Source organism: Verrucomicrobiota bacterium, assembly GCA_016200005.1.
Classification (GTDB): domain Bacteria; phylum Verrucomicrobiota; class Verrucomicrobiia; order Limisphaerales; family PALSA-1396; genus PALSA-1396.
Genome location: JACQFP010000048.1, coordinates 1 through 57,671, shown reverse-complemented (window position 1 = coordinate 57,671; position 57,671 = coordinate 1). Strand labels below are relative to the sequence as shown.

Genomic DNA, 57,671 nt, shown 5'->3' with positions numbered 1-57,671 from the left:
GGCAAACTATCTGCGCATCCGCTCGACGGCTGCAGGCACCGATCCGGCCGGCATGCTGGTCGAATCCGCCGAGGTCCGCATCCGGCAAAAATGAACACGTCACCCTGAAAATATTCCTAATCAACAATCTGGAATGCCTTAGTATGCGAAACTCTTTCTCGCGGCTCACGCTGCTCGCCATTCTGTTTTGTTCAAGTATTACGAAGCCGCTGCTCGCGCGAAGCGAACCTGTCAAACCCGCTCAACCTTGGGCAGGCGCCGCCTTGACGGACTGGAGCAATTCGACCAATGCGATCGTGATTACTGATCTGTCCCGATGCCAGCCCCGTTCAGCATTGTCCAATATGGTTCTCAAGCGGAAACGCTGGAAGCTCATCCCGTATCGGATGCTAAATGGTTATGAAGGCAAGATGGTCTGGGCGCCGCCGGAGGCCGATGCGCCCGAACTTTCAATAGCGCCGGAGTTGGAAGGTTGGTACGCCATCTTTGTGGGTCTTTTCAGCGCGCCGGAACTCCCCACTACCGCTTGGCTTCGGCTCGACACCGACCCACCTTCGATTCCACGCTTCAACAGTCTCGGCGATTATTATGGGAATTCGGAGGAAGTATTCTTCCGCGCCGTCCGCTTGCGCAAGGAAAGCAGGTTGCTGTTCCGTCCGCAAACTACGGGTGTGGTTGCGGCGTGTGGCATCACCCATGTGAAATTGATTCCGTTGACGGAGGAGGAAGTCCGTAGAATCGAAACCGAGAAGGGTAGCAGTACCAATCGAGTGCTCACCGCCACAAGCGACGGTTTCAGCGACATGTTTTATCGAAGCCAGCGAACCGCCTCTGCGCTCTTGTCGCAAGTGGAAATATTCCGGGACACCGACTTTGGAACACTCATCTTGCAGTCTCCTGGCGCGGACAAGGTCAACTACCCGACCAAAGTTGGTTTCCTGAAGGGATGGCAGTCAGAAATGTTTCCGCGTGTCGGGGACCGCCATTTTGTAGAAGCTACACGTGCGCTGGCGAAACAAAAGATCATCCCCGTCAAAGCGTTGATCGAGCGCGCCCACCAGCTCGGCATGCAGGTTCACGTGGGTATCCGGCCGGCGGGCTGGAGTTTTTTTGAGCCGTACTCCGACTACTGGGAATCACCATTTTACCAAAATAATCCGCAGTGGAGATGTGAGGACCGCGACGGCACGCCCGTGACGAGGATGAGTTGGGCCGTGCCGGAAGTCCGCGCCCACCTGATCGCCCTGTTGCAGGAACAGGTTCAGTTTGGCGCCGACGGTGCCAACCTTGTCTTCACTCGTGGCTACCCTTTGGTTCTTTACGAACCGCCTGCCCGACAGCTTTTCCAGGACCAACACGGCATTGACCCGCGACAAATTCCCGAATCGGATCCACTGATCGGCTCCTTTCGTTCGGATGTGGTCACGAAATTCATGCGGGAATTGCGCGCGATGCTCGATCAGGAGCAACAACGTCGCGGCAGCAGCCAGCAGCTTGCGTCGAGCGTCATCATCAACGGCACCGCGCAGGACGATCTCAACTACGGAGTGGACCTGCGCCGGCTCGTGGCGGAGAAATTGGTGGATGAAGTTTTCACCGAGCAAGGCTTTGGGGTTAGTTCATCTAAACTGAACCTGGAATTCCTTCGTGAGGTTTGCCAGCCGCAGGGCATCCGCTTCAGTCCCGGCCTTTTCTATAGCGGAACTCTCTATCCGAATCTTCCCAAGCTTTACGAGGCAGGATCTCATGGCGTGACCTTCTGGGATGTTGGAGTTGGGGACGTCTTTGAGTGGTGTTGGATCAGCCGCTGCGGGCACAAGGAAGAAACTCTATGGCGTCTTCAAAACCTGGATTTGAAAAAGGCGCCCCGAACAATCCACTTTTTCAAAAAGTTGGGAAACCAGATTCGCGACGGACGGTTTGGGCCTTACTGGGGTGGATAAGGCTTTCGCTGCGATCGAGTCTCCAGTGGAAACGAATGAGCGTTAAGAAGCGGATAGCGAAAACTGGTATAGTAAGCAAATACCGAAGAGAGCCAATGTCTGAATCAACATCTCAAAGTGAAGTTTACCACCCCATCCATTCAAAAGGGATTTTGCCTTTGGTTTGTTTATTTTTGCTCTTTGGTTTTGTAGCAAAAGGCTTTGGTGGAGCAGACAAAGGCTGTCCGCGTACTGTGCAGCTTCTGCAAGAGGGTAAAGAGGCCGTCCGCATCGTCTGCTTCGGTGACTCCATCACCGGCATTTACTACCATTCCGGTGCCGCGCGTGCGTGGTGCGACATGGTGGGCATCGGACTGAGGCGGCATTACCCGAAGGCAAAGTTGGAAATGATCAATGCGGGCATCAGTTCACAGACCTCTGCCAACGGCCTGGCTCGCATCCGCGCGGACGTGCTTGATCGGAAACCTGCGCTGGTGGTTGTCGCGTTCGGCATGAACGACATTCGCCACCCCAACCCAATGCCCGCGCAGCAGTCGCATGACAACCAGGCACAGATTGTGAGGTTCTGCAAGGCTGCCGGGGTCGAAGTGGTGCTATGCACTCCGAGTTCGGTGTACCACGGCAGTGAAGGGTGGCCATTCGAGCAGTTGTCACCTTACGCAGACATGGTCCGCCAGATCGGGACTGAAGAGAAGGTGCCAGTGGCCGACGTGTACCGTGCATTCGAGGGCATTCGTGCGAAGGACGCGACGGCCTGGATGATGTTAATGAGCGAGTGGATCCACCCAAACATGAATGGGCACAAGGTGATTGCGCAGGAGGTTATTCGTGCGATGACAAGACGGAGCATCTCGCTCGCAAACGTACCGGCGCCCGTTCCCGGGATTCCGTTCACGCGGGCGAAACTCGCGAAAGGCGAGCCGGTGAAGGTGATTGCAATGGAGCCGGCCGACAAGTTCATCGTTCAGGCGCTGCGAGGGATCAATCCGAACGCTCAGGTGACGGTGATCCCGTGGGCCGTGCCAGATCAGTCGATGGCGAAGATCGTGCAGTCGGCGGCTGGCATCCGCGCACAGAAGCCGGACCTCGTGGTCGTGGCCGTCCCGGCAACAGCAACCGATACAAACGAGGAATGGTTTATCCGAAACTACAGTGAACTGTACAACTCGAGCATCAGCTACGTGAAGCGGGAGTTTGACTGTATCGGCATCCTGCCGTCGGTGTTTACGCCGAGCCTGCAGCGTGCCGAACGCCACCGGCAGGACCTCGCGCGCACGATCATCCGGGGGCACGATCTCGACCCAATTGAACGGAAGGCCGGAGACAAGTCATCGCCGAAACAATTGCTAACCCGTTGGCTCCAAGAACAGGCGCAAATCTCGACGCGAAAAGTGGCCCCTTGAACGGCTTGGTTCTTTACACGTTTAAGCCAGAAATACCGATCATGTCATATCGTTCGATGCTACAAGTCACGATCAGTCTATTCGTCGCCATGCAAACGGCAGCCGCCCCCGTGGATATCTACATCCTGACCGGGCAGTCAAATGCCCTTGGCACGACCGAGCTTGAAGACGCAGATTGCATTCCCGGTCCGTATCCGGGGGACGCCAGTACTCGTATTTTCTGGTCGAACGTCAATCCCACCAACAATCATTACCCGCCAATCCTGTACGGCGATTCAGGAGGCGCTTTCGTACCCCTCCAGTTGCAACAGGGTGACGGTGGAGCGAATCCGATGTTCTGGGGGCCGGAGTTTGGCTTTGCCCGAACACTTCACATGGCGGGGCGCACGAACTTTGTGATCATCAAGGCGTGTCGGGGAGGCGGTGGTAATGCCTATTGGGATAAATCCAACTTCGAGACCAACTCCGGTCGTGGTCACATGTGGGGTCATTTGCGGGACACGGTGGGTACCGCCTTGGCTGCACTCTCGAAAGAGGGACAGGCCTTCAACGTGCGCGGCTTCCTCTATATCCAGGGTGAAAGCAATAGCTCTGCCGAAGCAGTGGTCGCCGATATTCGTTTGCTCCAGCTTGCTTCCAATCTCACGGCCCGAATTAACGCGCAGTATCCTGGCGCGGCAGACGGAATGCGGACCGTGCTTGGCGAAATCGCAGCGAGTCAATCCAATGCCTCCCGGCAGACTACGACAAAGAAACAGGTTGCTGCCGCCAGTGTTGACGACAAAATTGTTTTTGTGAGTACGCGAGACTTGCCGCTCAAGAGTGACAAACTTCACTTTGGAAAAGATGCCAAGCTGGAGATTGGAAAACGCATGGCCAAGTGCTTCCTCGTAGGCCAGTCGAAGCCGTCTTCGGATTTATTACCTCGATGAATCGCGCGGGCGGGCGGGCATTCCTTTTCAAAGAACTACGCAGCGGCTACCAATGGCTTGCTCTACGACTCAAAGGGCGCGACCAATTAGGCGCCTCCCCGAACGACGGAACCAATAATCGAAGGCTCAGAAAACAGCGTATGTTTGAGCGAAAAATGGTAGTTTGAAAGTTAATTCTCAGTAGAATTCCATCTTATTGCACGCGAAATGCATGTAGAAAGCGAATCTCAATATCCTCGGTTTAATTCGAACCGACCCACGTTGCGTAACCCGTCAAACAGCGTGCGGCATGGCTCCGGTCGCAGCGGCTTCACGCTGATCGAGCTGTTGGTGGTCATTGCGATCATCGCCATCCTCGCTGGATTGTTGTTGCCCGCCCTGGCAAAAGCCAAGGGCAAAGCCCACACCACCAAGTGTGCCTCCAACATGAAAAATTGGGGCCTCGCCACGCTCATGTATTTGGGCGACTACAACGACCGCATTCCTTATATGGCAGACGATTATATTTTCACGCTGCCGTTCCTGTTTCAGAAACTGGCGCCCTACGTGGCAAAGCCCACGCAGGAAGGCACCAACTTCGGGGCGGCGGATGTCTTCAACTGGGACCTTCGCAAATGCCCGGCTGGCAAGGTCGGGTCGCCGCCGTTCGCCACCGTGACAGGCTACGGCTGGAATTGCTGGATCGGTGCCAACTTCGGCACTGGAGACCCGCTCACCGCCCCATTCTACTACGGGCCAAAAACCCCGCCTCTGAGAGCCTCGCGCGTCAAAAGACCGGATGACGCCTTGATCTTCATGGACTCCATCACGCATTACGTTTACTCCCCTTTGTACACGCCGTTCACAATGGACATGGATCATGACAAGGTGCTGGATTCCAGTGGCGATGACCAAGGTTACGCGTACAATGATGCTCGACCCACGGTCCACAACAACGGCGCCAATGTCACGCTGCTAGATGGACACGTAGAGCGCGTACCGTTCAAAAAGCTCTGGCAGGTCGATAAAGCAGGCAAGGCGGTCCACTCGTTTTGGTACCTTGAAGATTGAGTCGTCCGCACCTGCGTTCTAACTCGTCGCGTGGACACGAGGGAGCCTGATGTGTTGCGCTTTATACGTCGCGTGATTTCCAAAGTAAGGCTGAACGTTATGCTTACAACGCCGAAATGTCCGCAAAAGCCCGCAAAGGGCGACGGAGGTTTCACGCTGATCGAGTTGCTGGTGGTCATCGCGATCATCGCCATCTTAGCGGGTTTGTTGTTGCCGGCGTTGGGCAAAGCCAAGGCCAAGGCCAAGAGCATCCAATGCGCCTCCAACATGAAACAGTGGGCCCTCGCCACGATCATGTACGCAGATGACAATGACAACAACCTGCCCTATGCCGCCGACGTGGCATGGCCTAACTACAATACCACGTTCCTGTTTCAGAATCTCGCTCCCTACGTCGCCAAGCTGACCCAATCAGGTCTGCAGAATTATTACAGTGCGGATGTCATGACCGCCCCGGTGCGTCAATGTCCCGGCGGCAGTTACGGGAATCCCCCGTTCACCACCGCCTTCAGCGCGGCCAGTTGGAACTGCTGGATCGGAATCAACTTCGGCTCGCAAAACAGCGATGGCACGCTGACGGGCCCATTTTATTATGGCCACGACCTCCCGCCGGTGAAGGTCTCGCGCATCAAACGACCCGTCAACGCCCTGATTTTCATGGACACCGCAACGTGGTACCTTTACTCGCTTGTGTACCGGCCGTTCACGATGGACATGGATCATGACAAGGTGCTGGATTCCTGCGAAGGGGACACGGGCTTCCCGTATAATGATGGCCGGCCCAAGGTCCATAACAACGGCGCCAATGTCACGCTGCTGGATGGACATGTGGAATGGGTGGCTTTCAAGAAACTTTGGCAAAGCGACGGATCCGGAAATCCCCTCCACCCCTACTGGACAGAATATCGCGGAGATTGAGTGACCCACGCTGCCTGGCTTCTTTTCAACCTATCTCCATCCTTGAACTCGAATGTGACACCAAAATTCAATCGGCTTTCTTCTGCACCGAGATGTTCGCATACTCGCTCGGGGAAACACCCATGAGGGAGCGAAAGATCGCATTGAAGTGGCTCAGACTTTCAAAACCGACCGCAAATGCTGTCTCGGTGACGTTGCTGCCGGGCTCACTCAACAAGGCGGCCGCCCGATGAATACGGTAGCTTTGCAGATATTTTACCCAGGACATCCCCAGCGCACCTTGGAACAATGCGTTCACGCGCCACTCGCCCAAACCGACCGCCTGCGCCAGCGCCTGCGAATAAATCGGCTCGGTGGAGTGTTCCCGGAGATAATGTAAAATTTTGTTGATATGCTTCCAGTCCGCCTCCGTTTCGATGGTTCCCGTCCGGCGACCTTCGCGCTGTTCCCAGCGCATCAATTCAACAAGTAGCTCGGTCAACAAATTCCGCAATCGGATCTCCCGGCCAAAATCCTTCTTTTCAAACTCGTTTAAAATCTCTTCAAAACCCGATTTCAAACGCCGGCGCAGCCCAGGAGGAGGCCGGACCAGGCGTTCCTTCAGAGAATGGCTCCCGGTAAATCGATGGAGCACCCTTGAACCTTCGCTTTCCGGCCCCATTTCGATCAAAACACTGGGCAGGAAATAAATGACGATATGCGCGGAGGGATATTTCAAGGTCTTTCCGCAATGCGGCACCCCGGGTTCTCCGAGGAAAACATCACCCGGCTGGGTTTCCGCCTCTTCTCGCTCCACGAAGAACAATCCCGCGCCTTTCAGAATGAACCCGAATTCACAGTACATGTGACACGTCGGCGTGGCGTAGTGTTGGCCGGAATGGACGGTATTTTTCTGGACCCGGATGGGGGAGAGTTCGGTCAAAGGCTGCCCAGTTTCCTTTACGTCCAGCAACCAGGAGAGATCACTCAACTTGGTCGGTCGCACAACAACTTCAGACATACGCGCTTTCTGTGCAGTGCCGGATGAAACTCACGATGGTCGATTTCGAGCTTGGAGATTGCTCAATGTGCCCGTCGAACCCAATCCTGATCCGGGCGTTAAGAACCGCTCTCTTCCAATAACACGCCGGGTGCGAAGGTGAATGCCCATCATATTGATGCTGGCGAACTGCATTGGATGATTCTGAATGGTTTTATGCTTGTGTCAATCTCGCTCAGGTTGCCGTTCACAAACAGGCAAACACGTATCGGTCGTCAGACTCGACAATGTTTCAATTCATCAAGCCACTCGGCATTTCCAATCTTCATCCTGACGAATGCTGGTTTGGTGGATGGAAGTAAGGTGTCCTGAAAGGAACCGAAAACAGCGCAATTTTCACAAAAATTGGTAGTCGCAATTCTCATTCTTAGTACCGTTTGGTATCCGTGATTTGTATGCCATCAAGCAAATCTGATACTTCTTGCTGCGGCTTAAATCGTCGCGCGGCAGGTGCTTCGCGAAACGTCGCGCGGCATCGCCCTGAGCATCCTGGATTCACACTGATCGAACTGCTGGTGGTGATTGCAATCATCGCGATCCTGGCCGGGTTGCTGTTGCCGGCGCTGGCCAAGGCGAAGGAGAAAGCCAAGTCCATCAAGTGCCTGAGTAACATGAGGCAGATCGGCATTGGTTAGCGGAATCGAATCTTTAATTGTCAAATGCTCAGTAAACTCATTGCTCAGGGGGTGACTCTTGCGCAACTCGCCGAACCAACATGTAAGAATGAAATCATGTCACCACGAACCGACATCCTCATTATCGGAGGCGGCGTCATTGGCATGGCTGCCGCGCGCGAACTCAGTGGACGCGGAGCTCAAGTCACTGTCATCGACAAAGGCCAGATGGGCTATGGATGTTCTTACGGTAATGCGGGTTGGCTCACCCCTTGTTTCGCATTGCCCCTTCCCATGCCCGGAATGTTGCTTAAGTCGATCGGCTGGCTTCTCGACCCGGAGAGTCCGCTCTACATCAAGCCGTCCCCCGATTTCCTTTTGACAAGATGGCTCATTCGTTTTTTACGTTCGATGAACGGACCGCTCATGGCACGGTCGGTTCAGGCGCTAACCGCAATTTCGAAGTATAGTCTCGACGCTTATGCGGGATTAGCTGCCGAATTTCCGCAGATCGCCTTCGAGAAACGCGGGCTCCTCATGGTGGGCCAAAGCCTCCCAGGTGTCCAAGCCGCGGTACAGGAAATGGAACTTGTGGCCAAACACGGCATTCCGGGCAGAGTCCTCAATGAATCGCAAGTCCACTCACTCGAACCGTCGCTCACCGGAGCGATCCGAGGCGGAGTTTATTTTCCGGAAGAAGCCCACGCAGAACCTCTGCAGATTGTCAAAGCCATGGCCGAAGCTGCCGTCAAAAATGGAGCAACAATTATTGCCGGTGCCGAAGTGTTTGATTTTCACATCGCAGGTCGCCAAATTCGCGGCGTTCGTACTACTCGGGGAGAAATGAAAGCCGACCAATATATCTTGGCTACTGGAGCCTGGTCACACTCGATCGCAAAGAGACTGAAACTCCGCATTCCAGTTTTAGGCGGCAAAGGTTACGCGGTTATCGTCCCGTCTTTTTCTCCCGGCCCGAAAATTCCGATGCTGTTGGTGGAGAGAAAAATCGCAGTCACCCCTCGAGGTGATTCGGTCCGCCTGGCTGGAACTCTCGAACTCGTTAACGAAGACGACTCTATCACGTCGAGGCGAGTCGATGCGATTCTCGCCGGAACACGCCAGTTTCTTTCCTTGCCCGAAAATCCCGAGGTCCGCGAAATTTGGCGCGGATTGAGACCCTGTACGCCCGACGGCGTCCCGATTATTGGATACACAGGAAAATATGAAAACCTTTTGCTCGCAACGGGACATCAGATGTTAGGTCTTCAATCCGCTCCCGGAACAGGGCGATTGGCGGCGGATTTAATTCTCAAAGCGACACCAACATTTGATCCAACCCCTTTTCGGGCAGATCGATTTTAGCTCTGCTCAACCGCACAACTGCGCTAAGACGACGACCGGTTGCAAGGCAACTTCCTATCGATTCAATAATGATCGCAAGGGAGATGTCTGCTTCCAAAGTTTGGATTTCCTACCGAGGAGATCGTAGCCGCACGAGAGCTATTGGCCTTGCTGCCTCCTAATCCACCTTGGAGCGGGAAAAATAGAACAAATTCAGGATAAAACGGTAGTTAGGGTTTCAATTCGGTGCAATGGTTTGCTAGAACCAACATGTAAGAATGAACACGTTTTGGAAATCGCAACCATCTCGATTGGATGTAATTTGTCCTCTTGTGGACACACCGCCAAACACCGTGCCGCCACGCCATGGTCCTGTTTTCTCCCGCGGCTTTACCTTGATTGAACTGCTGGTCGTGATTGCCATCATCGCGATCCTGGCCGGGTTGCTGTTGCCGGCGCTGGCCAAGGCGAAGGAAAAAGCCAAGGCCATCAAGTGCCTGAGTAACATGCGGCAGATCGGCATTGGTTATGTGATGTATGCGGAAGATAATAATAATACGCTGGTGCCGGCGGCAGTAGCCGGAGCCCTGCCGCAGGGGACCGCCATAATCTACGAACCCGATAAGACAGACTGGCCTGATCTAGTGCGGTCCTACATGGGGCCTTCGGCCTCGACGAACCCTGCCATTTTCACCTGTCCCAGCATCATAGCGTCTGCAGACAGAGGTGCTGGGTTTGGCATCGGTTTGAGTCTGGGTGAATTAGCCGGCTGGGTCGATCCTGCCACCTTCTGGAAAGCTTCTTCGGTCACCAAACCATCTGATACAATGGCTCTGGCCGACACCTCCGAGATTGTGAATCCAAACGCCAAAAGTCCCGACGACTGGAAAGACGAGAATCCGCAGAGAACGAGTTGTCTCTTCCGCTGCCCGAGTGATGACTGGTGGACGGTAAACCCGCAACGGCCCAACAACCGTCACAACAAGCGGTGTGTCACGGGGTGGGTGGATGGGCATGCGGAATCGGTGAAAGTCAGCTCCCTGGGTTTTCAGTATTATTCTTCAGGGGTTGCCCCTGACCCGCGGTGGAAGTGGGCGCGAGTTCACTGAACCTCAAGACAGGTTTGCTTTGGGGAACCGTCAAGCCTGACTCATTGTGTCTCTGATCGCGGAATTGAATCTTTAATTTTTAGATGCTCAGCAAACTCATTGCTCAGGTGGCGACTCTTGGGCAACTCGCCCGCCAGAGAGGGCAGGCCTTTCAAGTGGCCTGGAGGCGATGGCCCTGTGAAACCAAGAACTCCATCCACCAAACTGGACGAGATGAATGGACCCGCCGGCTGGCAGGGTCGGCGCCACTTTTACTGATGGGAATCGTTTTCGCTTGGTCAATGACAAGTGACGGAGCTTCCGTGCGCCCAGAATTCGTGCCTGTATTTGAGAGGGTTGATTTGGACACTGCACTTCCAGACAAATCTTTTCTTCCCAATCTCGCGCGCGCCACGGACGGGACAGTCTTCTGCGCGTTTGTGGATCTGAAGGCCGTGTGGTTGTGCCGTTGCCGTGATGCGGGCAAGACTTGGTCGAAGCCGGTCAAGGTGATGGAATGTCCGCGTGAAGGTTACATTGCTGATCCCAACATCTTGCCGGTAGGGACCCAGGTATCAGTGTTTGCCACATTTGTACCTTCTCCCTATCCGCCTTTTGCGAAAAGTGAGACCTTGGTTTCAAGCAGCGCGGATGACGGCGCAAGCTGGTCTTTGCCGGCGCGGGTTTCCATGCCTCACAAGTACGTCTCCGGCAAAGTGCACGTGCCGATTTGGCTGGATAAAAAAACCGTTGCGATGGGCTACTCGTGGGACGTTCCGGCAGAGGAGGGCAAGCCGAGCGGCAGGGAAGCAACCATGCACGCTCGCTGCGGGGTCCTCCTGTCGGGAGATGGCGGAAAAATCTGGACGCGCGGGGGTGACATATCAATTCCTCCATCAGTTTCAACAGCGGGGGCGGACGAGCCGGCGATCGTCAAACTGAAAAACGGCGATCTGTTTGCCATCGTTCGCACTTCCACGTCGCGCCCTTACGAAACGCGCAGCCGGAACGGCGGTCTTATCTGGGAGGAGCCCATGCCCAGCAGATTTTATGGCTTCAACTCACCCGCGTGCCTCTTGCGGCTGAATGACGGCTCGATTGTGCGCGTCTGGGACAATAGTGCTACGAATCGGTATCCCCTGGTAGTTTCCATCAGCGCCGACGAAGCCCGCACCTGGTCGGTGCCCCGCACCATTGCTGAACCTGTGATGGACAAAGAGCAGCCCTCGTTCAAGACGGCGTGCTATCCCTCGGCGGCGCAGGCGGATGATGGCACAATCGTCCTCTCCTGGTGGGAGACCTCAGGGGCGGGATCGAACGTCCGCATGGCGCGATTCAATCGAGCGTGGGTGGAAGAAGAAAAGAAGTCAGCGGTCATAATGGCATCTGACAGGGCTGTGAAGCTTCGCGCGGAGGAACGACGAAATATCACGCCTGAATGGGCCGTGCCAACGCTGCGGTACCGTGTGCTCGTGGAAGTTGCGCCCGCAGATCTCGACGGGCGCTCTTCAGACGAGTCGCCTGCCTGCCTCGACCTCGACCGCCATTCCCAGTCATTCGCTCCGCTGAAGCTGCGCCAACCGATCGACCTCGACAGTATTCAGGTCATCCGGTACGATTCCACGACCGGCAAAACGCTGCCAGGGCTTCCTTGGCCCTTCAGCCGGACGACGGGTGAGCGGGCTTCGCGCTTCCTGGATAAGTCCCTGCCTTGGGATTTCCCGACCGCAGGTGCCCAGACCGTGTCTGGTGAGAAAGTTCCCACCTTTCCTCGGGGAGCATTCCTCAACAACATCAGGGGAAACGGGAACCCCGGCCTACTTGTGTGGGAACACACGCAAGACAGCGGCAGAATCTCGTACTATGCCGTCTATTTCAACGCGCTTAAGAAGGGTCAGCGCCAGAAAGCTGCGCGCCAAGGATTTATCGGAGACGGCTCACCCAGGCGGGATATAACCGATTCCTCTCTAACTGGAACCCTCTACAACCGGGTCACCGTTGAGGATTGGGACGGCGACGGCTTACCCGACTTGCTCATCGGGGGCGGCTTCGGTTATATCCTGCTTTACAGAAATGAAGGGAAAGAATTTCATCCGAAGTTCACGCAGGGAGAGTATTTGCTAGATGCCGACGGAAATATTTTGAATGCTGGCGGGATGTCCTCTCCTTGTGTTGCGGACTGGAATGCTGACGGCAAGAAAGATCTCCTTGTCGGAATTGAAGGGGCCGCAAGTCTCGTTTGGTACGAAAACGTCGGTGACAATAAACATCACAATTTGGTCTATCGAGGATATGTTAAGGCCGATGGCAAAGAGATCGTGGTTCCGGCAAAACCTTGCCCAGAGTCCCCGCAATACACCCATGATTACGCCCCATCGGTCGAGGTGGTGGACTGGAATGGGGACGGCAAACCCGATCTGCTGCTCGGAGGTTATATCACCGGTTTAATCTGGTTTTACGAAAACATTGGCACTAACTCCGATGGTACGCCCAAATTGACCTTCCGCGGGCCGCTGGAAGCGGACGGCAAGCCACTCGACACGATTTGGGGTGCGCACCCGTGCGCGGTGGATCTGAACGGAGATGAGAAGCTCGATCTCCTGTCCGGCTCCTTCGGACAGTCCGTGGGCGGCGGCGACACCTTCCACAAGTTTCTCCTCTATTACGAGAACATCGGCACGCGAACCCATCCTAAACTGACGGAAAAGCCGGTGCGATATGAGAGTGAAGAGCCGCATGAGATACTCGCGCAGGCGCGCGTCCTCGGCAGGAACCGCCGGGGCCTCACCGATCTTGTCATCTCCACATTTTCAAAGGTTTATTTCGCCGAGAATGTCGGCACGAAAAGAACGCCCAGGTGGAAACTGCAACTTCTGGAGGCGCCGTGGGGCATCTCGCCTCTTTCTGCGACGCAACTGATGGATTTAAATGGCGATGGCCTGTTGGACCTAATCATCTCGCCGCTCGACAGCCAAGCCGCACCTACGGTGCGCCTAAATCAAGGCAAGGGTCCGCATGGCGTCTTCGGCCCGCCGCAAGCTTTGCTCCCGCTAGGGCAGGAAATATCGCATCGCGCGCCTTATGGCGATCAGTGGGCTTTTGTATATCTGTACGACTTTGAGGGCGACGGAAACTTGGACCTGCTCTGGGCCGGTGGTCCCGGCAACGTTTACCTGCACCGCAACCGTGGCAAAAATAAAGCTCCCGATTACGATACCAAAGGCGAGATGTTGATGCTGACAAACGGCTCGCCGATCAAAGTTGGTCCGCCGGTCGTTCCAATCAACCAAATCAAGGATTTCACTATGATGCAGGGGGCGCGCGCCGGGGTCACGGCCTTCGATTTCAACGGGGACGGCAAGACAGACGTGGTTGTGGGAGATACCTACGGAGATATCTTCTATTTCGAGAACGTTGGCACCAACGAAAAGCCTACCTTCACGCCAGGTGCAAAACTTGGCAACATCGGCTCCCGCGCCATTCCTCTTACCTACGACTGGGACCGCGACGGGCGCAAAGACATCATCGGCGTCTCGGCCTCGGGTCAAATGGAGTGGTATCGAAATCTCGGTCCCGTTGCGAATCCGCGTTTCGGCCCGCCACAAAAGTTGACGATCCCACCGACCGTCATGTACAGCCCGCGCCTGGTGATCGGCGACTGGGACGGGGATGGTGACGACGATATCCTGGTGATGTCTTCGTACCCCTGGTTCTGTTGGCTGGATGGTTCATACATTCAGCATGGGTACGCCCGGGGACACATTTTCAAAGTGGAGGCAAGGCCATGATGAATTTGTTCACCCTGATGTATGTTAACGCCCGATTCGACTGCAACGGCTTCAGGGTCGCCGTTTCGCTGGAGTGACAGGCAAAATTTTCAGAGCTGCAAAGCGCAGCCAATTTAAAACAAGTGTTAAAACCATGAAAAAAACTGAACCATTGGTTTACTTTCGAGATCGCTTTGTTCCGGCTTCACAAGCTAAAATATCTATTTATGATCTGGGAATCGTTCTGGGTGCGACGGTCACGGATCTGGCGCGGACATATCGCCATAAGCCTTTCCGCCTGGAAGACCACTTGGTCCGCTTCTACGAGTCCTGCAAGTATGCCCGGTTGACGCCGAAAATGTCTCTCGCCCAATCACGGGAGGTTTCCCTGGAGTTAATCCGGAATAATGTTCGGCAACTTCGTCGGGAAGAAGACCTCGCCATCGTCTTTTTCATCACGCCCGGCGAGAACCCCGTTTACGCCGGGTCGGCGGCTGCCGCCGTGCATTTGGAACCAACCTTTTGCATACACACCTTTCCATTGCCCTTTTCCAATTGGGCACATCTCATCCGCGAAGGAGCACACGTCGTGACACCATCCATTCGGCATCTTCCACCACAGTGCGTCGATCCGAAAATTAAATGCCGAAGCCGGATGCACTGGTGGTTGGCCGATCAGGAAACGCATCTGGTCGATCCCAAGGCGGTGACGCTCCTGCTTGATCTGGAGGGCAACGTCACGGAAACGGGCGGATCAAACTTTCTGATTGCCAAGAACGGTACCATCATCTCTCCCACCGCCAGAAACACGATGCGGGGCATCAGCCGCCAAAACGTCATGGAGCTTTGTTCCAAATTGCAGGTTCCCTTCGTCGAGCGCGACTTCCAGGTGCATGATGTCATCAATGCCGATGAAGCCTTTCTGACAACCACCCCCTACGGGATCGCGCCCGTGACCAAAATCAACGGTATCGCGATCGCTGATGGCAAACCCGGCGTGCTTTTCGAGAAGCTGGCCAAGGCTTGGAGCAAGCAAGTGGGCATGGACATCGTGGAACAGGTGCTCGGTTGCGCGAAATAGCTCTTGTCGGTCCCCGGTTTCGCTGGGTGCGCTGTCAATTGGTTCTGGTTTGCAACGGAACTGTCCAGCGGAGGGCTCCTGGGCGGATGTAAGCGCGATGGCCGATAAGGCGATCGTCAGAAACCGCCGGCTTTTCTTTTCTGTGCAACCGGGGCGATCGCGATGCCGCCGCAAACAGAATCGTTCGCAGCCTCTTGGCGCATCCAGAAGTCGTTGCAACTCCGGCGTTGACAGGATTCCAAGCTGTAGCAGCATGGTTGTCATACAACTTCAAAATCTGACAGGATAATTGTTAACGCACGAAGATCATGACCACACGAATCCGCACTGCTTGTCGCAATCCACAGAGACGCCTCGGGCAAATGAGCCGTAAACTCAAATTGCCGTTCGTGGTGCTACTATTGCCTTGGGCGCTGATCGCCTACGCCCAAACCCCCGCGGCCTCCGAACTCAACTGTTATCGCCCCACCGAGGGCGGGTGGGAGATTTCGCTTTCCGGGACCGGCTACTCACGAGGGCCGACCCCCGGTTCGCGCATTGGCATGGTTGACGGCAACGCGCGCCTCCATCGACGTCCGCTCTTTCCACCGGCCGACAAGACGATGATCTGGTCGCCGGACGAGCTCAGGAAACTTGAGCGTTACGGCTTCCGTCCATTGGTGCTGGCCTACAATGAGCCGCGCTTCCTGTTCGATTTTCATTCCGCTGGCGGATTGCTGGGCCATCTTCAAATCGGCTTGAGCACTACGGGCGCGAGCAAATGGTTTCATCAATGGTCGGACCTGCACGTGCGCTACGTGGACGGACGGATGGAATACACGATCCACGACGCGAGTTTTCCCGGCCTGACGGTTTCACTCTTGGCGCTGCCGCTGGCGGACTCGGCGGGATTGATCGTCAAAGTACGGGTCGATGGCTTGGAAGGACCAGCCGCGCTCGTTTGGGCTTACGGCGGCGCGTCCGCGTTCTCCACCGGCTACTCCATGGACGCACCGGAGTTCAGATTCGAACCACACCACTGCGAGAAAAATGTGATCGCTTGGGACGAGCGAGGGTTTGCGTTGCGGCGCGCGTTTGACAAGTCTGATGTTTACATGAATGAAGTGTTCGCAGCCGCGCGCTACCTGACGAACTGGCAGGCCGTGATTCGCGGCGGCAGTTCGTGGACGGGTGATAACGGATTCGGTGCGCCTGAGGCCGTCACAAACTCGCCGGCGGTGCTGATACAAAACACGGAGTGGCAATCCGCAACCCTGCCGGGCGAGAAGGGAAGGTGCGTCGCCGTTCAAAAGGTTTTGCTTGCAGCGGCACAACCGCACGAAGGCTTCATCGTGGTCGGCCTGGGGGGCGGGATCGCCGACGACCTACGCGCGCCGACCAACGCCTGGCGCGCGGCGCAGGCGCGCAATCACAGCATCGCGAACCGCATCGTGACCCGCACGCCCGATCCGCATCTCGATGCCGCCGTGCGCATGATGGCGTTTGCGACTGAGGGCACGTGGGGCGACTCGGCAATTCTTCACGGCGGCTGGTCGTGGCGGTTTGCCTATCTCGGCTGGCGCGGCTGGTATGGCTCGACGGCTTACGGCTGGACGGATCGCGTGAAGAAATCAATTCTCAACCACACTCGCCTGGGTCTGGTTCGCAATGGTCCAGATGCGGGCGGACTCGGCTCACTACTTGAATACAATCCTGGCATTTACTACAACATGAACGAGGTTTTCCTCGATCAGGTCCGGCAATACTTCGATTATACGAACGATCTGAACCTGATGCGGGAGATTTTTCCGATTCTCGTCGGCATCGTGGATTGGGAGAACCGGCGGCTGCAGCCGAAGCAGGAGTATCTCTACGAGAACAGCCTCAACACCTGGATCAGCGATTCGCACTGGTATATCCAAGGTCAGTGTACGCAAGCCTCGGCCTATATGCTGCGCGCACACAACCTTCTCGCTGACCTCGCCCGCCGTCTTGGCAAAGACGCCACCTCGTTCGAGCAACGCGCCCAACACATCCGCGCCGCCATGCAAGAGAAACTCTGGCTGCCGCGCGCCGGAGTGTTCGCGGAGTATCTCGACACACGCGGTTCGAGGTTGCTGCACGCTGAACCAGAGTTGGCGACGATTTACCACGCCGCTGAATTCGGCGCGGCGGACCCATTGCAGATTTACCAGATGCTTCATTGGGTGGACACGCATTTGCGATCGGAGACCACGCCGAACGCTGGCAAGCTGGTGTGGAGCTCGAATTGGTTCCCAAACCACGGGCGTTCCTACACGCACAGCACCTATGAAATGGCTTACGGCGAGGAACTGAATCTGGCGCTGACCGATTATCTGGCCGGACGGGCGGATGACGCTTATGCCATCGTGCGGGCGACACTGTGCGGCATCTACAACGGCCCGACCCCCGGCGGCTTGTCGTGCCACGCCGACGCCGACGGCCGGCAGCGCGCCAATGACGAATTCGCCGACGCCATCAGTATGTGGGGTCGCACGATCACGGAAGGCTTGTTCGGCATCGTGCCGAAAAGGCCGGATGGATTCGTAGGATTGACTCCGCAGTTCCCAAACGAATGGAACGATGCCGCGATCGACACTCCGCATTTCTCTTATCGTTGGCAGCGGAAGGAAGGGAAGATTTCGATCGAATGGAATTCGCCGATGACCACCAGCGTTCATCTGCATTTACCGCTCCAAGCGCAGAAAGTGCGAGCCGTGTGGGTGAACGGAACGAAGGTGGCGAGTAAGATCGTGCCGGGCTTCGACGGTTTGAGCTGGCTACAGGTTGAGACGGTAGGCAGCCAGAGCGGAACGATTGAAGTTCGATTCGAGCCGCGAATAATTCGCCCGCCCGCAGAGTTCGCGATGAAACAGGGCGAGCGGTTGAGCGCCAAGCTGCCTGGCCTTTGGATCACGGACTGGAACGATCCCCAGAGCATTCTCAAGGAAACACGGTTAGAGAAGGGCGCGTTGCAAGGCGTCGTTTCCGGCGAGCCGGGGCACGGCCTTGTGCTCGTGCTGGTCGGCGACCCGCCATGCCGGACTTGGATTCCGATCAAGCTGCTGGTCGAACCGAAGACCAACCCACCTCCACCAAAAATGTGGTCAGTTCCGCAAGTCACCAAAGGAGATTTGGCAGCGTGGACTTTGGTGGATCTCGCAACCACTTTCAACGACTCGGTCACGAACGTGTTGCCGCGGGTGACTCAAAAAGCGCAGCCACCGCCGTCATCGGTGAGTCAGGTCGGGTTTGGTTACTGGAAAGACCACCTGCTCCAATATCACGGCAGCCGCAACTCGCAAATCAGCGACGCGGCCTGGCGCAAGAAGGTCGGAGCGGACGGAGTCGCCTGGACCACGGACGGGATTCCATTCAAGACGGCAAAGGACGGCGCGAACATCGGGGTGGTGACGTTGGCGGGCGGTTTCCCAACGCAACTGGATTTTCCCGTCAACGCACGTGGCAAGACACTCTATCTGATGATCAGCGGCATGACCTTCCCGGCGCAAAGCCACGTCGTCAACTTGCGCGTGACGTTACACCATGCGAACGGCAAGACCGAGCCAGTGGACCTGGTGAATCCTTTCGGCATCGGCGACTGCTGGAGCACTTGGTGCGGACGTTTTCACGACACGGCGGCAAACGGATTTGAGAACATCGGCGGGCGCTCCGGACCCGCCGGCTCTACGGATGCGGGCGACCTCACGAAGCCCATTGCCCTCGATACGGAAGCCCACCTGATTGCGCTGGACTTGAACCCCGAGGTGGAACTTCGCCGCGTGTCGCTGGAAGCCATCGCCAATGACTGCGTCTTCGGCCTCATGGGCGCCACAGTTCTCAAATGAACGCTCGCCGGGACGGCTTGACGAATTGCATCGAGCGCAGCAGACGTCTGCCGGCGAGCCCGACTTGCCGCTAAGTTGTCATACAACTTTTCGGTTGACTCGATGCACATGCATGAACATAATTTCATCGATATGAGAGATTGCAACCGTTTTCCATGTCGCCGCGGATGTCTCGCCGGCCATAGTGCGTTCACGCTAATTGAACTGTTGGTCGTTATCACCATCATTGCGATCCTCGCATCGCTGCTTTTGCCTGCCCTTTCAAAGGCGAAGATGAAAGCCACCGGTGCCTATTGCCAGGGTAACATGAGGCAGCTCACGTTGGCCATGATCCTGTACGCCGACGACAATCAAGGCACCATGCCGGGGCGCTATTTCGGAAAGCAGGAGGACATGGTTGGCGGTGGGTACTGGCCGGCGTGGCGTTTCATGCCTTATGTGGGAATGAGCGTCACAGAAGCCGTGAACCAGGTGCAGGATGCTATGCGCCAAGGTCCGCTCTGGCGATACTGCCCGGCCTTCGGCTCGTATCATTGTCCGGGTGATCTGCGTTTTAAGCGCCGTCAACCTGGGACTCATTGGGCCTACGACAGCTACTCGAAACTCGACGGGATGAACGGTGATTTTGGGGGCCTCGAACCCATCAGAAAATTGGACCAGGTGCCGGAGTCAGCGCGCACCATGACCTTCATCGAAGAAGCTGACTCGCGCAATTTCAACATCGGCACTTGGGTCATCGACGCCCCGAGTCACCAGTGGGTGGATTCTGTGGCCGTCTTCCACAACGGCTCGAGTACGATCAGTTTCGCTGACGGACACGTCGAAGGCCACAAGTGGCTCGAACCAAGCACGATTGCTGCGGCTGCGGCCGCTCAAAACAACCTGGACACACCTTTTTATTGGACAAAGGCCCCGAATGATCGTGACTTTACCTGGATCGAGCCGCGTTTCAAATACAAGGACTGGCCCAAATATTTGCCGTAATCGCCATGATCGCGAAGCGTATCTGAAGCGATGCAGATTACCTGTCCTGCCCATATCGAGAAAGTCTCAAGGCCCTGAGTAAACGGAATACGTGAACCGAAGAGTTCTTGATGGCTGCCAACTCACGCAACCAACCGTCGCGACAGAAGGACCTCACAATTGCGCTTGGAGTCAGTGAGGTGTCGCCGCATCTCCCGCTGGGCAGTGGCAGGGTCCTCTTTGGCAATCGCGGCGTAAATTGCCTCGTGGTCGTTCAGGTTCTTCGCGATCAGCGCGGTCTGTTCGTACGTCTCGTGTGCGAATCGTCGCATCATCGGTTCCAACGCACTGTGAATGGCTTGGAACAGCCGGTTGCCTCCCGCTCCCACGATGGCCATGTGAAACGAAATGTCGGCGTCGGCAAATGCATCGATGTCGCGTTGACTGGCACGCATCCGTCCGAGCATCTTAGCGACGTGCTTGAGGGCCTCCGGGTCGCGGGCTTGCGCCAACCGCTGGGCGCAATCCGATTCGATGAGCAGGCGCAGGTCCATCAACTCCGTGAATTCGGTTTTCTCCTGCGCCAGCCAGTAGTAGCGCGTGAGCGATTCTTTCAAGTACCTCACATCCGTGTTCGCAACGTAGCTGCCGCTGCCCTTGATGCTTCGCACCAAGCCGCGCGCCTTCAGTTGCTGAAGGGCCTCGCGGATCGCGGTGCGGCTGGCCGAAAAGTCCTGACCCAACTGTTCCTCAGACGGCAAGCGCTGCCCCACCTTGAATTGGCCTTTCAGGATGGCCTTCTGGATGTCGCGGACCAATCGCAGGCTGAGGCGCTTGCCCGGCGCTCGCTTCCTTTTCGTTCGTTGCATGGCCGGATGATTTTGGCATTGCCGCTCCGAGTGTCAAGGTGCGACACGATGTTCGTAGGCCTTCGCAGCGGTCAACGCCGTAAAGCGTGCAGGCCGCCCGCTAAATTGGCTACCCATACGGCTTCACATGATGTGCAATGTTCATCGTCCGAAGGATATTGCAAGCCTTCGGACGCGGCAGCCTGCCAACTGCCTTGGATGATCCATGCAAACGCGAGCAGGCACATGATAGTTCGGAGCGTGATGAAAGGGGCTTGCTTTTTGCCAGCCTTGAGTGTCTTCGCGCTGATCTCTGTGACAGTACGCAAGTTCAACTTCAACATCCTTGAAGCCACCGACGCTCCGTCTGTTACTGACATCGAATTTTTAAAAAAATCATAGGAAATGACCATGCCGACAAGATTGGGTCTATTGGACTGGAGCATCATCGCCATTTATCTACTGGGGGTAGTGGGGTTGGGTGTCGTGGCGGGATTCCTGCGCCGCAAAGGGGAACGCGGCGGCGAGGGCGGACATTACTTCCTTGCCGGCAACACGCTGACTTGGCCAGTGATCGGATTGGCGATGTTCGCAGCGAACATCTCGACCGTCCACCTTGTCAGCCTGGCGGAGGCGGCTTACAAGTTCGGGCTTGTCTTCGGCAACTTCGAGTGGATGGCCGGCTTCACATTGATTCTGCTGTCACTTTTCTTCGCGCCACTCTACCTGCGGTCCCGCGTGGCAACGTTGCCGGATTTTCTGGAGCGGCGTTTCAACCGCTTGTGTCGCGACATGCTTTCGATCGTGTCGCTTTTTTCAGCCATCGTGATTCACATGGGCGTGGCACTTTACACTGCCGCCTGGGTGCTCCGAGGCATTCTCGGTCTGATGCCCGGCACGATGATTTTCGGGATGGACGCGCTCATGCTTTTCATAGTCGTCCTTGGAGTGCTCACGGGGATTTACACGATGCTCGGCGGTCTGCTCGCGGTCGTTTGGACTGAAAGCGTGCAAACCGTTTTGCTCCTCGTCGGCGCGGTGGTGATCACGGTGGTGGGCTACCTCAAAGTGGGAGGCTGGCACGCGCTGGCATCGACCTTGTCGGCGAGTCCTCATCCGCTCGCTTCGATCCCCGACAGCCAAGTCACGTGGCATACAGGAAACTTCCTCCACATGGCCCGCTCCGCCGGCGATCCTTCCGGACTCGCGTGGTATTCAATTTTGTTGGGCTATCCGGTGCTCGGCATCTGGTATTGGTGTTGCGACCAGACGATTGTTCAACGCGTGCTGGCCGCCAAGGATGAACGGCATGCGCGAGTCGGTCCGTTGTTTTGCGCGTTCCTGAAAATCCTGCCGGTTTTTTTCTTCGTGCTGCCGGGCGTCATCTGCGTGGCGCTGGTTCAACAGAATGCCTTCGCTGGCGAGTCCCCCGCCGTCGCGGCGGACACCTACACATTTCTCCTCACACATTTGTTGCCGGTCGGGTTAAAAGGACTCGTTGCGGCTGCGATGCTGGCGGCCGCGATGCAAACTTGCTCCGCCGCGCTCAATTCCACCGCCACGCTCGTCGCCTACGACCTGTTCAAACGCCATAACGCCGCCATCAGCGATCACAAACTGGTGTCCATCGGCAAGGTGACGACGATTGCCGGCACAATCCTCGCCATCGTTTGCTCTCCATTGTTCGGTCACTACACGACGATCTTCGAGGGCATCAACAAACTCATCTCTTACGTCGCGCCGCCCATCACCACAGTGTTCCTGCTCGGCGTATTTTGGAAGAAGGCGTCCGGAAAATCCGCCTTCCTCACGCTCGTTGGAGGGATGCTGCTGGGCGCCGTGATGTTTTACCTGGACTGGACCGGCATTTATCGTGGGGACTTCATGCTGATCGCGTTCTGGTTGCTCGTCGCCTGTATCCTGTTGATGTTCGCGACCTCGCTGTTGCTGCCCGAACCGATCAAGGAGGAAGCCAAGCCATTGATTTGGGAAGCCTGGCGGGAGCCCTTGCGGGGCGAAGCCGACGGTCACGGCCTCGGCAACTATCGTGTTTTGACGGGCGTGGTCCTGGCGACCTTTGTTGTGCTTTATCTGATTTTCTGGTAAAAGGTCCTCCGCATGACCACTCCCCTGCTGAAGGACAAAGTCATCTTTCTCACCGGCGGCTCAATGGGCATTGGCTGGGACTGCGCCCAGGCCTATGCCGCTGAGGGCGCGCGGGTGGCGATCGTGGCGCGCGGGCGCGAAACGGTGCAAAAAGCCGCGCGCCAACTCGGGCCGGAGCACCTCGGCATGACGTGCGACGTCTCGTGTGACAACGAAGTCGAAGCCGCCATCGCTGCCACGCTTGCGCACTATGGTCGGTTGGACGCGGTGCATAACAACGCCGGCATCGCTGCACCGTCCAAGGCATTGCACGAAACCACCGACGCCGAATGGGATGCACTCTTTTACATTAATTTGAAAAGCGTACTCCACACCACGCGCCATGCGTTCGTGGCTCTGAAAGCGAGCCGGGGGTGCATTCTCAATACGTCGAGTCTCGTCGGTGTCATCGGCCAGGAAATCCACGCCGCCTACACCGCTACCAAGGGTGGTATGAACGCGCTCACCAAATCCATGGCGCTCGACTATGCAAAATCCGGTATTCGGGTTAACGCGGTCTGTCCTGCCGGCACCTGGACCCCGATGCTGCGCGAGTGGTGTAAGGAGCAACCTAACCCCTCGTCCATTGAACGTTACCTCGACGAGATTCATCCGCTCGGCTATTGCCCTGGGGGCGATGCCATCGCCGACGCGTGCGTGTTTTTACTTTCCGAAAAAGCGCGTTTCGTAACCGGCCATATCATGCACGTCAGCGGTGGCGCGGAACTCGGCTACCGTCGTCCGATCGAGAATTCATGATCAAATCCATTTCCACTCGCGACGCGCGTTATCCCATCGGCTCGAGTCACGGCAGCGATGCCATTCACAAAGCCCCGGTTTATTCCTACGCGGTCACGCTTCTGCACGACGACTCCGGCTACACCGGCACGGGATTGGCCTTCACCCTTGGTGAAGGCAACGAGCTTGTCTGCCGCGCGGCGGAATTCTATTCCCGCCGTCTTGTCGGCTGTGACATCGAGCAAATTATGAGCGACTTTGGTACGCGGCAGCGGGCGATGGCGGACGAGCAGCAATTCCGCTGGCTCGGCCCACACAAAGGCATCGTGCAACTCGCGCTTTCCTCTGTGACCAATGCCTGCTGGGATTTATGGGCGAAGAAACTCGGCGTGCCGTTGTGGAAATTACTCCTCAACCTCTCGCCCGAACAGATCATTGCCACGCTCGACCTCTCGTATCTCGAAGACGAACTCACCGCCGCGCCGGCGCTCGCCATCTTGCGCGAACATCAGCCGACGCGCCCGCAGCGCGATGGCGTGTTGCAGAGCGGTTATCCCGGCTATGATACGTCCGTCGGTTGGTTCAACTACTCCGACGAGCAAGTGCGCGAGAATTGCAAGCGAGCCATCGCCGGGGGTTTTACCGCGATGAAGCTCAAGGTCGGTTCACCCGATCCTGAACGCGACCTGCGACGCGCCCATATGGTTCGCGAAGCGGCGGGCGATTCCGCGCGCGTCATGCTCGATGCCAATCAACAATGGACCCTGCCGCAGGCCCTCGACATCTGCCAGCGACTGCGGGTGATCAATCCGTTCTGGATTGAAGAACCAACCCATCCCGACGACGTGCTTGGCCACAAGACGCTCGCCGACGCGATCAGGCCAACCAAGCTCGCACTCGGTGAGCACGTGCCCAATCGCGTCGTCTTCAAAAATTATTTGCAGGCGAAGTGCGTCGGCTTCATCCAGGTGGACGCGGTGCGGGTGGCCGGGGTGAGCGAGTTCCTGGCGGTGAGTTTGCTGTGCCGGAAATTCGGCGTGCCCGTCGTGCCGCACGCTGGCGACATGGGGCAGCTTCATCAGCACCTCGTGTTGTTCAACCACGTCGCGCTCGGTCATGAAGTGGTTTTTCTTGAGCACATCTCTCATTTGCGGGAACATTTCGTACATCCTGCGTGTGTCGCTGGTGGTATTTACCAGACACCGCTGGAGCCGGGCAGCAGTTGCGATCTCAAACCGAGCTGAACGTTGACAAACCTCTCGATCATTGACGCGCACGTCCACTTCTGGAATCTGGAGAGGCTTCGTTATCCTTGGCTTGCCACCGTGCCCGCGATCGGCAATCCCAACGCCAAGAGCCCCGATCAGTGGACCGATGTTACTCCGCAAATTCCGGGTGTGCTGTTCCGCGCCCCAAGCGATCCCGCTTGGGGCGGCGATCCGGTTCGTGCCTTTAACCGTCATTTGTCGCGAACCCGTTGTGTCACGGGGCGGGTGGATGGGCACGGAGAAGCAGTCAAGGTCAGCGTTCTCGGTTTCCAGTACCCTGACCCGGGCATGGGCCGCCCAGATCCGCGCTGGCTTTGGTCGCGGGTGAGGTAGTCATTCGCTCGTTGTCCCCTTCAAAAACCGCGCTTCTTTTGCGTAAAATCGGTGGTTTGGATTTTGATTTTCTGTAGAGTTTAGTCCCATGACAAACAAAGTGCGCCAAGAAAATGCATTTCAATACAAACAGCGCGCTTTGAAGAATTGTCTTGGCTGCGATCCTTCCAAACACTTCGCCAGGTGGGAATACCCGGCGTCCACACTTCCCATCTGCAATGCGTGAAAACTTGATTGCCTGCGTCGCAACTGGACTGGTATACCGCAATCCCAAGCCGCACCTGCGATCGATCCACGCTTGGCACCCGTCGGTGGTACGGTTGGATGATGGAACGATGGTATGCGCGTTCGATCTGGGCGAGGCGGTGGAGAGCCTCGACTATCGGACGTACGTGAGCCGTTCAGCCGATGACGGCATGACCTGGAGTTCTCCGGTCCCGCTTTTCACTGACCCGGTCGAACGGCCCACAACGCATACGGTGCGGATCAGTCGGACAAGGGATGGCACTCTTCTAGGTTTGGGTGCACGGTTCTATCGTGACGAACATCCCGACGAGGGCCTGACCAATCGTGAGAACTTAGGCTATGTTCCTGTCGATCTCATCCTGCTGCAAAGCTCCGACGGGGGACGAAGTTGGGAGGGACCCCGCACGATTGAACCACCGCTGATCGGCCCGAGTTTCGAAATCTGCCATCCCATCCTCGAATTGCCAGATGGATGCTGGCTGGCGCCGATGGGCACATGGAAGGGTTGGAACGGCGAGGCACCCAACGGGATGAAAGCGATTGCCCTTGTGTCACGGAACCGGGGCGAGAACTGGCCCGAGTACATGGACGTAATGGACGGGCATCGCGATTGCGTCATCCATTTCGAGCAGTCGATCACGCGGCTGCCGGATGGTCGGCTGCTGGCAGTTGCCTGGGCCTTCCACGAACCCAGCGGAAGCAGTCAACCCACGCCTTATGCTCTCTCCCCCGATGGCCGTTCCTTTTCTCAGCCGCGCCTCACCGGCCTGCGCGGGCAGACGGCCAAGATCATTTGCCTGCGCGATGGGAGAATTTTGTGCCTCTACCGCCGGGACGATAAACCCGGTCTTTGGGCCAATCTTTCACGCATCGAAGGCGACAACTGGATCAACTTGGCGGAGTTGCCGCTGTGGCAGAGGGCGGGATCCGGGATGACTGGCCAGTCGTCTGGCGCGGAAGAACTCAGCAACTTGAAATTCGGTTTCCCCAATATGGTTCTCCTTCCGGGAGGAGAAGTGTTTGCCGTCTTCTGGTGCTGCGAGGATTCCGTCAACAACATCCGCTGGCTGCGGATTCGCGTGGCTGAATGAACTCTAATGGCCGTACGGGCGCAGCCGTCTTGGAGCAGGTGGAAAACAGCGCAAGCTGCACAGAAAAATGGTAGTCTGAGTTTTCATCCACTGTCATATTGGATATCACATGCGCAATGCACCTAGATCGACCACGTGGCAACATTGCCATGACAGGATCATCCTGCGCTCAAAGCTTGAGGAGCAACCCTCTGCGGACTTCGAAAACAACCTCAACAAGATAATCGTCAATCCCTATGCTCCATGCTTGACCGTCCCTGTTCACCAATTTAGTGCAAAGCCAGCATCCTCGCATACGGCTGCCGGTCGACGTCTGATTTTCGGCACTGTGATTATGAAATCATGGCGGCATGAACTCTTCAAATAGTGGAACGGAGCGCCGCTAGCACCATGGGCGACTTTGGCATAACCGGTTATCTTATCTTGGCGGTTTACATGGTGGCCACCGTGCTTCTCGGGCTCTCCTTCACGCGCAAGCAGAAGAACCTGGCAGGCTACTTTCTTGCCGAACGATCCGCTCCTTGGTGGGCGGTGGGCATCTCTGTCTTGGCATGCGATCTTTCGGCGATTTCCTACATGGGGGTGCCAGCGTGGACGTACCACCACGATCTCCGCTATGCCATGACGATCCTCATGTTCCCGTTGATGGCGATCATCGTCGCCTATCTTTTCATTCCCTTCCTGGCGCGACTGAAGGTCTTTACTATCTACGAGTACCTGGAGCACCGCTTTGGCATGCAGAGCCGTCTGTTTGCCTCCGCGTTGTTCTTGCTGCAACGCGCCTCGCACATGGCAATTGCCATCTACGCAATTTCGCTAGCCCTACAGCAAATTGTCGGGTGGCCTGTTTGGGCCTGCGTTACTCTGGTGGGAGCGCTGACGACCCTCTACACCGTTCTCGGCGGCATGAAGGCGGTGCTATGGACCGATGTCATGCAGTTTTTTGTATTGATGGGTGGCCTCGTGGTGATGGGGGCGGTCATCCTCTGGTCTTTCAACGGCGACGTGTCGCATATTTGGCGAGTCGCCGCAGCCGCCGGCCACACGACGTTGCTCACCACCTCGATCAACTTCGTTGCCGCGGACTTTTGGAAAGAGATGACCATTTGGGGGTTGTTCATCGGAACGTTGGTTTACCAGGTAGGCGCTTACGGCAGCGATCAGGTTTTGGTGCAACGTTACCTTGCCGCCGGTTCCGGCCGGATGATGGCCCGCTCGTTGATCTTTTGCGGACTCCTGGAAATCCCGGTGGTCGGGATCCTTTATCTGCTGGGCCTGGGGTTCTTCGCTTTCTATCATGCTCCTGAGAATTCCGCATTGCTGACGTCGCTCAATGACCTTGTCGAGAGAACGGGTGACCCCAATATGGTGCTTCCGCACTTTGTGCGGCATGTGCTGCCGTCTGGCTTGGCAGGGCTTGTCTTTGCGAGCCTCTTTGCCGCGACCATGTCGGTGTTTTCCTCTGGTTTGAACTCTTTGAGCACAGCCACCTGTATGGACTTTGTCCAGCGTCTGAGGCAGCTTCGATCCAACTCGCAGGAGTTGACGCTCACCAACGCGCGTTGGATCACCTTGGGCTGGGGCATTCTCGTCACCCTGGCGGCCATCGGTGTGCATTTCGCCAGAATGGGTTCGCTATTGCAGGCTGCCGCTACGATCATCGGCTTCTTCAGCGGACCAATTCTCGGCATGTTCCTCCTGGGTATCTTCACCATGCGGGCGAATTCCCTCGGTGCCATCCTCGGGGCCATTTCGGGGTTTGCGTCAGTGTTGTTGTTGCGAAACCACGTATCTTTCATCTGGTATCCCGTTGCAGGCTGTGCGCCGACCTTGCTGTTCGGCTATGCTTTCAGTTTTCTCATGGCCCAACGCCCAACCGAGGACGTATACCCGATGACCCTCTGGGGGCGGACAGATTAGAGTCACGCACTCAGTCTTCTCAGTGACGGAGGAAACCGCTGGGTAGCGGAACCAAAAACAGCATGAGTATCACAGAAAAAAGGTAGTTCGGATCCTGATTTCCGGTAGTACTTTGGATCAAGAATTGAATGCACGTGTCCAACAAGGCCCAACCCATTTGCTGGTCGTTGGCAGGTCCGACTGAGAACGACCCAACAAACGCGCTGGCGCGCGGCTTCACGTTGATCGAATTGTTGGTTGTCATCGCTATCATCGCAATTCTCGCAGGCCTTCTTTTACCCGCACTGGCCAGGGCCAAGCAGAAGGCGCAGACCACCCAGTGTCTTAGCAACATTCGTCAGGTCGGCATGGCGGCAGCTCTTTACTTGGGGGATTACAGCGATCGTTACCCACCAACCGTTGCCAGAAACGGCATGGCTACGCAGACAAGCTGGGTGGGCCAGACCGGATTGCTCCCTTACTACGACCAGATCAGCGCAGCGGATCGTTGGTTGTCGGAGTATCTGGTCAAAGCAAACCGCGAGGCGGCGGTGGAAGTAGCCCGTTGTCCCAGCGACAAGATCTTTCCGGGAAACACGCGCCATTGCACTTTTGAGATGATCGGTGCTTCTTACTGGGCAAATCTTTTCCCCGCCGAACCCAGCACCTATATGGGTAGGACCGTGACAATCTTCAGCCTCAATGCCGACAACACCAAGAGCATCAAGGCTGGTGAGATCAGCAAACCCGCCCATTTCGTTACGTTCACTGCTTGGGGCGCCTTCGATGCCGGTTGGTGGTCGCTTGACTTGGCGAGAAACGGCGAGTCCACGCTGCTCTGGCACGGGGATTACCGTTGGAACACCCTTTTCGGTGACGGCCATGCGGCCTTGCTGAAATACAATCCGACAAACGGCCCGATAGCAACCGAGTATTCCTTCGACCGAAGATACTGACTTGTATGTTAGAAAAAACTCCAACCACTCTGTTCGATGCTGTCAGAAGGCAATCCCCTGGCTGTTCTTAATCATGAAGTCTCCAGATTCCAACTCATGCAACGAACCTCGCTTTAGAAAACGTCGCTCCGCCATGTTCACCACCTTGGCTGGCTGCAATTTGATCGCGCTCGTGGTCTGTGCTTCGTGTGCCATGCCAGATCGTTCGATCGGCGAAACGAAATCGCGCGCACTACGAATCGTTGCATTTGGCGACTCGACCACGGCACCGCGAGTAGTCGATGGCAAGGCGCTCACGGTTTACGCGGATCGGTTGGCTCACGCGGCTTACGCGGATAAGCCGGCCAAGAATGACAAGCTGACCGAGCGCGACGTGGAGGTCATCAACGCCGGGATTCCGGGAAACACCACACGCGATGCGCGGGCACGATTCGAGCAGGACGTTCTCGGTCGGCAGCCCGACATCGTGATTATCCAGTTCGGCATCAATGATTCGACCGTGAATGTCTGGAAGAATCCGCCGGCGACCAAGCCAAGCGTGTCACGGGATGACTTTGCTGCCAATCTGTCCTATTTCGTCGCCGAACTACGGAGCCGGGGCGTGCGGGTGATTCTCATGACGCCCAATCTGATGCGTTGGACAAAAGAATTGCGATCGCTGTACGGCAAGCCGCCTTACGCTCCAGACGATCCAGACGGGTTCAACGTGCTGCTGAAGACGTACGCCCAGGCGGTGCGTGAGGTGGCGAAGCAAACTGAAATCCCACTGATGGACGTGTACGCCCTGTTCCAGTCGTATGGGGCCGAAAAGGACCATTCGATCGACGACCTGCTACTGGACGGCATGCATCCCAACGAGAACGGCCATCGCCTCATCGCCGACATGTTGCTTCAGCAACTCGGATCGATGCAACTGGACACGCCATCGTCAATTCCCGCAATCCGACTCAAACCCGCCTCTTCCGGGATGGAACTCGACGTTCGGCTGACCGACATGCCGGCCTTGAAGATGGGCCCGTTTGTGCGGTTGGGTGACGGCCGATTGCTTACCATCGAGGATACAAACTGCCTGACTAGCGCCGACGGCGCCAAGACCTGGCAGACTCATCGCATGTTCGAGGACCCGTTGAAATTCAAGATCAGCGATGAACGAGCGATCATCCGGACGAGCAAGGGCGTGGTGATTGCCGCGTTCATGAACAACGCGGAGGAGCACTGGACATGGGACAACAAACTCCACGACGCGCCGGGAGCCGTGCTGCCCACCTGCGTCATGCGCAGCACGGACGACGGGGCAACGTGGGAAGCGCCGCAAAAATTGCACGACGACTGGACCGGCGCCATCCGCGACATCCTGGAAACCAAGCATGGCCGGGTTGTCTTTACGTCGATGAAGATGCGGCACAACCCCGGCCGGCACACCGTGCTCACCTATTCCTCCGATGATCAGGGACAAACCTGGAAGCCCAGCAACATCATCGATTTGGGCGGCGTCGGCCATCATGGCGGCGTGTGCGAGGCGACGATCATCGAGTTGAAGGATGGGCGGCTTTTGATGCTGCTGCGCACGAATTGGATGCGCTTCTGGCGCGCCGAATCGACGGACGGCGGGCTGACGTGGCATCCGTTGGGACCAAGCGACATTCCCGCGAGCAGTGCACCGGGGATGCTCCGGCGCCTGCAAAGTGGCCGCATCGTGTTGGTATGGAATCGCCTCTTTCCCGAGGGCAAGGATACTTTCCCTTTGAGCGGCGGCGACCGCATCTGGTCCGAGACGCCGGTAAGCAACCATCGTGGTGAATTGTCGATGGCCTTCTCCGATGACGAATGTCGAACGTGGAGCAAACCAGTCGTCATTGCCCGTCGCCCAGGCACGTGGTTGGTTTCATACCCCTATTTGTTTGAAGCGTCGCCGGGCGAACTGTGGGTAACGACCATGCAGGGCAATTTGCGCGCGATGCTGCACGAAAGGGACTTCGCCAACTGAAATCAGATTGGCACCGCGCTGTTCGGGATGATGAGCGAACCTCAGCTTACTGCTTGTCCGTCGGTTCGATCAGGCCGGGAAGCGTGCCGAAATCGCGTTCGCGATCGGCGACTGCCGCAGTACCTGTGGTTGGAAGGGCCGCTTGAAGAAACGCGATCAGGTCGGCCATCTCCTGATGGTTGATGGCGGCTTCCAGACCGTCCGGCATGAGAGACAAACCGCTGCCCAACAGTTCTTTGATGTCCGTTCGCAGGATCGTGTCCGTCGCGCCCTTGGCTCCCTTGAGCGTGATGCTCGTTGCCGTTTGCGATGCGATCAAACCGCTGAAGACACGTCCTTGCTTGTCCTCCACCGTGTATTGAACAAAGTTCGGCAGGACGTACCGGCTGGGGTCAAGGATGTTCACAAGCAGCGCTTCAGGGCCCTGCGAAGAGGCTGAGGCAAGATCTGGCCCAACGGCATTTCCTTTGCCGTTCAACGCGTGGCATACGGAACAGTTTTTCTCGAACACCAGACCGCCGCGTTTTGGATCTGCGTCCAACTGCAAGGCTGCGCGATACTCCGCCACCACTGCGACGCGGTCACTACGCGTCGCATCGCCGAACACCTTCCGGGCCAGCCTGCGCACTTCTTCGTTACGATGACGCAACAGCGGTTCGCGCCGGGCGGCGTCCGTCTCCGCCAGCGACACTTGACCTTGCTCGGCCGCGTGCAACAAGGCCAGCGTGCGACCTTCGCGGCTGAGCAACGCTTGAAGCGCTTCGGCGCGCACGTCGGGCGTGAACTGTCGCCAGTGCTGCAACAACAAATCCGCGACTCCGGAATCGGAGTAATCAGCCAACGCCTTCACGGCGGCGATCTGCACCGGCGTCGGTTGGCTGGCGTCCAACAACGGTACCAACGCGTCGCGGACTTTATCCAACGGAAAGCAACCGAGCAGTTGAATCGCAATCAATCGGCAGGCCTCAGCCAAGTGACCATCAAGTGCGGCTTGACGGGACGATAGCCTGGATTTTTCGAGAAGTTGCGTGACCTCAGGACCGTACCCGTTGTTGGCGGTGAGCCGCGCTCCGGCGCGTTTCAATCCGCGTCCAATGGCCGGCAACAGGCGCTCGCCCCACCCTGCCCCATCGTTGAGCTTGTCTGCTGTGGTAATTGTTTGCAGGGCGATCCTGAGTTCGTCGAGGCGGTTTCGCTGGCCGACCATCTCCGCAAGCGGATCGCAGAGAACAGCGCGGGCAGCGTTGTTTGTCGGCGCCGCGTCGGACAGGAGCAGAGAGAGGGTTTCGGCAGGTGCGGTGGACATGGAACTGAGCACGGCGGCACGCATCCAAGGGTCATCCGGAGAAAGGCCAGCGAGTTCCACCAGCGTCTTGACTGCACGCCGGTCACGCACCTCTCCGAGCGTGAAAGCAACTTGAAAACGCACCCGGGCATTCGTGTCGCTGGCGAGGTCGAGCACTTTAGCCAGCATTTGTGGAGACGAGTTCAAGCGCGGCTCAGCCAAGCGCACCGCGTTCTCGCGCACGCCGGGATGCCGGTCGTTCAACGCGTCCAACACGACCGTGCCTTGAAGCGAGTTCAATCCCTCCAGGGACCAGAGGGCCGCAAGTCGGGATTCGGGGCGCTGGCTTTTTGCGGCCATGCGTTTGAGTGCCGGCACGATTGATTTGTCTTGCCGCTCGTAGATCAGCCGATGCGCGGTATCCCGCCACCAGCCATGCGGACTTTCGAGGGCCACCACCAACTGCTCACCCTTCGCCTGGCTCAGTCGCGGCGGAGCCGGTGAATGAAAACCATTCGGCGCAATCCGATAGATGCGCCCGTAATTGCGACCGCTGGTCAGATCCAGGTGCTTCGCCACGTCCAGCGGAATGTGAATGGACTCCAATACCTCGCGGCTCATGTCCAGACAGTACAGCGTTCCATCGGGGGCATTGATCAGGTTCACGGGTCGGAACCAAATGTCGGACGAGCGCACGAACTCGGCCTGTTCCTCGACGCGCTGCGACTTGAACGACACGCCGTCGGGTATCAGCCGGCGGTGGTGGATCAGGTTGTTCTGCGGATCCGGGGTGAACACCGTGCCGTAGTACTGCGGTGGATACGCGCCGCCGCGATAAATCGTGACACCGGCCGCCGCGTCCACGACGTGATGACTCACGCCAGCCCCCGCGGCGGAGAGTTCATTCTTCTCGACTCGGCGGTGGCTGCGAATTTGGCGCCAGTGCTCGACCGGGCTGATGCGGAAGATGGGCACCGGGTTGGCGGCCAGATCCTTGATCCCCGACGGCACGGGCAGGTAGGGATTGCGAGCCAGGTAGTGCCTCGGCAGCACGACGTGCACGAGCGGTTGTGATTGGCTGCACAGAAACCGGTTGCCCCAATCGTCGAATGTGTTGCCGAATTGGACGGTGCCGGTGATCGCTTCAAACTCGCCGCCTACGGGATCGAATCGAAAATCGTTGCCATTGACGTCGATCGTTTTCTCTTGGGGATTGTTTGCCGGTCGCACCGTTCCGCCATTTCCCGCAGTGGAACCGTAGATTTTGTGGTCGAGCCACCACACGAGATTGTTGAGCATGGCCTGTTGATTCTCCATGCCGAACCCGGTGAAAACCTTGAGACGAATGTCGGCCACGTCGTCGCCATTCGTGTCCTTGAAGTACCAGATGTCGGGCGGCGCGGCGACGAACACGCCGCCTTTCCACGGCGCCACGCCCGCCGCCCACAGCAGCTTGTCGGCGAATACCGTACTCTGGTCGAACACGCCGTCCCCATTCGTGTCACGCAGCAGCCGGACGGAACCGATCGGCTCACGACCCGCCACCGGCTTGAAGGGATAGTCGCGCATTTCGCAGACGTAGAGATTGCCGTCCGCGTCAAAGGCCGCCGCCACCGGATCATAGACCATCGGCTCGGCGGCCACCAGTTCCATGTGAAAACCGCCTGTGGTCTCGAAGGTCTTCAACGCCGCTTGCGGCGTCTTCGGCGGGACCGGCTGGAGAAACGCCTCCAACTCTTCATCGGTTGGCGCGCGAAAACTGGCGGCGGCGGCGAGGGGAATCTTGAGCGCATCCGCTTTTTGGAGCCACTGCGCTGGGTTCTCATCGGCGCGCAGCCCTCCCCGCTCGCGAATCCGCAAAAGTGTGTCGCGGGCTTGTTGGAAATAATCGAGCACGCGGGCTTTCTCGGCGAAGTTACGTTTGGCATGCGCGGCGATTTGCCCGTCGATCTTGGCGAGCCACGCATCCAGTGAGGCCTGGCGATACGGTGCGTGGCCATCGAGATAGACATAAACCGGATTGGTGTGCGCCTCGGCATCGGGCCGGCCACCCGGTGTTGTTGAATACGCCCGCGCGGCAATCCATGATGACTCGCGAAGCTCTACTTTGTGCTCGAGTTCCCACCATGCACCTCGCTGCTTATCAGCGGGGATGGTTTGCCTATACACGACTTCACCGTTGACGATGAGTTCGACGTACTGGACCGGTGTTACTTCGGATCGCGTCCGCACACGGACGCTTATGGTCTGCGGACCAGAACCTGATTTCTTCAACTGGGTGCCGGGCCGTTGACCTTCAATCTCCAGAAGCAGCATCGGACCGCTGGTCACGAAGCTGCGTCCCTCCGCCGCGCGTCGGAGCCAGTTTTCATGCGATGGCTTACCCTCTACGTGGACGAACGTGCGCGAGTCGCCGAGAAACCGACACGCCGGCCAATCACTCGCGCCGGTGATTGGAAAACGATAACCGGTGTTGAGGATATCATACCAGTTGGTGAGGCCGATGCCGCGATAGAGGTCGAACTGGAGTAGCTCAACGGCGTGCAGGTTGCCAAGCGCGACGTCCGCGTAGATCTCTTGCGCGTAGCCGCCGTGCGCCATGATCGCCAGGCCGCCCAGTTCGCGCGTCTCTCGCTCCACTTCGCCATAGACCGGCCAGTTGTCGGCGTTGAAACTTTTGCCCGGGAAAACCAATCCGTCGCGCAGGTAGAGAAGTAGATGGCCGTAAGTCGAGCTGCGATATTCCTGGCCAGCGATGATCGAATAGCCATCGCGTTCGCGCACCGATTTGACGCCCAGGCCGGCCGATTGCGGCGAGTCCATCTTGTCCATGAACCCCGCGTAAGGTCCCGCCGGTTCATTGTAGGCCAGCAGCGCGCCGAACTGGATGTCCTCGGCTGACATCAGGTCGAAGATCGTATTTTCGTCTTGTGGATTTCTGCGGGGAATGTGCAGATGCAAATCGCCGCCGAAGTAACCGAGGTGCGAGACGTCAGCGGCTTTGGAGATCGCCAGTTCAACGTTGTTCGTTCCGCCAGCAGAGACTTCGACCGTCTGTGTTTGCGGCGTGAACTCAAATCCCTTCCACACTTCGATTCGTGACTTGCCCGCTGGTAAGGCCACCTCGACTTCGCCCGTCGTGTAAAAGAACCGGCCGAGATAGCGATAAGGAGACGTGTCGCGGCGATTGCCCCAAGTCCCTCGTTTCGGCCATTGGCTCGTGAGTGCATAGGGCGTGAGGTGATTGGTCGAAGGCTGATAATAATTTCCATCCGGGCCGACGACGCTGATGCGACTGGGCGTGGGCCGGCCAGTGGCCGCGTCGCGAGTAACGATTTTCACCAAGCCGCTCCACTTCCCCTCCGCGCGGGCAACCTGTCCTTCGTGGGCGAAGCCCGGCGGCGTGAAGAAGAATGATTCGCCCTCCAGTGTCCCCGGCGCACGGGCCAGGGCGTGGAAGACCTTCGCCACTTGCTCGCTGCCTTTGATCGCGTGGGCTGGGAGCGGATGCTGATCGTCAAAGACCGCCATTTGTTCCGGCTGCTCAATTGTGATCTTTGACAGCTCCTCCTCGATGGAAGGAAGGCCGAGATGTTTCGCGAAGAAGGCATACACCGCTCTGCGTTTCGATGGCCCATAGTCATGCCCTTCATCGGCGAGGTGCACGTTCTCGACCAAATTGCTCTTTCCGTGCAGAGCATAAACGCGCTGGATGAATGGGAAACCAACCTGCGGAAAGTCGCTGGTCGGATCATTACCGCACGAGATGAGCAACTGCGGTCGCGGCGCGACCGACGCGGCCAGTTCAATCGCGTCGGTCTGGGCCGTCTGCATCACCGGCATGCCGCCTTCACATCTGCAACCATCAGGTTCGGTCCATGGATAAACGATCACGACCGGCGCTGAAACCCGCACCCGGTCATCGAGCGCTGCCAGAAAAAAAGTCTGCGTGCCGCCTCCCGACGCCCCCGTGATGCCTAGTCGATTCGTATCCACCTCCGACAGGCTGCACAGGTAGTCCAGCGCGCGGATGCTGTTCCACGTTTGCAAGGCGAGCACGAGCGGATCGTCGTGCGTGGTCTGCCTAGAGTCTTGCCATCCGACCATGCTGTAGGAGAAGACGGTGGCGCCCATGCGGGCAAATTGGGCGCAGCGAATCTGCTGTTCGGGCCGCATCCGGCCTAGCGGCTGGAAATGTCCGTGCGGACAAAGTATTCCCGGCCTCGGCCTGTCTTGCTTGAGTGGGCGATAAAGATTTCCGGTGCAGAAAAATCCCGGCATCGTTTCCAGCGCCACGTTCTCGACCGAATAGCCGTCGTATTGACGCCGGCTGTGGACGACGACGTGCAGGGTTTTTTTCTCCGGCAACGGCCACAGGCCGGCGCCTCTTAGAAATTCTTCGCGCAATTCCTTCCGGCGCGCAGACCAAGTGTTGAGGGTCGAGTATTGGACGGGGGATTTTTCAAGCTGGCTCAACACCTTGTCCCGGATGCTGGGTCTGCCCTCTGCCCCGGATACTCCCGCCGTTTGGTTGAGGACAACGAGCCACACCCAAAGCCATGCGTTCCCGTACGCACGACAAAATTCGCGGAGTATATCTTGGGGGGGTCTCTTAAAAAAATTTGGCTGGTGATTTTGCATTCTTCATTAAAAGACCGGGAAACGGAAAGTTTTAGTTGAGGCTGAGCAACGATTCAACTCGCACTGCGTGATCGAAGTGCACTCACTAAGTGCTTCATAAGCATCGAAAGTCGATAGCTTAGCGAGTATGAAAATGCTGACTACCATTTTTCGGTGGGATTGTGCTTCTTTTCCGCTCGTTCCCAAATGGCTTCCCCTTTTATCGCTCCGTTCTCAGCAATACGAGGTCGTAAACCTTGAGCTCCGGCACCCGAAACGACACCGTGTCTCCCTCGACGGAAACGCGCAGTTTTTGAGTTGGGCCATCGGGTGTCTCCACCACGGCTTCTCGAAAGCGCGCCCCCTGCGGCAGGCGCACCTTGACAGGGAGATCCCGCAGGGGCTCCTGGTACTTGAAATTAATGAGGTGCAGCAGCCTCGTGCCGGTGGCTGGCTGGTCGGCCAATTCCGCGACTACCCAAGCTGGCGCCTCCATCTCTACGGAAAGTTTCCCCCCCGCCGCCTGCTTCACCGCGGCCAGCAGTGCATCGGCATTGTGCGGCAGTTTCCAGAGCGCATTGGGAATGTAATAGCTCATTTGCGCGGCAGGCGCAGGCGCGGCCGCCTCAATGCGTGGCAGATAAACCACCCGATTGCTGCCGTAGAGGTCCGCGAGGGCTGAACCGTTACGGCGGGTCCGCCAGTCCGTCAACCGCGAGGTGTCTTCGGTCGCCACCAGCCCACCGCCCTGGGCGACGAACCGGCGAATTTGCGCAACTTGCTCGTCACTCAGCGCGTCCTGATCGGCCAACACCAGCGCCTTGTAATGGCTCACGTCGCGCAGTCGCTGCTCGAAGACGAGGCCGAAAGGAACCCGGGACTGAATCAGGGTTTGCTCAAACAGCACGGTACTGAAGAGGCTGTGCGAAGGATTGAATTGAGTTGACGCGAAGGTGCGAAGCACACCGACGTCGGTCACGGGGGTGGTGTGGCGCAGATCGGCGAGGTGCGACCAGAAAAAGTGGATATATCGCCGCAGTTCCTCGGATGGCTCGTTGCCGCCCGCGTCCTCCCCAGCCACTACGCCGAGGTTGGCGTCGTTAAAAGCCAGTGCCTCGGCCAGGCGGAGCACCTGCGGCGACTTTTGATAATCTTCGTTGCCAGTCAGGTTCTGCCATACAAACAAGGGTTGGCCCATGGCGCGAGCGGCTTTATAGCTTCGAATCCGTGAAATCAGACGGTTGTCGGCCGTCCACTGGGGCAAGTTCGGCTCTTCGGTCCACAACCCATCACCGTGTTCCGCCAACTGCCCCAGATCCACACCAAAGAGAAAGCCGACGTTGCCTTCCTGATACATCATGGGATTGCCGATTATCGCCGCGTGTGGATTGAGCTGGTGGATATAGCGGTCGAGCTCGCCCCAGCGCTGGGCCAGACTGGCCGAGCGGAACAGGCTCCACTCCTGCATCAGCGGATTTTTCAGTTCGGCGATCATCACCGGGGGTCCCGCCGGCAGGTTATACGGCGGCGGGATCACTTCTTCGAACCCCGCGAAGCCGAACCGCAGCCGCGCGCGAGCCGGGTCACTATAACGTCGGGCAAGGAATTCGCGGAACTGTTGCCGGCAATGGGAGCAGCGGCACGACTGAGGCTCGGGCCACCACATTACCTGATCGAAATGCAGCACATCCATGCCCAGTTCCTTGATACCCAGACGGATCACTTTCTTGACGAAAGCCATATAGCTGGGATTGTTGCGGCAGGCCATGTAGCGATAGGTCTGCTCGGCAGTGTAGTAGATAGGCCGCCCAAACTCGTCCACTTGCCGCCACTCACGGGCCGCGGGCTCCTCCTTGAAGAACGTCTCGTACATCAGGCTGGCACCGACATAACCGGCCACCTTTAGACCGTGGCGGTGAGCTAGCACGGTAAAGGCCCGCGTAGCTTCGATATCTTTCCCCTCGGCTTTGAGGCCGAAACCATTTTGAAGGTTGACGATGATCAGGTTGACACCCAGTTCCTTGAGCCTCCGCACAGTTTCTTCGTTGCGCTGAGCATGCCATTTGTCAGGAATATCCGCGAAGTCGCCGCCGCGTCGCAGAATGAAGGTCAGGCCTCGCATGTCGGACGCCGTCACGATGCCTTCACGCATCCATTGCTCGCGAGGCTCGGCAAAGGCGCCGGGAAGGAAAGGCAATGTCGCGGCGAGCACGCCCGTTTGGATGATCTGACGCATGGTGCAAGACATAAAGACTATTAGACTATTACCTGTGATTGCTAAACCACTCCGTACCAGCCGTACTGCTCCCGAGGCACGAGCAGGAAATTGTTGCGTACGGCCGGATACCATGTATCTGGATTGAATCGGCGGTGGTCATCCATCGCTTGAGCCTCGAAGTAGTACATCGTGTTCTGCTGCGGGACCTCCCATTCGAGATGGTTGATCTTCGTGACGGCTTGGTGAAGCATCCGCTTGCAGTCACGGTCGGCAAAAATAGTGATACGATAATCGATCTCCCCTGATCCGGCCTTGAAGGAAGGCGCCCAGTTCAAACGCACGCGCTGACCGCCCATTCGCTGCGTCACGAGCGGGTAGGGCAGGGTCGGCGGGTTATCTAGCGGCGCGCCCCAATACCAGGAGCTGTAGGGCATGAGGCTTGAACCCCACTCGCCCACGGCGTAGCCCAGGCAACGGAACCCGTCGGCGGTGAAGTACTCCTCCAATGTGCCGACGAGATTAGAAACAGGAAAGGAGTCGAGGAAGTAAGGTTCGGCGCGAATCTCTTTCCCGGAGAGGACGACCCCGTTGCGGTGCGGTTGGTTCGCGCCGAACATCAGTGCGTCGGCCAAATGCCAACCGCCGTCGTACTTCGCCTCGCACGAAACATGGTGGTCGAGTTGGACATTGCGTCCCTCAATTCCGGCCGCTCCAAAAAGCGCCAGTGTCACGGCAACGAGCTGACCGCAACGCCCGTCGTGCAGTTCCAGCAATTCAACCGGATCCATGCAGCCGTTGACCGCGTGATCCCCGCCAGGACCGCCGTTGTTTGATGGCGGCTCGACCGGCTGCTGGACGGGGTTGAAGTAGATCGCGCTGCCCACAAATCTGCAAATTGCCATGACGCGCTCCTTGTCAGTGCGCGTGTCCTTCAGGACATGGTCGAGGAGGTTGCGAAAGTAAGCTTTCCGATCCAGCCCAGCGAGGCGTATTCGTGCACGGCGTAAACGCTCCGGATCGTAGTACGAGACCGGCCCCTCGTGGTTGGAGCTGGGCGGCGTCCATGGGGGCATGTCAAAGAAGCAGGACTGCGCGCGCGGCAGTTGGCGGCTCGACAGCCGGACATGGGCACGCCGGTCCCAGGAGAAGTTGTAGCGGGGCATGGGCTTTTCCTTGTGCGGCGGGGAGGGAAGCGAGGAGGCCGCGGCCGCGAGCAGGCCGGTTTGGATGAACTCACGTCGGTTGTAATGCATGATACTGCTTAGCGTTGCTCGATCACATCACAGAAAGCGGATGTCTGCCGGCGAACCAAGCGAGAGTCAAGCCCGCGTATTGATGGCACAAGCACCTCGCAAAAGCATAAAGCCGGCAACCGGATCTTGCACGTGTGGTACAGAGGGTAATCCCGGGCGTAATCGCGACTACCTTTTTCCGACCAAACCCTTGCGGTTTTCTAAGTAGTTGTGAAATTATTCCTGCGCAGCGGACAAAATGTCGGACCAAAAAACAAATCCCTGCCAGGAGTTGACGATTGACATCGGAAAAGGCCAGGTTAAGGCTGATCGCATGCCCGCGGACGAAAAGCAATTCTTCGCGAAACCGCTCAGCGTTAAAAAAACAAATTCCTTTCAATCACTCTCCAATTGCGGATTTTCCATGCTTCGATTTCTTCTGACGCTCGGCACTCTGGCAATTCCGAGCGGCGCAATGTGGGTGCCGCTGTTCGCCGGCGAGCCCTCGATCACGGGCAACAAGATACCGACGCCGCGGTTGCCGCGGGACGATCTCCTGGTCTATCGCGGTGACAAGAACGAGTCGCTCCCGGTGAGGACTTCAGCCGATTGGCAGAAGCGCCGGGCCGAGATCAAGGCCGGGATGCAGACAGTCATGGGTCAGCTGCCAGGCCCAGAAAAGCGCTGTTCGATCGAGATGAAGGTGCAGGAAGATGTCGATTGCGGAACGTACGTGCGTCGCCTGATCACTTACGCCTCGGAACCCGGTTCCCGTGTGCCGGCGTACCTGTTGGTTCCCAAACCATTGCTCAAGGCGGACGCCAAGCCAGTCGCTGCCATCGTCTGCCTGCAGGGATCAGACAACATCGTCGGTAACGGCAGAGTCGTCGGGCTGGGAAATCCTCCGCACCGACCGTACGCCGCCGAACTGGCCGAGCGGGGATTTGTCACGCTCGCACCCAGCTATCCGCTTTTGGCGAAATATCAGCCGGACCTCAAAGCCTTGGGCTGGGAGAGCGGCACGTTGAAGGCGGTCTGGGACAACATCCGCGGTCTCGACCTGTTGGAATCGCTGCCGTACGTCAAGAAAGGAAGCTTCGGAGCCATCGGCCATTCGCTGGGGGGACACAACGCGGTCTATACCAGCGTGTTCGATGATCGGATTCAGGCAGTGGTCTCCAGTTGCGGTCTCGATTCGTACCTCGATTACATGAGCGGCGACGAGAAGGTGTGGATGCCAGGCAAAGGCTGGACGCAGACATTGTACATGCCCCGCTTGGCCGGCTATCGCGGCAAACTGGAAACAATTCCGTACGATTTTTACGAACTGATCGGCGCTTTGGCTCCGCGGCATGTGCTGATCATCGCTCCGCTGAAGGACCACAATTTTCAAGCGGCCAGTGTTGACCGTATCGCCGCCGCCGCCAGCCAGATCTATAAACTATACGGTCATCCCGAACGGCTGCGCGTGGAACACCCGGATTGCACTCATGACTTCCCGTTGGAGATGCGACAAGCCGCGTACAAGCTGTTCGAGGCGACGCTGCCGTGATCGAAACTTGATGGTGAACCAATCGGCGCCGGATTGCATCCGATCGCGCAGTCCGTCACCAGGTCCCGCCTGGACTTGCTTGGACAGGGTTTTTGTGAGCTCGGCATTTTCGCCCGCCCGAACAACAACGAGTGCCTGCCTCACCAGCAAACCCGCTGCGGTCGCGGAGTGCCAGTCGGCACGCAGTGCGGCTACCGCGTGCGCTTCATTTGCGCTTTAAATGCAAACAGTCAAAAAACAAATTCTTCCCAGATCCTGGATACGCAGGGGAGACGCTTTAACCTCCTGCGCTTAGGCAATTTTAATCTTTCCCTCCTTAAAAGCCCGATGTAAACTGTTAAATAAGTACCGCATCGAAAACGAAAAGAAAAACCTTGACCGTCCCCGCTTGGCGCACCACAGCGGTCGTCCTGTTGGCCTTGAACGGACCAAGAGGTGTCGGGGCGACGACTGCTGTTTGTTTCGAATTGAATTCTCCCAGTCATAAAACGTATGAGGAAGGTTAAATCCCAATCCACCAATTTACCTGAGCTTTCCTGGTTGTCCGAAGTGAAAGAGTCGCGCCAGCCATTGAGCGAGTTGTTTCCTGTTTGGGTGCGCCACGGAAGGAATCTTTCAGGGCCGGCCTTACCATATCCGGAGTGGCATCCCTATTTTGAGTTTAGCATTCTTTTAGAAGGGAGAACCATTGCCTTCGTTGAACGCGAACAAACGGAGCGCATCGCCGGTGACTTGTTCATCGTTGGACCAGGCGTTCCACACTGGGTCCGAATAACAAAATATCCGGCCACGTTCGTCGCGATTTACTTCCTGCCGAGCGTAATGATCGATTTGGGGCCACAAAGCGCTGGTCCGGCAATCCTTCATCGATTTGCAGCGCAGCAATCCCTCAAAGACCGCCTGGTGCGGACTCCGCCCGTGCTTCGACGCAAGCTGACTCAGCTTTTCAAGGAAGCTGTCGCGGAGTTTGAAAACAATTGGTTTGGTCGGGAAATGAGATTGCGCACCATCTTGGTGGAACAATTGGTGGAATTGTTGCGCTGGGAGGAGCGCATTGGACGAAAGGTCAACGACGCGTCATTGGAGGTGGACTGGCGTCGCATCAGTAAAAGCCTCCAGTATGTGGGCGAAAACTACACTAAACCGATCTATGCGCAAGACATGGCGCGCGCGGCGGGAATGAGTGAGTCACGGATGAAAATCTTGTTCCAGAACGCACTGGGTGTTTCCTGGGTGAAATACTTGCAGGGCTATCGCATCCACCGGGCCATCGCGCTACTGAGCGAATCCCGCACCAATATCACCGAAGCGGCCTTTGCCACGGGCTTCGAAAGCGTCAGCCACTTCAACGCGATCTTTCGCTCTTTCATGGGTGTTTCTCCCAGCGAGTACAGAAAAGAGCGCCTCCAGAAAAAATCAGTCTGATAACATGCCGAAGGTTTGACTCTTTTCCGGAAGGAACTGGTGAGGCAAGGAACAGAAGCTATGAGCAAATGCACTCCACGTTTCAACTGTCAGTTTAAAGTCAATGCTGTGAGGCTCGTGAAAAAACGGCAGGTTTGCGGCGTTTTTAGCAAGACGGAACTTGGAAGAGGTGGGTAGATTAAAGTTTTTATTTGAATCTCGGGCACACCTTATGAATAAGCGTATGAAGTCAAAATCCTTTTCGAAAGCGGGTGGCTTTACCTTGATCGAGTTGCTGGTGGTCATCGCGATCATCGCCATCCTGGCGGGATTATTGTTGCCCGCCTTGTCGAAAGCCAAGGCCAAGGCAAAAAGGGTGCAGTGCGCCTCGAATATGAAACAGTGGGCACTTGCCACGATCATGTACGTGGCCGACAATAACGACACTCTGCCATACTTGGCTTACGATTATGGCGAGTTAATCTCTGGCGAAGGGTCGTCCTTGTTCCAGGATCTCGCGCCGTACATAGCTAGGGACTCGCAAATCGGCTCACGCATCCCTTTTTCATTTACGGACGTCTATGAAAGCGAGTTGCGCAAATGCCCGGGCGGCTCGAAGGGGCGCGTTCCGCATGCCACCGTCCACTCTGGCAGTTGGAATTCCTGGATCGCCGCCATCTATGGCGGACGATGGCAGGACACCCTTACCGGCCCGTTCTACTACGGACCCTCCGTTCCGCCGCTGAAAGCCACACGCATCAAAAAGCCTGTGGATGCCATGATTTTCATGGACTCCGTAACTTGGTATGTTTATTCACCAGTAGATCCATCCTATCGTTTCTCGGCCGATATGGATCGCGACAGGGTGGCAGACTCCAGTGGCGCGGACCCCGGTTTTGCGTATAATGATGCGCGGCCCACGGTTCACAGCAACGGCGATAATGTCACGCTGCTGGATGGACATGTGGAGTACGTTCCCTTCAAGAAACTTTGGCAAGTCGATAAGTCGTGGAATGTCGTCCACTCGTTCTGGTATCTGGAAGATTGAGCCACCAGTGCCTGTCTTTTCATCGCAAGGCCGTACGAAACCCTCTTGTAAATGAACTGCGCGGCGTCAAAAAGCAAATTCCTATCAGTAGTTTTTTTGCTGACACTCTGCTTCGCGCATGAAGGAGGAGCAGTAGATTCTCCCAAGAATGTCTTGAGTCTGGGCTTTGACCAGGTCAAATGGACCTTCTCGTCGAAGGGCAAATATCTGCTGGTCGAGCACCCGCGGGCGCTCCGGCAGATCTATCATCCCTGGGACATCTCGCAGGATGGAGATTTTGCGTCTCTGAGCGCGAAGGTCACGGTCCCGGCGGACTGGCAGGGGCCGATCTTCTTAAGCCTCTACGCCAACGACACGTACGTGTCCGAGGGGTGGAAGGAGGTTAGCCCAAAGTGGACATTCAACTTTGCCACCTGCCACAACTTCGTCGGTCATCGTTTCAAACAAGTGTTGATTGACGGCCGGGTGGTTTGGGAACAAGACATCGGCGATTCCGAAGACTTTGGTTATTTTAGCGCGGATGTGAGCCAGCGCGTTGCGCCCGGGGGGACGTTCACGCTGACCTTGCGGGTACTCGATAAGGTTGGGTCGGCGACCAAACTGCCGGGCGACGAGTTTCACCTGGGCGTCTTGAGTTGGGAAGGGCTCGGCGATCCGAATGCGGAGAAGAAGCTCTATACGCGGGTTTTTTGGGGAGATGTCGCGTTGAGCGCTGGGGCGCCTGTGCCGTGGGAGGGCAATCCTTCCCGGCGAGACGTTCAACTCTACCCAATCAGCTTGAAAGCCGCTGAACCGGTCACGATGGCTGAAGGTCACCTCACGCTCGACTGCCCAAACGGTCTGCCGGAGGACGGGTATCCGGTCACTTGGGGCATCCCGTTCGGTCAGGGGGAGCTTTTTCACAAAGAGCACGTCAGGCTCACTGATTTCATCGGCAATCCCGTACCCCTGCAAACGACGGTGCAACACAAGTGGCCCGATGGCAGCATCCACTGGCTCCTCCTGGATTTTTTGGCCTCGGGAAAATCTGCCAACCAAACCTGCACGATCACTTACGGCACCCAGATCTCCCCCACGCCGGCAGAAGCCGGACTGACAGTCCACCAAACGGAGGGGGCCATCACGGTGGACACCGGAGGGCTGCGCTTCATGGTAAATAAAGGCTCCCGTCGGTTGGTAGAGAACGTCACGTTAGCCGGAGAGGAAGCACCACTGGGAAAAGAAATGACCGGTGAGGTTGTGGCGCGGGATGGCTGGGTGCATACCCGTTTTCTCGCGGTCAACGAAGAAATCGCGGTTGAGACGGCTGGCCCTGAACGCGTAACCATCCGCTGTGCGGGACGTTTGAAGGATGGGAATAAGGTCTTTGGTCGTTTCACCTGCCGCATCCATGCCTACCGAGGCAAGCCCTACGTGCGAATATTCTTCCGCATCTTCAACGAGGTCGATGTTCCTGCCCAACTCGTTGAGGAGTTCCTGTTGCGTCTGCGAACGCCACTCGTGGATGGCGAAGCGGCCCTGGGCGATCAAAAGTTGGCAACGGCCTCGGCGGAAACGGGGAGACTGCTCGTCCGACAGCGTCGGCATGACGCTTACGAAATCTTCGAGGGCAACGATGCTCAAAGAACCAATGGCGTGCACTGGCAAGGCCCGATCACCTTGCAGACACCGGCACACGGCATTTCCGGGCAGGTCCGGCATTTCGCCCAGCAATATCCCAAGCGGATGTCGGCAGGCGAAGGCGGGCAGGTGGTCTTTGATCTCTTTACTCGCACCGTTGAGTATGAGCAGTATGTCATGACCCGAGGCGAAGCCAAACGGCATGAACTTCTCCTCTACTTCCACAAGGGCACCGCCAATCAACCGCAAATTCAGGCAACCTTCCAAACGTTCGAGTCGCCGCCTATTCTCATCTCCCCCCAATGGTATGCCGAGCATCAGGCCTTTGGTCGGGGAGCCGCGTTGACGCCCGAGACATTTCCCGAACTCCACAAGTGGATGGTCGAGCGATATACCCCACCCCTCGTCTGTACCGTCCCCAACGGGCTGCGCAATTGGCCAGATAGCTACTCCGACTCCATCTACGACGCGTACCGCGGCACCTGGATGAATATGTACCAGGAGAGGGACTACGGCGCCTACATCCTCGCCCTGCTGGCGGGGCGACGCGCCTGCTTCGACTACGCCGAAGCCTATCAACGGCACTTCATGGACATCGACATCTGCCACTACCACTCGGATCCAGCGTATATCGGAGCCAGCTATGGCATTGCGGCGTATCACACGGGCTATGAACCTTACGCGCTCAATGCGCCACTTGCGGGGCTGTACATCCTGCACTACCTGACGGGCGACCCGGATGCACGGGAGGCGGCGATCGGCATCGCGGATTGGCTTCACGCGACGAAAATGGGTGTGGGAGGGGGCTCGGGCAGGGGTGTCGGCTGGCCCTTGCGAAGTTCGACCATCGCCTACGAGAACACATACGATGAAAAGTATTTGCAGGCCAGCAAGCGACTGGCGGAGTTTGCACTTGAGACCCTGAAGCCGCGCCGCAGTTTTTTCAGCGAGACGCCCGCCACATGGCAGTATCGCGGTGGAATCCCCGGCATGAACGCCATCCTTTCGGCGGGACTCATGCACTATTGGAGAGCCACGGGCGATGAGCGCGTCGGCCGCGCGTGCGCGAACATTGCCTACAATATGGCGTATAGCTGGATGTCCCCCACTGAACCGGGGCTCATCCTGAACGGCGACCCACTCCAGCAAGTCTATCTGGTCGGCTACGCCATGCAGGACATCATGCCCCTGTTTTGGGGGTATGAGTTGACGGGCGATAAGGCGTTCCTGGAGAAGGGTGGGCAGATGATGCAGGAGAGCATCCTGGACGAACGGCACAAAGGCCGCGCCTTCAGCCTGATCCGTTATTGGGAGATGCAGGACATTCTGTACTATTATGGGCTGTACAAGGAGCAACGGTCGAAGAATTGATCGTGACGATCATTCAACTACTTAAGTGTTTCTCCCAGCGAGTACAGAAAACGGCGTTTCCAGAAAAAATCAGTCTGAGAACATACTGAATGTTTGACTCTTTTCCCGAAGGCGCTGGTGAAGCAAGGCAGAGAAGCTATGAACAAATACACTCCGCGTTTCGACTATCAGTTTAACGTCAATGCTGTGAGGCTTGCGAAAAAACGGCAGCTTTGTGGCGTTTTTAGCAAGACGGATCCGGGAAGCAGTTGGTACGTTTGAATTGTTACAAACCCGGTCTTCTTATGAGCAAACTTGCGGCGTCAACATCCTACGCGAAAACGAGTGGCTTCACCTTGATCGAGCTGTTGGTGGTCATCGCGATCATCGCGATCCTGGCGGGATTATTGTTGCCCGCCTTGGCGAAAGCCAAGGCCAAGGCCCAGGCGATCAAGTGCGCTTCCAACATGAAACAATGGGGCGTCGCGACGGTCATGTATCTGGGCGACTACGACGACAACATTCCGTTCATGGCTGACGTTTACGATTTTAAGACGCCGTTTTGGTTTCAGAAACTTGCGCCTTACGTGGCCAAACAGGTGCAGGCGGGACAACTGTTCAACACGACCGATGCCTACACCAACGAACTACGCAAGTGCCCCGGTGGCAGCAGGGGAACGCCGCCGTTCTCCACAGCGTGGGGAAATTGGAATAGTTGGATCGGCGCCAACATGGGCAATCCTGGAAATCCGCTGAGTGGGCCCTTCTACTACGGCGGCGCGGACATTCAGCCGCTGAAAGCTTCCCGCATCAAGAAACCCGACGATGCCATGATGTTCATGGATGCCTTCGATCATTACATTTACGATCCCGTGGATCCCGGCTTTCATTTTACGCGCGATGCCGATCACGACAAGGTGCCGGACAGCGGTGGCGGTGGTGAAGACAATATCGCTTTCAATAACGCCCGGCCCACGGTCCACAACAACGGCGCCAATGTCACGCTGCTGGATGGGCATGTCGAGCGCGTGCCCTTCAAGAAGCTTTGGCAGGTTGATAAGTCGTGGAACGTCGTGCACTCGTTTTGGTATCTTGAAGATTGAGCCACCAACGCCTTCCCGTAACCCGTCGCGGAGGCGATCACGGCCTGCCTTGTGCCCAAAGCTTCGTTTTCAGCGAGTGTCCTATAAACTCGTAACAAAAGGTGCGTCGTTGTTTCAAAACTGAGAAGACTTCGCCTTCTGTCTTCCGGTTGTGAAGCCTCCTGAAAACTGATAAAACATGCGAAAAATCTTTTCCTTATCTGTCGGCAGCGCTTTGCTGTTGACGTTCCCGGCCTGGGCTGAAATGCCGTCGGAAGTGCGCGTGGGCATGGCCGGTCATGCGTTCGATAGTTCCGGCGTGGGCGATCAGGCCGAGGCGGCTGCCGCCATTGGCGCCACGATCCTCTATGTTGGCGGTTTCGGCAGTGACGGTTATTCCGGATTACCAACTCCTGAACTGTTCGCGCGGCGGCGCCAGAACCGCGCGGCATATGTGCGTCACGCCAAGTCTCTCGGCATCCGCCTGGCGCTCGGTTATCTGTGCGCTACGTCGATCGTTAAACTGGAAACGTTCGATCAAAATTGGCCGCCCGAATTACGTTCCCAATTCCACACCCCCGCGGCTCAATGGCGACAGCAGGATCGCAACGGCCAACCCCTCCCTTCGTGGTACGGCGGCGATTATCAGCCGGCCTGCATGAACAATCCCGACTGGCGTAGCTATGAAAAGTTCATGGTGCGCCAGTCATTGGGAATCGGCCTCGATGGAATATTTTTCGACAATCCGATTGTGCATTTGCAGGGTTGCTATTGTTCACACTGCATGGAAAAGTTCGCCCGCTTTCTCCAGGGTGAAGGTTTACTCTCGAACCTCAACCTGGAACTTTCGACGAACTCGCCCGCAGCGTTTCGGCAATTGGCGTTGCAGCGAACCAATGACTTCCTGCGATTCCGTGCCACCATCGCCGGTGATTTTCTGTCGGAAATGCGGACCTACGCCCGCACGATTAATCGTCACGCCCTTGTCACCTGCAACAATAGCCTCAATTCTGCCGACGCGTTTTATTCACAATGCCGCAGTTCCGGCATCAACATTTATGACCTCAGCCAGGTAGAGGATTTTGTTGTAATTGAAGACATGACCAGTCAGCCGCGCGTTCTCGCCACCGGCCAGACGGCCCAAGTCGGGTTCGTGGAATCGGGGCAACCGCGCATCCTCACCAACGGCCAGACCATCGAATATACCCCGACCTACAAACAACTTCATGCGGTTAGCCATGGCAAGCCGGTGGTGGCGACTACGCTTGCCTCCGGGGACTACACCACGGCGCCTAATCTCGTGCGGTTGGCGATGGCTGAAGCGGCGGCGAACAATGCTTTTTACCTGTCCTGGCCGACTTGGCCGGAAACCCAACGCTCGCGCATGATCGCCGCCATCCATCCCCAGGCAGATTTACTTCGCGCTCAAGAACGACTTTTGAACGACACGCATGGCCGTCGCGATGCGGTGTTATTCCTGCCTTTCCGGCGTTGGACGGAAACCAACAACTGCGCGGTATCTCAACTGGCCGCCACGCTCACGCGCGCAAACGTGCAGTATGAGGTGTTGAGTGAAGCCAATTTCACGAGCGCAGAACTCAAAGGCGTGCGGGTTGTCGCAGTGGAAAAACTTTCGGTGTTTAATTCCAAAGAACAGGCGGTGATTCAAAAATTTCAGCGACAGGGCGGGCGCGCCATCCCTGCTGATCAAGCGGATTGGCTCAAAGAGCTTCAACAGGCTATCGGCCAACCCTCCGTCGTGCTGCACGGCCCCGCGACCCTCCGCGTGATCGTCCGCGATCAGGGAAAGCGCACCATCGTTCACCTGCTCAACCTCAACGTGCAGCGGCTCTCTTCGTTTGAAGACAAAGTCACCCCGGCCCTGCATGCCCATTTGACCTGTCGCGTCCCGTTTGCTCGCGTTAAATCTATGCGCGCCCTGACAGCCGATGCGGGCGCAACCACTGGCGCGTTGCCATTCACGATGCGCCACGACGGAACGGGAGCCGTCGTGGAAACAACCATCCCACGTTTGGACATTGCTACCGTCGTGGTAATCGAACGGTGAACTCGGCAAAACCTTGAAAGAACTAGTTCAGCCTTTAATTCTCATCATTTGCCTGGGTTCCAGGCGTTGCGCCTGCTCGCGTTTTCAGCGTTGACGCGTGAGGCATGTCCCGCCATTTTCATTAAAATGAAATTTCACACTCAGGTCAGTGTCGTCGCAGCTCTGGTATTTTTAATAGTTGCCTCGAAAAACGTGGTGGCCGAAAACTCCCAAGCGATTTCTCTCTTCAATGGAAAGGACCTGTCCGGTTGGAAGACAGTCGGCGGCGGAGCCGTCCAATGGGAATACGGCAAAGCAGCGCTGAATTCGGGCGACGAGACGAGATTGAAAGTGGACGGCCCCGGCGACGAACTCGTCGCGCTCGAGAAAGGAGTGAACCTGTCGTCGGAAGCCACTTTTGGCGATTGCCTGTTGGAAGTTGAGTTCATGGTGGCAAAGCATTCCAATTCCGGCGTGAAGATGATGAACATTTACGAAATCCAAATCTTCGACAGCTACGGCAAAACAAACATGGACAAGGAGGATTGCGGGGCCGTGTATAGCGAGAACGCTCCCATGGTGAACGCTTGCAAGAAGCCCGGTGAGTGGCAGAAGCTCGTCATTGATTTCCGCGCGCCGCGTTTCGACAAGTCTGGAAAGAAAACCGCCAACGCCAGGTTTGTGAAGGTGACTCTCAATGGACGGGTCGTGCAGGAAAACGTTGAAATTGCGCACGGCACCAACGTAAGCCGAAACGCACCCGAGCATCGCACCGGTCCGATTTATCTGCAAGGCGACCACGGCCCCGTGGCGTTTCGACAGCTCAAAGTCACACCGTTGAATTGAAAAGAAACTGGCTAGAAAAAAATTACGTGAATCATTGACCGCGCAGGAAACGCTCAGTGCCGATCAGTGGCGACTTTGTCCGCTGCCTTTTTCCTGCCCACCCCAACATCCTTGCAGCCACAGAAATGATCGACAAGTAAATGCTCAAAAACTTATTGACTGATTCCGCAAAGCGCTCGGTTGCGTTCCCGCTAGATGTCCTTTCAGGATTTGAGTTTCAAATCGATGCGTGTGAAAAGTCGATCTGGCAGTTTTGGTTTAGCCCGTCTTGAACAGGACAAAAAACCGTATGAATTTCACCGAAAAAAGGTAGTGCAGATTTTCAACTTCTGTAGGGTTGTGCTTAAATACAGGCAAGGCAAATGCGAAAGCGAACGTACTGTTTATTGAACAACAACCGATCAAAGTTATGAATAACTCCCCATCCTACAACTCAACCCAAAACAAACCCGGCCGCTCCTCGATCCGAATGTTAGCAATGGCGGTAGTGCTGGGTGGACTGAATGTGCTCATCTCGGCTGGCGCCCTGGCCGCCGCTCCTCCCTTTGTGTGGGCTACAACGGCGCTGCCTGCGACGAATGCGCCTGTGCAAGTGCAGCAGCATGGCAATGCCGTTGCGATTGACGCGGCGGGCAACAGTTATGTGGCGGGCAATTTCTTTGGTCCCAGCGTGACCTTCGGCACCAATGCGCCTGGTACCAATACGCCTGGTTTCCCCAACACGCTTTACAGTCAGGGCTCCAGCGTAGGGAACACGTGGGACAACGAGATGTATGTGGCCAAGTATGACAACGTGGGCAACCTGCTTTGGTTCCACCGGGGCGGCGGGGAGAACAACGATTCGGGCAACAGTGTCGCGGTGGATGCTTCGGGCAACTGTTACGTGATCGGTTCTTTCAACGGCACCAATGTGACTTTTGACGGCACTGCCACGGTGTATAGCAGTCAGAATCCAACGGTGAATGATGCCTTTGGCGGTACTTCGGACGGGGCGGACATCTTCTTAATCAAGTACGACACTTTGGGCAATTTGCAATGGGTGAGACAGGGCGGAGGAGCGCTGCTGGATTCGGGCTCGGCGGTGGACGTGGATGCTTCGGGCAACGTGTATATCACGGGCGGCTTCAGGAGTACCGCGACATTTGGGACGAACGTGCTGACCAGTTACGGTGGTCAGGACATTTTTGTGGCCAAGTATGACAGCGCGGGCAATGTGATTTGGGTGAAGCAGGCTGGGGGAGTTGACGGCAGCGGGTTTCCTGGTGAACGAGGCATGGGTGTCACGGCAGACAATGCGGGCAATGTTTACATCAGCGGCACTGTCATGGACTCTGGCGCCGGCGCGGACTTTGGCACCAACCATGTGACCACGCCGGACCTGACGGATGACTTTGTGGCCAAGTATGACAGTGTGGGCAACTGCCTGTGGGTGGTGATCATTCCGACCCAATCTCCGCGAGAATGTGTCGTGAGTCACGATGCGGCGGGCAATGTGTACGTGTCGGGGCGATTGACCGGCAGTTCCACGGTGGGCGCCTTCACGATCTCCAGCGCGGGCGCGGGCGATGTGTTCCGGCTCAAATTGGATTCGGCGGGCAACGCAGTTTGGTATAAGGCCTATGGTGGCGCGGCAGATGAGGCACCGTTCTGGTCCACGACGGATGCGGCGGGCAACGGCTATGCGGCCGGGTACGTTAGCGGCAACCCGACGGATTTGTTTGGGACCACCACCAGTCATGCGACCACGGGCCGGGATGTGTTTGTGCTCAAGACCGACAAGGACGGCAACGTGGTGTGGGCCAAGGAGGCTTTGGGGAGTCCTGGCGACACGGGTTACGGCGTCGCGGTCAACGCTAACGGCAACATCGCCGTGAGCGGATACTTGGTGGACCTTACCACCTTCGATAGTCAAACAGCCTATGGACTTCCCAACGGGACCTCAGGCTATGTCACCCATATCAATGACAACGACCGGGTCGGGGCAGTGGCACCTCCTGTCTTGAGCATCACCCATTCTGGAAACCAGGTCACGATCTCGTGGCCGTTGTCAGTCACTGGTTTTACATTGGAAACCAGGGGCGATGTGGCGAGTGGTCTCTGGACGCCGGTCGGAGGGGTCGTTAACAACTCGGTGACGTTCACGGCTGGCAGTGGTAGTGCGTTCTATCGGTTAAGACAGTAAAACGGGTTACGAGGGTTCATGGGTTAATGGGGGCTGGCGTCCGGCTGGCCTCCATTTTTTGCTTCCAAGCCGCATTCAGTTCCGAACGCTTTGATGATTCTCGAAAGCATGGCGGATTGAACAATCAGTGTAGTCTGCAACGCAAAAGCGAAGCCAAGGTGTTACCGATTTAATTGGCGTCATATTTTTTGCCGAACTGGGGTCATAGCGATTTGAGGAGGTTTGCCGGACTGGCATCCACATTTGTGGCCTAATTACCGCGTTACGATCATAGCGTTGTGACGTGGCTGGTGGTTTTTTTCATTGTTCAACTGCGCGCCGGGGCTTTGCCGAACTGGCATCATAAGGGGTGGATTTTTCACTTTGGCCCGGTTTGGACCGAACTGGCGTCATAAGCCGATGACGCCCGCGGTGGTTTTATGAGCCGGTGATCTGGCGCATGGCGTCGTGGAAGGACAGGCCGAGGACTTGGACATGGAAGTCAATGGCGTTGCCGGCGAGATTGCGCTCGGGCCAGCGCCAGTAGGAGTCTTTGATGATCAGACCGGGAAAGGCGGGCAAAATAAAGTTGTCGGCCTGGCGGGCGAGGAGTTGGAGTCCGCGTTTTTGTAGCAGCGGAGGCAAGGGGGCGATTCTTGCGGCGCGGATTTGTTCGTGCGACCACCGGGCGTTTTTAAGTGAGTGGCTGGTCACAGTCATTTCTCCAGTGGGGTTGGATGAGGACGCGGTTGACTTGTTTGAGGTCCACGATGCGGGTCTGATCGCGGACGGCTTCGATGAGCGAGCCGAGGCACAGGTTGCGGCTGCGGCGCAGCAGTCCTTCCCCGGAGCGGACGATGAGCGCGAGCGCTTCGGGGGTAAAGGTGTTGTGGCCCAAACCGGCGCGGTCGAGTTGGTCCAAAACGAACTGTTCGACCGTTTCAGGAGCCAGCCGGGGCAGCAACGCCGAGTAGGTGATGCGGGAGCGGATTTCCTCGTTGATGGACAGGGACAGGGATTGAAGCAACGGGGGTTGTCCGATCAGGATCAAGTTGTGGGAACGGGGAAAGTCTTCGCAGAGCAAGCGGAGTTTGCGCAGACAGTCGGCGGGCATGAGATGGGCGTCATCAATGATGGGCACCAACATCTTGCCAGCGCGGTGAACGCTGAAGGCTTGTTGGACCAGCAGGCGTTCGCAGTGATGGTCACGCCCCTGGAACTCGATCTGGAAGGCTTCGCAGAGGATGCGCAAGGTGTTGTGGTAGGTGTGGAGCGTGCGGTTGACGACGGGTGTAATCATGCGTTTTGGATCGTGCGTCAGCAGTGATTGTTTCAACACGCTTTTGCCGGTGCCCGGTTCGCCGAGCACCAGACACAGGCCGCCCTGCTGCGCATGGACGCGGAGGATGTCGAAGATTTCCTGCTGGTGGGCCAGCAGCGTGAGGGCTTCCGGGTCGAAGGGATTGCGTTGGAGGCCGAAGTGGGAGCGGATCATAAAAAGAAGAAGTTAGGAGTTGGCAGTTGGGAGTTGAGGTGGAAGCGGTTTTCTGTCGTTGGCCACGGCGTCGAGCAGGCGGGCCTCGCCCATGCGTTCGCCTTTGTAATAGACGATGACCCGTTCGGTAGGGCGTGAACGCTGGAAGCGAATGTGGACGGTACGATCGGGCAGATGGCGCGGGGCTTCAAAGCGCAGCGATTTGAACGCGAAGGTGTTGTCGGCACGGACGTGGCGTTCTTCCTCGACGAAGAACAGTTCGTCGTTGGCTTCGTTGGGCGGGAGAAAGCGAACCCACTTGCGATCCAGCGCAAAACGGTCCAGCGGCGAGATGCCCAGGACCGAATGAATTTGCGCGTTGTAATGCTCCTCGACCCAGTGGGTGAACTGGCGGTTGAGAGAATCGAGGGAACTCAAATCCAAATCGCGGGCCAGGAACTGGTCGCGCACGGTTCTGAAAAACCGTTCGATTTTTCCTTTGGCCGCGCCATCGCGCACCGGGGTGTGATGCAAGAGGCAGCCGACCCGGGCGCAGATTTGGAGGATCTCTTTGGAAGAGTAAATGGAGCCATTGTCCACATACAACGCGCGCGGCACCCCGCGTTTGTAGAAGGCGGCGCGAAGTGATTCCATGAGCGTGTCCACATTTTCGGCCGGGAAGAACTGGCCGTGACAACAGACGCGCGAGGCATCATCCAAAAAAGCGATCAATCGGGTTTGAACCGGCGCGCCGTTGAGTTGGACATAAGGCCCGTAGAGCGTGTCGGCCTGCCACATTTCGTTGGCGTGCGCCTTGGCAAAGGCCAGCCGCTGTTTATTGGCACAGTCCTGATCCGGCTTGAGCATTTCAAATTGCTGGACCAGCCGGCTGAAGGTGTTGGGCGCGACTTGCGATCGGGTCAACAGTCCCGCTTCAATGCACAGCCGGTAGAGCAAGGCGCGCGTGGGCGTTTTGCCGTGAAGTTTGGGTCGTACCGTGCGGAGGGCTTCCAAAATGTCTTCCGGCGAGACCTTGCGGAGTTTGCCCTTGTCGGAGCGGGGCTTGTTTTCCATGACGGTGACGCCGTGTTTTTGATAGCGGCACAACCAGGTGGAGATGGTGCTCCAGGTAAACTGGCGCGGCTGGCCCTCCTCGTCGGTGAAGGTCATCTTACTGACGGCCTTGATCCGGTCGCGGATGGTTTTACCCTCGGCCATGTCAATGGCCCCGAGCACGCGCATTTTCAGATAAACGGTGGGATTTCGCATGAGTTTTAGTTTTTAGGTTGCCCGTTCCGGCCTTTGGCCGGCGACGGAGTGGTTTTTGATTCACGGCGGCGACGCTACTGGCCGGACGCCGGAGGGCGGGATGGTATTATCGCGTTGTCGCCGGCGCGCCATTTGCCGCGCAAAAAATACGACGGCCGTAAGGCGGCAAAAGTCAGCCGCCTACAGCCGTGGCTTATCCCAAAAACGGATGCTGAAAATGCAGTTGAAACTCAGCCGGCGGACACCGGCCGTGTGGAAAGACGGCCTGGAGATGTTTCACCGTTTGAAGGAGCGGATCGGCGTGCGGGCTGACGGGTGGTTTTTGTTCGCGACAAAGCTGCGTTCGCAGCAGGTCCAGACCGCGCTTCAAACCGCGCCGCAGACGATAAACCGTTTCCAAGGCAAACGGCAGCCGCGCTTTTTCAGCCGCCGCCTTGACCGAAGCGTCGGCCAGCAACCGGCAGAGCAGCTTCCACAACCACACCGCAGTGAACGTGTGACGCGGCAAAACATCGGCCAGGAAAATGCCAAAGGTGCGCCCGCAGCCCCCACGCTGGCCGCGGTTGGAACAAAAAACGCGCTGGCCACGGGGCGATTGACCGTTGGTTTTGGCAGGATCGTTGCCGTGGAGAAGACTGTGCCGGTTTAATGTTTCCTGGCAGCCGCAGCGTGGACAGCGCTGCTGCTTGAGTGAAAAAGCCGTTCCTTGAGTTGCTGGTCGTCGCGAACAAAACGAAATCGAGAATGAGGCATGGAGCGTGTTGCTGCCTGAAGAAAAAGTCGGCGTCGAGGATTTTTTAACGGCACTTCCCGACGGCGCAACTCGGTTCAGAAAGGTTTAAGCAAAAGGGAGACGGCGCTGGACGGCACCTTCGGCCGCACTCAGATCATAAACTCCCCCAAATTTATGATCGCAATCCGGCAAGAAAACGGCACTCCTTATGACGGCACTGCGGCACTTAACA

General features: G+C 57.1%; 39 protein-coding genes and 1 pseudogene (1 of these 40 running past the window's edge). 30 read left to right on the top strand and 10 right to left on the bottom strand.

What is annotated here, in order from left to right; all coding sequences use genetic code 11:
- The 6 genes from HY298_17615 to HY298_17590 all read left to right on the top strand — a co-directional run.
- Positions 1–94, top strand: the 3' portion of a protein-coding gene (locus tag HY298_17615; GenBank protein MBI3852079.1) for an exo-alpha-sialidase. 1,622 nt of this gene lie to the left of the window's left edge; only the last 94 of its 1,716 coding nucleotides appear in the window; its start codon lies beyond the left edge, outside the window; it ends in the stop codon at positions 92–94.
- 49 nt (positions 95–143) lie between these two features.
- Positions 144–1,943, top strand: coding sequence for a hypothetical protein (locus HY298_17610; GenBank protein MBI3852078.1), 1,800 nt, complete (start codon positions 144–146; stop codon positions 1,941–1,943).
- 95 nt (positions 1,944–2,038) lie between these two features.
- The gene (locus tag HY298_17605) at positions 2,039–3,346 is read left to right on the top strand and encodes a hypothetical protein (GenBank protein ID MBI3852077.1); all 1,308 of its coding nucleotides are present in this window, start codon (positions 2,039–2,041) and stop codon (positions 3,344–3,346) included.
- Positions 3,343–4,278 (top strand): hypothetical protein, encoded by a 936-nt coding sequence (locus HY298_17600; protein MBI3852076.1) that lies wholly within the window; start codon positions 3,343–3,345, stop codon positions 4,276–4,278. Before HY298_17605 ends, HY298_17600 begins: the two co-directional genes overlap by 4 nt.
- 207 nt (positions 4,279–4,485) lie before the next feature.
- Complete coding sequence (locus HY298_17595; protein ID MBI3852075.1) at positions 4,486–5,328, top strand: prepilin-type N-terminal cleavage/methylation domain-containing protein; 843 nt, start codon at positions 4,486–4,488, stop codon at positions 5,326–5,328.
- 99 nt (positions 5,329–5,427) lie between these two features.
- Positions 5,428–6,246, top strand: a complete 819-nt coding sequence (locus HY298_17590) for a prepilin-type N-terminal cleavage/methylation domain-containing protein (GenBank protein ID MBI3852074.1) — start codon at positions 5,428–5,430, stop codon at positions 6,244–6,246.
- Positions 6,247–6,313: 67 nt separating this feature from the next.
- Here the strand turns inward: HY298_17590 and HY298_17585 are convergent, their stop codons facing one another.
- Positions 6,314–7,246 (bottom strand): helix-turn-helix transcriptional regulator, encoded by a 933-nt coding sequence (locus HY298_17585; GenBank protein MBI3852073.1) that lies wholly within the window; start codon positions 7,244–7,246, stop codon positions 6,314–6,316.
- 539 nt (positions 7,247–7,785) lie between these two features.
- On the opposite strand from HY298_17585, the pseudogene HY298_17580 reads away from it, so the two are divergent.
- The 7 genes and pseudogenes from HY298_17580 to HY298_17550 all read left to right on the top strand — a co-directional run bounded on the left by HY298_17580 (position 7,786) and on the right by HY298_17550 (position 20,008).
- A pseudogene (locus HY298_17580) lies at positions 7,786–7,911 on the top strand (prepilin-type cleavage/methylation domain-containing protein).
- A gap of 105 nt (positions 7,912–8,016) precedes the next feature.
- Positions 8,017–9,261, top strand: a complete 1,245-nt coding sequence (locus tag HY298_17575; GenBank protein MBI3852072.1) for an FAD-dependent oxidoreductase — start codon at positions 8,017–8,019, stop codon at positions 9,259–9,261.
- A 257-nt stretch (positions 9,262–9,518) separates the two neighbouring features.
- Complete coding sequence (locus tag HY298_17570) at positions 9,519–10,349, top strand: prepilin-type N-terminal cleavage/methylation domain-containing protein (GenBank protein MBI3852071.1); 831 nt, start codon at positions 9,519–9,521, stop codon at positions 10,347–10,349.
- 341 nt (positions 10,350–10,690) lie between these two features.
- A complete protein-coding gene (locus HY298_17565) occupies positions 10,691–14,116 on the top strand; it encodes a VCBS repeat-containing protein (protein ID MBI3852070.1) in 3,426 nt (1,141 codons plus the stop codon).
- Positions 14,117–14,249: 133 nt separating this feature from the next.
- The gene (locus tag HY298_17560) at positions 14,250–15,176 is read left to right on the top strand and encodes an aminotransferase class IV (protein MBI3852069.1); all 927 of its coding nucleotides are present in this window, start codon (positions 14,250–14,252) and stop codon (positions 15,174–15,176) included.
- Positions 15,177–15,538: 362 nt separating this feature from the next.
- On the top strand, positions 15,539–19,024 hold the full coding sequence (locus HY298_17555; GenBank protein ID MBI3852068.1) for a DUF4450 domain-containing protein: 3,486 nt from the start codon (positions 15,539–15,541) through the stop codon (positions 19,022–19,024).
- A 132-nt stretch (positions 19,025–19,156) separates the two neighbouring features.
- Positions 19,157–20,008, top strand: coding sequence for a prepilin-type N-terminal cleavage/methylation domain-containing protein (locus HY298_17550; GenBank protein ID MBI3852067.1), 852 nt, complete (start codon positions 19,157–19,159; stop codon positions 20,006–20,008).
- 122 nt (positions 20,009–20,130) lie between these two features.
- Here the strand turns inward: HY298_17550 and HY298_17545 are convergent, their stop codons facing one another.
- Both HY298_17545 and HY298_17540 read right to left on the bottom strand, forming a co-directional pair.
- Complete coding sequence (locus tag HY298_17545; protein MBI3852066.1) at positions 20,131–20,856, bottom strand: FadR family transcriptional regulator; 726 nt, start codon at positions 20,854–20,856, stop codon at positions 20,131–20,133.
- Positions 20,857–20,927: 71 nt separating this feature from the next.
- Positions 20,928–21,248: a hypothetical protein gene (locus tag HY298_17540; protein MBI3852065.1), complete on the bottom strand. Its 321-nt coding sequence runs from the start codon at positions 21,246–21,248 to the stop codon at positions 20,928–20,930.
- On the opposite strand from HY298_17540, the gene HY298_17535 reads away from it, so the two are divergent.
- The 7 genes from HY298_17535 (at position 21,247) to HY298_17505 (ending at position 29,511) form a co-directional block, all read left to right on the top strand.
- Positions 21,247–22,941: a sodium/solute symporter gene (locus HY298_17535; GenBank protein MBI3852064.1), complete on the top strand. Its 1,695-nt coding sequence runs from the start codon at positions 21,247–21,249 to the stop codon at positions 22,939–22,941. The two genes, HY298_17540 and HY298_17535, sit on opposite strands and share 2 nt — an antisense overlap.
- Before the next feature lie 12 nt (positions 22,942–22,953).
- Entirely contained in the window at positions 22,954–23,739 is a 786-nt protein-coding gene (locus HY298_17530) for an SDR family oxidoreductase (protein ID MBI3852063.1), read from the top strand.
- Positions 23,736–24,962, top strand: a complete 1,227-nt coding sequence (locus tag HY298_17525) for a mandelate racemase (GenBank protein ID MBI3852062.1) — start codon at positions 23,736–23,738, stop codon at positions 24,960–24,962. The genes HY298_17530 and HY298_17525 overlap by 4 nt, the downstream gene beginning before the upstream one ends.
- A gap of 3 nt (positions 24,963–24,965) precedes the next feature.
- A complete protein-coding gene (locus HY298_17520; protein ID MBI3852061.1) occupies positions 24,966–25,319 on the top strand; it encodes a hypothetical protein in 354 nt (117 codons plus the stop codon).
- A gap of 335 nt (positions 25,320–25,654) precedes the next feature.
- Positions 25,655–26,656, top strand: a complete 1,002-nt coding sequence (locus HY298_17515) for an exo-alpha-sialidase (GenBank protein MBI3852060.1) — start codon at positions 25,655–25,657, stop codon at positions 26,654–26,656.
- Positions 26,657–27,046: 390 nt separating this feature from the next.
- Positions 27,047–28,576: a sodium/solute symporter gene (locus HY298_17510; GenBank protein ID MBI3852059.1), complete on the top strand. Its 1,530-nt coding sequence runs from the start codon at positions 27,047–27,049 to the stop codon at positions 28,574–28,576.
- Positions 28,577–28,704: 128 nt separating this feature from the next.
- Positions 28,705–29,511, top strand: a complete 807-nt coding sequence (locus HY298_17505; protein MBI3852058.1) for a type II secretion system protein — start codon at positions 28,705–28,707, stop codon at positions 29,509–29,511.
- A 42-nt stretch (positions 29,512–29,553) separates the two neighbouring features.
- Here the strand turns inward: HY298_17505 and HY298_17500 are convergent, their stop codons facing one another.
- The gene (locus HY298_17500) at positions 29,554–29,706 is read right to left on the bottom strand and encodes a hypothetical protein (protein MBI3852057.1); all 153 of its coding nucleotides are present in this window, start codon (positions 29,704–29,706) and stop codon (positions 29,554–29,556) included.
- Between HY298_17500 and HY298_17495 the strand changes: the two genes are divergently transcribed.
- Positions 29,705–31,498 (top strand): exo-alpha-sialidase, encoded by a 1,794-nt coding sequence (locus HY298_17495; GenBank protein MBI3852056.1) that lies wholly within the window; start codon positions 29,705–29,707, stop codon positions 31,496–31,498. The two genes, HY298_17500 and HY298_17495, sit on opposite strands and share 2 nt — an antisense overlap.
- Before the next feature lie 46 nt (positions 31,499–31,544).
- Here HY298_17495 and HY298_17490 read toward each other — a convergent pair whose 3' ends face one another.
- From HY298_17490 to HY298_17480, 3 genes are all read right to left on the bottom strand, one after another.
- Positions 31,545–37,334 (bottom strand): CehA/McbA family metallohydrolase, encoded by a 5,790-nt coding sequence (locus HY298_17490; protein MBI3852055.1) that lies wholly within the window; start codon positions 37,332–37,334, stop codon positions 31,545–31,547.
- Positions 37,335–37,623: 289 nt separating this feature from the next.
- Positions 37,624–39,639, bottom strand: a complete 2,016-nt coding sequence (locus HY298_17485; protein MBI3852054.1) for a beta-galactosidase — start codon at positions 39,637–39,639, stop codon at positions 37,624–37,626.
- Positions 39,640–39,680: 41 nt separating this feature from the next.
- Positions 39,681–40,874, bottom strand: coding sequence for a hypothetical protein (locus HY298_17480; GenBank protein MBI3852053.1), 1,194 nt, complete (start codon positions 40,872–40,874; stop codon positions 39,681–39,683).
- Between the two features lie 403 nt (positions 40,875–41,277).
- On the opposite strand from HY298_17480, the gene HY298_17475 reads away from it, so the two are divergent.
- The 8 genes from HY298_17475 to HY298_17440 all read left to right on the top strand — a co-directional run bounded on the left by HY298_17475 (position 41,278) and on the right by HY298_17440 (position 53,984).
- Positions 41,278–42,405, top strand: a complete 1,128-nt coding sequence (locus HY298_17475; protein ID MBI3852052.1) for a prolyl oligopeptidase family serine peptidase — start codon at positions 41,278–41,280, stop codon at positions 42,403–42,405.
- A gap of 492 nt (positions 42,406–42,897) precedes the next feature.
- The gene (locus HY298_17470) at positions 42,898–43,830 is read left to right on the top strand and encodes an AraC family transcriptional regulator (GenBank protein ID MBI3852051.1); all 933 of its coding nucleotides are present in this window, start codon (positions 42,898–42,900) and stop codon (positions 43,828–43,830) included.
- A gap of 211 nt (positions 43,831–44,041) precedes the next feature.
- Entirely contained in the window at positions 44,042–44,857 is an 816-nt protein-coding gene (locus HY298_17465) for a type II secretion system protein (GenBank protein MBI3852050.1), read from the top strand.
- A gap of 153 nt (positions 44,858–45,010) precedes the next feature.
- Positions 45,011–47,848, top strand: coding sequence for a hypothetical protein (locus tag HY298_17460; protein MBI3852049.1), 2,838 nt, complete (start codon positions 45,011–45,013; stop codon positions 47,846–47,848).
- A 284-nt stretch (positions 47,849–48,132) separates the two neighbouring features.
- Positions 48,133–48,930 carry a type II secretion system protein gene (locus tag HY298_17455; protein ID MBI3852048.1) on the top strand — a complete coding sequence of 266 codons (798 nt, stop codon included), beginning with the start codon at positions 48,133–48,135 and terminating at the stop codon, positions 48,928–48,930.
- 178 nt (positions 48,931–49,108) lie between these two features.
- A complete protein-coding gene (locus tag HY298_17450) occupies positions 49,109–50,977 on the top strand; it encodes a hypothetical protein (GenBank protein MBI3852047.1) in 1,869 nt (622 codons plus the stop codon).
- 126 nt (positions 50,978–51,103) lie between these two features.
- Positions 51,104–51,802 carry a DUF1080 domain-containing protein gene (locus HY298_17445; GenBank protein MBI3852046.1) on the top strand — a complete coding sequence of 233 codons (699 nt, stop codon included), beginning with the start codon at positions 51,104–51,106 and terminating at the stop codon, positions 51,800–51,802.
- A 409-nt stretch (positions 51,803–52,211) separates the two neighbouring features.
- Positions 52,212–53,984, top strand: coding sequence for a hypothetical protein (locus tag HY298_17440; GenBank protein MBI3852045.1), 1,773 nt, complete (start codon positions 52,212–52,214; stop codon positions 53,982–53,984).
- Between the two features lie 417 nt (positions 53,985–54,401).
- Here HY298_17440 and HY298_17435 read toward each other — a convergent pair whose 3' ends face one another.
- Genes HY298_17435 through HY298_17425 form a run of 3 tightly spaced genes read right to left on the bottom strand, consistent with a single transcriptional unit; the run spans position 54,402 to position 56,706 of the window.
- Positions 54,402–54,683: a hypothetical protein gene (locus HY298_17435; GenBank protein ID MBI3852044.1), complete on the bottom strand. Its 282-nt coding sequence runs from the start codon at positions 54,681–54,683 to the stop codon at positions 54,402–54,404.
- Positions 54,658–55,458: an AAA family ATPase gene (locus HY298_17430; protein ID MBI3852043.1), complete on the bottom strand. Its 801-nt coding sequence runs from the start codon at positions 55,456–55,458 to the stop codon at positions 54,658–54,660. The genes HY298_17435 and HY298_17430 overlap by 26 nt, the downstream gene beginning before the upstream one ends.
- 12 nt (positions 55,459–55,470) lie before the next feature.
- Positions 55,471–56,706 carry a transposase family protein gene (locus HY298_17425; GenBank protein ID MBI3852042.1) on the bottom strand — a complete coding sequence of 412 codons (1,236 nt, stop codon included), beginning with the start codon at positions 56,704–56,706 and terminating at the stop codon, positions 55,471–55,473.
- A 217-nt stretch (positions 56,707–56,923) separates the two neighbouring features.
- On the opposite strand from HY298_17425, the gene HY298_17420 reads away from it, so the two are divergent.
- The gene (locus HY298_17420; protein MBI3852041.1) at positions 56,924–57,355 is read left to right on the top strand and encodes a hypothetical protein; all 432 of its coding nucleotides are present in this window, start codon (positions 56,924–56,926) and stop codon (positions 57,353–57,355) included.
- Positions 57,356–57,671 lie beyond the last annotated feature (316 nt).

Coding starts and splice junctions, on each gene's coding strand:
- HY298_17500 (MBI3852057.1), bottom strand. CDS start 29,706: ATGGCACACGAAGCACAGACCACGAGCGCGATCAAATTGCAGCCAGCC.
- HY298_17525 (MBI3852062.1), top strand. CDS start 23,736: ATGATCAAATCCATTTCCACTCGCGACGCGCGTTATCCCATCGGCTCG.
- HY298_17475 (MBI3852052.1), top strand. CDS start 41,278: ATGCTTCGATTTCTTCTGACGCTCGGCACTCTGGCAATTCCGAGCGGC.
- HY298_17430 (MBI3852043.1), bottom strand. CDS start 55,458: ATGATCCGCTCCCACTTCGGCCTCCAACGCAATCCCTTCGACCCGGAA.
- HY298_17440 (MBI3852045.1), top strand. CDS start 52,212: ATGAATAACTCCCCATCCTACAACTCAACCCAAAACAAACCCGGCCGC.
- HY298_17485 (MBI3852054.1), bottom strand. CDS start 39,639: ATGCGTCAGATCATCCAAACGGGCGTGCTCGCCGCGACATTGCCTTTC.
- HY298_17545 (MBI3852066.1), bottom strand. CDS start 20,856: ATGCAACGAACGAAAAGGAAGCGAGCGCCGGGCAAGCGCCTCAGCCTG.
- HY298_17495 (MBI3852056.1), top strand. CDS start 29,705: ATGCCAGATCGTTCGATCGGCGAAACGAAATCGCGCGCACTACGAATC.
- HY298_17465 (MBI3852050.1), top strand. CDS start 44,042: ATGAATAAGCGTATGAAGTCAAAATCCTTTTCGAAAGCGGGTGGCTTT.
- HY298_17610 (MBI3852078.1), top strand. CDS start 144: ATGCGAAACTCTTTCTCGCGGCTCACGCTGCTCGCCATTCTGTTTTGT.
- HY298_17560 (MBI3852069.1), top strand. CDS start 14,250: ATGAAAAAAACTGAACCATTGGTTTACTTTCGAGATCGCTTTGTTCCG.
- HY298_17450 (MBI3852047.1), top strand. CDS start 49,109: ATGCGAAAAATCTTTTCCTTATCTGTCGGCAGCGCTTTGCTGTTGACG.
- HY298_17445 (MBI3852046.1), top strand. CDS start 51,104: ATGAAATTTCACACTCAGGTCAGTGTCGTCGCAGCTCTGGTATTTTTA.
- HY298_17605 (MBI3852077.1), top strand. CDS start 2,039: ATGTCTGAATCAACATCTCAAAGTGAAGTTTACCACCCCATCCATTCA.
- HY298_17510 (MBI3852059.1), top strand. CDS start 27,047: ATGGGCGACTTTGGCATAACCGGTTATCTTATCTTGGCGGTTTACATG.
- HY298_17420 (MBI3852041.1), top strand. CDS start 56,924: ATGCAGTTGAAACTCAGCCGGCGGACACCGGCCGTGTGGAAAGACGGC.
- HY298_17425 (MBI3852042.1), bottom strand. CDS start 56,706: ATGCGAAATCCCACCGTTTATCTGAAAATGCGCGTGCTCGGGGCCATT.
- HY298_17575 (MBI3852072.1), top strand. CDS start 8,017: ATGTCACCACGAACCGACATCCTCATTATCGGAGGCGGCGTCATTGGC.
- HY298_17540 (MBI3852065.1), bottom strand. CDS start 21,248: ATGGTCATTTCCTATGATTTTTTTAAAAATTCGATGTCAGTAACAGAC.
- HY298_17590 (MBI3852074.1), top strand. CDS start 5,428: ATGCTTACAACGCCGAAATGTCCGCAAAAGCCCGCAAAGGGCGACGGA.
- HY298_17595 (MBI3852075.1), top strand. CDS start 4,486: ATGCATGTAGAAAGCGAATCTCAATATCCTCGGTTTAATTCGAACCGA.
- HY298_17585 (MBI3852073.1), bottom strand. CDS start 7,246: ATGTCTGAAGTTGTTGTGCGACCGACCAAGTTGAGTGATCTCTCCTGG.
- HY298_17570 (MBI3852071.1), top strand. CDS start 9,519: ATGAACACGTTTTGGAAATCGCAACCATCTCGATTGGATGTAATTTGT.
- HY298_17480 (MBI3852053.1), bottom strand. CDS start 40,874: ATGCATTACAACCGACGTGAGTTCATCCAAACCGGCCTGCTCGCGGCC.
- HY298_17555 (MBI3852068.1), top strand. CDS start 15,539: ATGAGCCGTAAACTCAAATTGCCGTTCGTGGTGCTACTATTGCCTTGG.
- HY298_17435 (MBI3852044.1), bottom strand. CDS start 54,683: ATGACTGTGACCAGCCACTCACTTAAAAACGCCCGGTGGTCGCACGAA.
- HY298_17505 (MBI3852058.1), top strand. CDS start 28,705: ATGCACGTGTCCAACAAGGCCCAACCCATTTGCTGGTCGTTGGCAGGT.
- HY298_17455 (MBI3852048.1), top strand. CDS start 48,133: ATGAGCAAACTTGCGGCGTCAACATCCTACGCGAAAACGAGTGGCTTC.
- HY298_17550 (MBI3852067.1), top strand. CDS start 19,157: ATGAGAGATTGCAACCGTTTTCCATGTCGCCGCGGATGTCTCGCCGGC.
- HY298_17470 (MBI3852051.1), top strand. CDS start 42,898: ATGAGGAAGGTTAAATCCCAATCCACCAATTTACCTGAGCTTTCCTGG.
- HY298_17535 (MBI3852064.1), top strand. CDS start 21,247: ATGCCGACAAGATTGGGTCTATTGGACTGGAGCATCATCGCCATTTAT.
- HY298_17515 (MBI3852060.1), top strand. CDS start 25,655: ATGGTATGCGCGTTCGATCTGGGCGAGGCGGTGGAGAGCCTCGACTAT.
- HY298_17530 (MBI3852063.1), top strand. CDS start 22,954: ATGACCACTCCCCTGCTGAAGGACAAAGTCATCTTTCTCACCGGCGGC.